This is a genomic window from Acinetobacter sp. A2 (assembly GCF_012371325.1).
Classification (GTDB): Bacteria; Pseudomonadota; Gammaproteobacteria; order Pseudomonadales; family Moraxellaceae; genus Acinetobacter.
The window spans coordinates 1-56771 of sequence record NZ_JAAZQX010000011.1; the positions used below are offsets into that span (position 1 = coordinate 1).

Below are 56771 nucleotides of genomic sequence, written 5' to 3' on the forward strand. Positions count from 1 at the left end.
ATCAATTTTCTGACTTAAATTTCGCTCAAATAAACTTCGAGTAATTTAAACCAATCAATCAATGATAATATTTCGATCAATCAATCAGTAAAAATCCACACAAGTTGTTCTTCATAATCTCTTAATGATCTTGCTGTTATTTCGTCAATAACAGCCCAACTCAAACAACGTTGCGTTGGTGTGCTGCGTATTCTATACAGTTTTCAAATAGACGCAATATGTTTTTTAGGTTTTTTTGAAAAAAAGTATCACTCGCCTAAACTTTAGGCGTATTTAATAGTTTTATCATGTATTTCTTCTTTTAGGTTAAATTTTTATGTGATTTGAATTGGTTTTTCAAATAAATTCTTTTTAGCCCATAGTAGAAAACAACCAGTTCTGTTGAACTGGTTGTAAATTTAAATTAGTTTGCCTGTTCTGCAAGCCACGACATAAATTTTTGTCGCTCAGCCTTATTGGCCTGCTGCCAAATTTGTATAAGTTGCTGTTCTTTGCCTTGTGGCTTCTGTGCAGTCTTAACTGAAGGTGTGTTTTCTGTAGCTAAGACAGCGGCAGTTGTATAAACAGCCGCAGGTTGATTGGCCGGTGCTTGCGTATGATCAGTTGCATCTACGGTTTTGCCAAACAAACTACCACTTAACCACGAACCTGTGCTTGCTTTAGCACCCGTTTGTTGAACCAATAATTGATTTTTTTGATTATATAAGCCCACAGTCGGTTGATCTTTAAATTCTTTAGCTGCTTCAAAGTCTTTTGGTGGATTCACTAAAACGAGTCGATAGTTCTCACCATCTTGCAACACTGGTGTTTTAAGCTGAATCACACCCGATTTTAAAATATCGTGTGCGCCATTATGATGTTCAAAATATTGCTGATAACGCAAGTTAATTGTATTTTCGCCTGCATTCACTTTCACTTGCTGCGCAGAACGGAATAAGCCTGCTCGTACTTCCTGATCATTCACAGCCAGCAATTTAATTTCTTCAGGAACAGAAATAGTGACTGCTGAAAATACTGAACTGCAAGCCATTAATGCTAGACCCGCCACACCAAGTTTTAACGTCATTTTTCACTCGATATCATTTATGAAAGTTTGATTGCACTATGCAATGTATAAATGACAGTTTTATGACAGCAAGTAATCCCTGTAATTTTCATGTAAATGTGACTTTTAAATCCCCCCCTTACATTCCATTCATATTTTTGACAATGCTTAAAAATAAAAAAGTAGGATGAATGATCACCCTACTTTTACTTATGGATTGAAAAGGCTTAAAGCTTAGTTAAAAGTTTTAAAACGCTCTGCATCATCCATAAATGTTTTTTCGCCTGCAGGTGCTTCAATTGAACCGAATACCAATTGGCCACGTAGCTTCCAATTCGCAGGAATTTCAAAAGTTTGTGCCACTTCTTCATCTACAATTGGGTTGTAGTGCTGTAATGATGCACCTACATTGATTTCAGCTAATGCAGTCCATACTGCAACTTGAGCAATACCAGTTGAATGTTCTGACCAAACTGGGAAGTTATCTGCATAAAGTGGGAACTGCTCTTGCAAGGCTTTTACAACATTTTGATCTTCGTAGAACAATGCTGTACCAAAACCTGCAGCAAAGCTGTTAATTTTTGCTTCGGTATTTGCAAAAGCTTCTGCAGGAACCATTTTGCGTAAAGTTTCTAAAACAATATTCCAGAACTGAGTATGTGATGCACCGTATAAAGTCACTACACGTGAAGACTGTGAGTTAAATGCTGATGGACTCAAACGAACCGCTTGCTTGATTGTGTTTTCAATCGTTGCTTGATCTACAGGAACATTTTTTCCAATAGCGTAGATTGAACGGCGTTTTTCTAATTGATTTAAAAATGACATTTTTTATTCCTCTTAAGAATTTTGGTAGCAACTCACTGATACAGCAATATTAAGCAGTTTATTTAGCATAAACATTACAAAAAATACGACAGTGTGTTTTATGTATAGAACGATTATAGTTTTATAAAGTTACCAAATACCTGCTGATTACCCCAAAATAGTTTGCACTACTTTAGTAAATCAAGCTCCTATAGAACACACTGACCATCACTATAAAAGAAATTTATTTCAATTTAAATCAATATGATAAACAAATGAGTTTAAGCATAAATTTTGAATTGATTTTGATAATGTGCATGACTACGTTCAGGCACTTGTTCTTCAATTGAGCCAAAAACAAGTTGTGAACGCAGCAACCAAGTATCAGGAATATCAAAATGAGCAGCCACAGCAAGATCTATGTTCGGGTTATAGTGTTGTAGTGATGCGCCAATACCTGAGTCAGCTAAAGCCGTCCACACTGCAAACTGCGCCATGCCTGAAGTTTGCTCAGACCAAATTGGAAACTCTGCTGCATTAAAGGGTACTTTCTTTTGTAACTGACGAATCACTTGCTGATCTTCATAAAACAGTACCGTACCAAAAGCAGCAGCACATTGTTCAATTTTCATTTTCGTACCTGCAAAAATCTGTTCGGGTACCAATTGACGCTGTACGTCCTGCACAATGCTCCAAAATTTTTGATGTGATTCAGAAAATAAGATCACCACACGTGTACTTTGTGAATGATGTGCAGATGGACAACTACGCACCGCTTCCTGAATTAACTCAGTCATATAGGTTTGACTATAATGAATACGTTTTCCTAAAGCATAAATACTACGGCGTTTTTTTAATTGATCAATGAAAGTTAGCTCAAGGCCATCCTGAATTAGTTTTTTCTTGAGTTTAAAATCTTTGGTGATATCTGCTGTAAGCACATGACCAATTTTATTTAGCAATGTCATTTTAACTTCCCCAAAAAATCAATTAAAACAAGCGAATATTTTTTCTTATTCTATATAGACTCCTGTGGATTTATTCACATTCGTATTTTTTAGATGTTGCTTTTTACAACACTTAAACCCGCTAAAAACAACAAACTCCGCATTTTGCGGAGTTTATGTGAAACACATAGCATTTTATACTATGTGTTCAAAAATCTTGTTTCTAAGATTCTTATTTCTCGGTTTCAAAAAGTGCTGCTACAAATGATTTTGCTGAGAATGGACGCAAGTCATCAATTTTTTCACCTACACCAATAAAACGAATAGGCACATGCGTACGACTTGCAATGTTAAATAACACACCGCCTTTTGCTGTACCATCTAGCTTAGTAATGGTAATTCCTGTCAAGCCTACTGCTTCATCAAACATTTCAACTTGGTTAATGGCATTTTGACCTGTGCCTGCATCAACCACCAACATCACTTCATGTGGTGCTGTTGCATCAATTTTTTGCATCACACGTTTTACTTTGGTCAATTCTTGCATCAAGTTGCTTTTATTGTGCAAACGACCTGCGGTATCTGCAATCAGTACATCAATACCTTTAGCTCGTGCGCTCTCAAAAGCATCAAAAATAACTGAAGCACTGTCTGCACCGTGACCCTGTGCAACTACAGCAACATCGTTACGTTCGCCCCAAATTTGTAATTGCTCAGTCGCTGCTGCACGGAAAGTATCACCTGCCGCCAGCATAACTTTTTTACCTTCACCTTGTAGGCGTTTTGCCAGTTTACCAATGGTTGTCGTTTTACCTACACCATTTACACCCACGACTAAAATTACATACGGTGTTTTATTCGGGTCAATATGTAATGGTTTTACGCGTGGCGCAAGCAAAGCCACCAATTCTTCTTGTAGTGCTTTATATAAAGAATGTGAATAAATCAGATCGCCACGCGCAGTACGTTCAGTCAAATTGGCAATAATCGTTTTGGTCGCATCTACACCAATATCTGCAACCAGAAGCTGTTCTTCAACTTCTTCCAATAACTCGTCATCAATTTCTTTACCGCCAATCAGAATATTGACCATACCATCGGCAAAGTTTTTACGGGTTTTGGTCAGACCTTCTTTCATACGACTGAAAAAACCACCTTTTGCTGGCGTTTCAGTCATAGCAGAGTCATCTGCAGCGACAGGTTCAGAAACTTCTGCTTGTACAGGTGTTGTTTCAACAATCGGAACATTTACCGCAGGTAAGTTTGGTAACGTGACATCATCATCTCCGATATCAGCATCAATCAAAAATTTATTTTGCCCATTAGATTGCTGTTGCATGCCGAATCCTTGTAAAGCATTGCGTTAAAAAATCGGATTCTATCATAAACCAAACGCTTTTACTTTGCATTGCAATCACATAGCCACATACAAAATTGCAGCAAGCAGGCCTTGCCTTTGCGCTTTAATTTCTGAAAGATAGGGTTACAACTGTTGCTAAACTTGCTGCCATGTTCCGATTGCCTATTAAGTCTGTTTGTCTTTTGCTCTTCAGTGCAGCACTTTCAATGAGTCACGCAGATACGCCTATTCAAACCAGACAGCCAAGCTTTGAAACCACGCTGAGTAATGGCTTAAAAGTGATTATTCGTGAAGATCACCGTGCACCGATGGTAATGACACAAATTTGGTACAAGGTTGGTAGTAGTGATGAGTCTGGCAACCTTTTGGGCATTTCACATGTTTTAGAACACATGATGTTTAAAGGTACAGCCAAAGTCCCGAATGATGAATTCACCCGTTTAAGTCGTATTTATGGTGGTAGTGTCAATGCATCTACTTTCACAAATTACACCCAATATTATCAACTCTATCCCAAAGCCTATTTTCCTTTAGCCCTAGAACTTGAAGCGGATAGAATGAGTAACCTATTACTACGTCAGCAAGATTTTGAACCTGAAATTAGAGTGGTAATGGAAGAACGACGCCAACGTACCGATGATAATCCTCGAGCCATGGCATTTGAACGCTTTAAATGGATTGCTTATCTGACCAGTCATTATCGCCAACCGATTATTGGACACATGAAAAATCTGCAAAATATTCAATTGCAGGATTTAAAGGACTGGTACAAAAAATGGTATCGCCCCAATAATGCAATTTTAGTAATTGTGGGTGATGTGGAAACCCAAGCCGCCTTGTTGCAAGTGCAAAAATACTTTGGCGATATTGATGCCGCTCCTCTTCCACCACGTAATGATGTTTTAGAGTTTGAGCAGTTGGGTTATCGTCACATGGAGCTGAATAGCTCCGTACAAGTACCTAACTTATATATGGCTTGGAATGTCGGCTCTTTAGCTACAGTCAAAAAACCTCAAGATGCCTATGCGCTTAGCATTATTAAACAACTATTGGATGGTGGCATTACTTCACGTTTAGAACAGCGCTTAGTGCGGGAACATAAAGTCTTAACCTCAGTCAGCATCAGTTACGACCCATACCAACGTGGCGATAGTTTATTTAGTATTTCTGCGTTACCCGCAGCAGGCATTGAGTTAAATGAGGCGCAAGCAGCTATTCAGCAAGAAATTGAGTTGCTCAAACAAGAACTTGTACAGCAAAAAGAAATTGAACGAGTGATCACTAAGTTTATTGCCAATTGGGTTTATAGTCAGGATGATCTTGCAGGACAGGCTCGCATGATTGGCAACTTAGAAGTGAATGGTTTAAACCATAAATTAATGGATGCACTACCACAACAATTTCAGGCAATTACCGCAGAAGACCTGCAACGGGTTGCTAGGCATTACTTGATTAAAGACAACCTGAGCACGCTATATTTACTACCTAAAAATAGCACCACAAACGCTAATCCTTAAACGGTCATATTCATGAAAAATCGTGTATTTCATTCTTTTATTTTCACCTTAGGACTTAGCGTGCCATTTGCCACATTCGCGATGGAAATAGATGTTGCCACAACTGCGCCACATGAGTTTTCAGAAACCAGTTTGGTTGCACCTTTACAATCACAAAATCTATTGCACAGCTTAAATGCGGTGAATGAATTACCAAATGCCCACGCACCACAGGTACACGATTTTAGAACTCGAAAACAAGCACGTAGCCTATTTGTAGAAAATACTGCATTACCAATGGTAGATATTCAATTGACCTTTAATGCGGGTTCCGCACGAGATGGCGAAGTTGAATCTGGGCTGTATGGGCTTGCCAATATGGCAGCGCAACTTATAGATGAAGGTACGCCACGATATACTGCACAAGAGGTTGCAAGCACTTTTGAAAACGTTGGTGCTCGGTTTAGTGCAACAGCATATCGGGATATGCTTGTGGTGCGTCTAAGAACGCTGTCTGACCCAGATAAAATGCACCTTGCCGTTGAAATGATGCTCGCGCTGTTAAAACACGCAACCTTTGAACCCTCAAATATTCAGCGTGTTGTATCCAATACTCAAATTGGTCAAAAACAACTTCGAGAAAACCCAAGCCGTTTAATGAATATTCGTCTGTATCGTGCAATTTATGCTAAACATCCCTACGCTGAACCGATTACAGGAACCAATGGCAGCATTAAACGGATTCAACCCCAACATTTACAGAAATTTAGAGATCAGTTTTTAGTTGCGCAGAATATGAATATTGCCATTACAGGCAAATTAAATTTAAAAGAAGCAGAAAAATTGGCGAATCGTATCAGCTTACATATAGCACAAGGTGAAGCCGCCGCCGCACTGCCCCTACCCGTAGCTGCAAGCACATTTAACATTCAGCATATTCCATACCGCTCACAACAAGCGCATGTCAGTATCGCACAGCTAGCGACCACTCGTGATGACCCTGATTATTTAGCTTTGGAAATTGCCAATCGAATGTTAGGCAGTGGCGGTTTCAACTCAATTTTAATGAAAGAATTACGGGTAAAACGTGGTCTAACGTATGCTGTCAGTAGTTCGTTTCGTTTTACTCAAGCGACTGGATTATTTAGCATAGGCTATGCTACGCGTCAAGATCAGTTGCTTGAAAGCATTCAAGTAGCGCATCAAGCACTGATTAATTTTGTACAACAACCGATAGATGCTAAACAACTGCAAGAAACCAAGGCGGGTTTAATCCGCGCTTTTCCGAATCAATACAGCAGCAATGCCAATATTAATGCGCAACTTGGGCATATTGGTTTTTATCAGTTACCTGCTAATTACTTAGGTGATTATGCGCAGCAAGTGGCAAATATTAGTGCTGAAGATGTGCACCGTGCGCTGCAAAAGCATATACACCCAGACCGTTTAACCTTGATCATTGTCAGTGAGCACTTAGACAAAACAACATTGGAAAAAATGCTACAACAAAACCTTTTGCCCAAAACAGTTCAAGCTAAAAATACAAGTACGCAACCCATGATGAACTAAGCTTTTCAGAATATTAGCTGCAAAACTTTGAATACGAACACATAAGAGTGGACTTGCTGAGTTTACTCTTGTGCCAAAGCAGGCAGTTGTTGAGCACGGTCTTTTTCAACTTGGTGTGCCTGCATCAACTTTAAATAATGCACATAACGAATTTGTGGTTGCTGCAATAAAAGCATCGCCATGTCTTGAGTGTTGGCATATATAGATTGCTGTGCAAGACGCTGCACATTATGAAACTGTTGTACACCAACTGGGCGATAAAGTGCAAAACTCGCCAAAACAAAGATGATGCAGATAATCACTACAATCAGAATGTTATAAATTTGCTCGAGTTTAAGTTGAGAAATAAATTGAATAGTTTTTTGAATTGCGTTGTGCATGACCTACCTCTAATAGCGCTAGTGTAGGCTGCGCTTGTTCGATGCACAAGTTAAACAGCTCAATTTTTACTGTACCATCACGGTAAAAATTGAGCCTGATTTATAATAACGTCACTCTTTACTAACCGATTGTTCCGCGAATCACAGCAAAGTATAAAACCAAAGCAATGATGGCCAGTACAAGGAAAATAGCAAAAATGCTTAGTCCTGCTTCTGCCTCTGCAGGATGTAACTCATCTTCATCTGCTATGCGCAGCAGCTCACCATCATAAGCACGATAAAATGCGATACGGTCTTCCCGATCTAATGTCTTGGCAAAATCTGCGACACGTTTGCGTTGTGCCAAGCAATATTCACCCAAATGCACATCACGCCGAAAAATCGCTTCATCTAATTTTTTACGGTGATGGTGCGCCAAATCCACAATTTGTGTTGCCAGTGGAGGTACATCAAAAGCAAACCCGTCTATCGTATTTGTCATGTTATTCTCCTTTTTTCTGTGCTTACAGCTTTATAGTAATCAAAAAGAAACCTGATCAATGTTTAATCATGTAAACTTGAAATAAGAAAAATAGACCCGATAATTATTTGACAATTCAAACGAATTGTAATATTAGTTTAACATTAAAGCGTTAAATTGATATGAAGCCTAAAAGGTAGGCTTATATAAGTAATCATAATTAGAATAAGGAGTTTAATATGATTCAAGCAATCTCTCATCATGACTTAGAGCATGTTTATGCAAATGCGGTAAACACCATTCATTCACAAATGAACTTCCAAGACGCTGTTAAACAACTGGAAGAGGCTGCACGCGCAGGACATGGTAAAGCAGCAATGTTCTTGGCAGAACTGTATTATCAAGGCTTCCGTGTAGAACGTGATTCACTTAAAGCACAGTATTGGCAAAACATGGCCACCATGCAAGCATAATAAAACGTCACTTAGGTGGCGTTTTTTTTGACCCTATTTTTTTCAATTTATATTTCATACATATTTGTTTACGATTTTACGCAAAGCTTAAACGGTATATTCATCAATTCTTTTTACAATATAGCCAAATTTTACAACACTACTTGATTATGAATCAGATTAGCCAACTTCAGCCCTTACCCAAGGACTTTTTTCTTAAAATTACACTATTAAAATCAATGATGTATTGTGGTGTACTTTGGGGGCTGTATCATCAAGGCTGGGCAATGAGTTCAGATCACGATGATTATATTTTCCCTTTTTGGTTAAATGCGGTTCAAGCCAATAAATATGCAGCAAAACACTGGCCACAATACAGCCCACGCAAAATTTCTGCACAGGATTTTGAAACCTTTTTATTGCCTACGCTCACCCGTTTAAATGTTACCCCTACGCTGTATGGTTCATCGAGTCAAAAGATAAAATTGACCACATCGCAAATGAAACATTTCTTTTTTAATCAGCCCATTTTAAATATTGCTTAAATCTAAACAGGATAGAATTGACGTAAAAATCAACGATTGTGACTCTAAAGTATTTGCAATTTTTACAATTCACGTTACTTTAAAAGTCAAACAATAAACAAAAAACAGGACACATAATATGACCAAGGTAACTCACGTTTTACAAGATAAAGCACATCACGAAATTTACACAATCCACCCAGAAGCAACCGTTTTAGAAGCAATTAGCCTCATGGCAGATAAAGGTATTGGTGCTTTGGTAGTGACCGATCAAAACCAGCATGTGGTTGGCATATTGTCTGAACGTGATTACACCCGTAAAGTCATTTTGATGGAGCGAACCTCTAAAGGCACGACGGTGAGCGAAATTATGACGGCAAAAGTTTTGACTGTAACCAAAAACACCAGTGTTGAAGAATGTCTAAGCCTGATTACTGATCACCACTTACGTCACTTACCTGTTTTGGAAAATGAACAATTAGTGGGGCTAGTTTCAATTGGTGACTTGGTAAAAGCCACTATGGATGATCAACGTAAACTGATTGACCAACTACAACAATATATTGCGAGCTAAGCTTTAGCCTTCTAAAAAATTACCCAAACAAAAACGCCTAAACTTTAAAAGTTTAGGCGTTTTTAATAGGCCAAGTAATTAGTTTAGACCAAGTTTCTCTGCCACATAGTCAGAGTCTTTGTCGCCACGACCTGAAAGATTCACTACAATTTTCACATCTTTCGCCATTTTAGGTGCTTCACGTAATGCCCATGCCACCGCATGTGAACTTTCTAATGCAGGTACAATACCTTCTACTCGTGACAAGGTCATAAAGGCATCAAGACATTCTTGGTCTGTCGCTGTTGAATATTCCACACGGCCAATGTCTTTTAAGAAGCTATGTTGTGGCCCTACACCCGGATAGTCCAAACCAGAGGCAATAGAGTGCACTGGCAATGGCTCACCATGTTCATCTTCAAGTACATAACACGCCATACCGTGAAGCTGGCCTGGTTTACCCAAAGTTAGAGTTGCAGAGTGTTGATCTGTATCTAAACCATGCCCTGCAGGTTCAACACCCACAAGTTTCACTTCTGCATCATTTAAGAAAGCAGTAAATGCACCCACTGCGTTTGAACCACCACCCACACACGCGACGATATAATCTGGGTTTACACCAAAACGCTCTTGGCTTTGTAGTTTAATTTCATCACCAATAATAGATTGGAAATCACGCACCATTTTTGGAAATGGGTGTGGCCCAACCACAGAACCAATCGCATAAATAAAGTTTTTTGGGTCTTTTAAATATTCTTCAAAAGCGCTGTCCACTGCATCTTTTAAAGTGGCTGTGCCGCGGGTTACTGAAATCAGGTTGGCACCTAGAATTTTCATTTTCACCACATTCGGGTGTTCTTTTTCAATATCGACCTGTCCCATGTGAATTTCACACGGAATACCCACCAACGCACATGCCGTCGCCAAGGCTACTCCGTGCTGCCCTGCACCTGTTTCGGCAATGACTTTGGTTTTACCCATATATTTGGCCAGTAATGCCTCGCCCAAACAATGGTTAATTTTATGTGCGCCAGTATGGTTTAAATCTTCACGCTTTAAATAAATTTGCGCACCACCTAACTGTTCAGATAAACGCTTGGCATAGAATAAAGGACTTGGACGACCAACATAGTGAGTAAACAAATCTTTTAATTCATTCTGAAATTCTACCGTTTTACGAATTTCCTCATAAGCAACGTTAATTTCATCCATGGCTTCTTTTAAATGCGGTGGAATAAACTGCCCGCCATATTGCCCGAAAAAACCTTCTTCATTCGGTAATGCGATGCCATTGATTTGATGATCCATATCGATCCCCTCAGATTGAAATTCACGTTGCCTATCGTGTCTGTACTTACTTAGTCTTCGCCTAACAATCACTCAATAGTTGAGTGATATTGACGAAAATGACGCTTAACGCGCCAAATATTTAGTCATATCTTCAATGCCTTTTAAAGTCATTGGATACATATGATGTTCAAAAATTTGTTTAATTAAACCAATAGTATGGGTGTATTGCCAATAACCTTCCTGCTCTGGGTTGAGCCATGCGGTTTTTTCAAAATGCTGACGCAGACGCTGTAACCAAACTTGCCCTGCTTCATCATTCATATACTCCACCGAACCACCAATCGAATTTAACTCGTAAGGTGCCATACTGGCATCACCCACCACAATTACCCGATAGTCGCGTCCATAGGTATTCAATAAATCCCACGTGTTCATACGGGTACTGCTACGACGCAAATTGTCTTTCCAAACATAGTCATATAAGCAGTTATGGAAATAAAAATATTCGAGGGTTTTAAATTCAGTTTTAGCTGCGCTAAACAGTTTTTCACATTGGGCAATGTGAGCATCCATAGAGCCGCCTACATCAAACAGCATCAATACTTTGACACGATTGCGGCGTTCGGGTACCAATTGCACATCTAAAATGCCCTGCTTTGCAGTTTCACGGATGGTGCCATCTATATCTAGCTCTTCCGCTGCACCTTGACGGGCAAACTTGCGTAAACGGCGCAAAGCCAGTTGCATTTGCCGTGTACCTAAAATCTGTTCATCATCCAAATTACGGTATTGACGCTGTTCCCAAACTTTAACTGCAGAGCGCTTACGTCCTGGCCCACCAATACGTACACCTTCAGGATGGTCACCATAAGCCCCAAAAGGTGATGTGCCGCCCGTACCAATCATACGGTTGCCACCCTGATGCTTTTTATGCTGTTCACGCAAGCGCTCTTCTAGCATTTTCATCAGTTCTTCTAATGATCCTGCTTTTTTCAGTTCTTCACGCTGCTCTGGCGTAAGATGCTTTTCAAGCAACTCTAAATCAAACCAGTCTTTGGGTAATTGATGAACTTGGTTCAGCAAATCATCTAGATCAAATGTTGAAATACCATCAAAATAATCTTTCATGGCACGGTCAAATTTGTCAAAGAATCGCTCATCTTTGACCATGACCGTTTTGACTAATTGATAGAACTCGTCCTGATCTGCAAACACCAAACCTGAAGCCACTGCTTGATTTAAGTCAATCAATTCACGTGTGCTCACAGGCACACCGTAACGACGCAAGGTGTAAAACAAGCGCACGAACATGGCGATGTACTCCTTAACGGCGTGACATAAAGGCTAAACGCTCAAGCAATTGCACATCTTGTTCGTTTTTAATGAGCGCACCATATAAAGGAGGAATGGCCTTGCTTTTATCGCTATTACGCAAAATGTCTTCTGGCATATCATCTGCCATAAGCAAGCTGAGCCAGTCAATCAATTCAGAGGTCGATGGTGGCTTCTTAAGACCCGGAACTTGGCGTAGTTTAAAGAATACTTGCAAAGCTTCGGATACCAAAGTGCCTGAAATATTTGGAAAATGCACATCGATAATATCGCGCATCGTAGCTTCATCTGGGAAATCAATATAATGGAAGAAACAACGACGTAAAAAAGCGTCTGGGAGTTCTTTTTCATTATTTGAGGTGATGATTACAATCGGACGTTGTGTTGCAGTAATGGTTTCGCCCGTTTCATAAACGTAAAATGACATTTTATCAAGTTCATGCAACAAGTCGTTTGGAAACTCAATATCTGCCTTGTCAATTTCATCAATCAACAACACACAGCGTTCTTCGCTGGTAAATGCTTCCCACAACTTTCCAGGCTTAATGTAGTTTTTAATATCATAGACGCGGTCATCGCCTAACTGGCTATCACGTAAACGTGACACCGCATCATATTCATATAAACCTTGTTGCGCTTTGGTGGTCGATTTAATGTGCCACGTAATCAGTTTCAAACCCAGACTTTGAGCCACCTGCTCAGCCAATAAGGTTTTACCTGTACCCGGCTCTCCTTTAACCAGCAGAGGTTTTTGCAGCGCACGTGCGGCTTTTACCGCAAGTTTTAAGCTATCAGTCGCAATGTACTGATCTGTACCAGAGAATTGTTGTGTATCAACAGACATGATTTTACCTTAATTTTTTTAGTTACAATGGTGAGGTCTTTTTCTTGGCAGTATAGGTGCTTTGTTTTAAACGGTATTTAGACCAAAAATAACCGATCAATAAGCCAAGACCGATCACAAATAAAATGGCAGATAAATTTGCCCAAACCAATGGCATTTCTTTGGTCAATACACCAAAAAGAAGTCCAAAAATGGCAGGAGCAAGAGCCGCGTTACTACCTTCAGATACAGTTGGCGTTAGTAAAATCGCAAACAGCATAATCCAAGTTATGCCACCCAATGGATTTGGCAAACGCTTGGCAATTGCATACCAGCACCACAAAATTATGGCGCTGCCAAGCAAGTAAACAGCAATCGCAATTGCAGTTTCAGGAATTGATGCCAACGCAGTCATAACACTATTCATTTCTCAACTCCTGAACAAAGGTTATGCACCGCGTAAACCTTCTGGTTCTACGGCATTTGGATTAATTAAACCTTCTGGCGGTACTTGAATAAAGAAACCACGAGTTTGAATTGAATCCATAACGTGTAAAACATTCACACGTGCCAATTTACGGCTTTCAGACAATTGTAAATCCATCACAAAAGTCGCACGACCAAATGCGCTGCGCATTGCTTCGGGTAAGGCATCTAGTGGATTAAACTCTTCAGTTTGCTCTGGACGGGCGATGTACAAATACATCTCATCTTTTTTGCTCGATTTATAAATTGAACAGTGCATAAACAACAAAACTCTAAAAACTCAGGCAAAGGATACAACAAAAAAAACCGAGATACATTAACCATTATTAACGCATTGGTCTAAGTTTGTATGGATGGCCATAGTTAATGACAGATTCACCACCATTAACTAGGGTTTAATTCAGAAAGTCTTTATTCAGCCACTTTCATTTGACCAGACAAATAGCGCTCATCGGCATGCAACACGTCAATTAACGGCTTGGTCAGCAATTCATAACGCCAGCCCAACAAGTAATTTGGTAGGTCTTGTTCATCGTTATGAAATACCACATGCTGATACAAAGCATTCAGCCACTTTTTACGCAACAACACTTCTTTCGGAATTTGAGTTTCCTGAACCGCAGCCTGAATCACCCGATCCATATTATCACTGACATCTTTAGAGGAATGGCGGATTGGACGGGCTAAACGCAGTGGCCATTGAGATTGATCAGGCAGGTATTTGATTAAATCCAAAATAGTTTTACCATGCTCACGCACAATATGCGGACGTAAATCTTTAATTCCACTCAGTTGGAATGAATTACGTGGATTTTTTTCAACTAAATCCAACATACTAGAATTACGCAAAATAAAACTACGTGGCTGATTCAGCGCCTTGACCATTTGTTCACGCCAAACAGCCAATTGCTGCAATTGCATAAGCTGACGACGTGAATGACGGTAATTACCAATATCTTGATACAGCAGCTCAATTGGTGTTTCTTCACCAATTTCCTGAGTTAGATGACGGCAATCTTCCTTCACAAAATCGAGTAAATGCTGCTGTTTTAAATCACTTTGTACTTTGTCTGCCAACTGCATTAAATACAGCACATCATTGGCCGCATAATTCAATTGCTCATCGGATAAGGGACGTGCCAGCCAGTCTGAACGAGTCTGCCCTTTATCAATATCAACATTCAGCATAGTTTTTAAAGCGTTTTGATAGCTGACTTGCAAGCCATGTCCTAAAAATGACATGCCGACCTGCGTATCAAAAACATTATCTAAGTTTTTTTGCTGTGCATAATGATAAATTAAATCAATATCTTCACCGCAGGCATGAAAAATATTTTGCTGCGCCTGAAACAGTTTTTCCCAAAAAGCAGTCAAATTGAGCGAAGTGCCATCTAGTAAATAGACCTGATTATTGACATTAATTTGGAATACACCCAATTTAGGCCAAAGCGTATCGACCTTAATAAACTCGGTATCTAAACCATAGATGCTGTTTTGACTCATTAATGCCAAGACATTTTCAAAATCTTTTTGTTGGTGAATAAATTGGAACATAGCGACCAGATAGACTGCACTCTCTAGAGTTTCATTTTAAACATTAAATAGCGTTTAGCTATAAAAATATAATCGGTATTTTACTTTTTTATCTTATTTTTAAGTCAATACAGATATTTTCTAGATTTTTTTATCGTTTTTTTATCTTAATTTGAGTTTTTACTCTATGTGAATTCAAGCAAATACTTTAAATGATCATTCACATGAAATAAGCACCAAGATGCTTATTTCATTCGCATCCGATTATGCACAGCTTGACTTAGAGTATGACTATCGACATATTCAAGCTCGCCACCTTGCGGTACGCCTTGCGCAATCCGCGTCATCTGCACAGGTAAATGCTTTGTGGCTTCGACCAAATAGTGCGCCGTTGCCTGACCTTCCACAGTTGCATTGGTGGCTAAAATCACTTCGGTAATATTGCCATCACTCAAACGCTGTACCAAGTACGGAATGCCAATTTCATCTGGGCCAATACCATCTAAAGGCGATAAATGCCCACCTAAGACATGGTATTTGCCACGAAAACTACCGCTTTGCTCAATGGCCATCACATCGGCCGGAGATTCCACGACACACAGCAAATGTGCATCCCGATCATGTGAGGCACAAATATTGCAAACTTCATCTTCAGTTAATGAATGGCAAATCGAACATTCGTGAATATAGCTGGTGGCTTCATTCAAAGCATGAGCCAAACCGACTGCACCTTCTCTATTTTTCATAATCAGGTGCAATGCCATGCGTTGAGCCGATTTAGGCCCAACACTTGGCAAAATGCGCAGCGCTTGTACCAGTTGATCAAAACGATCACTAAACATACGCCGTTCCTTAGAATAAACCTGCCAAGCCAGGTGGCAAGCCCATACCAGAGTTTGCAGACTTCATTTTCTCTTCAGAAATTGCTTCAGCCTGACGTGCTGCATCATTCATTGCAGCTGCAATCAAATCTTCAATCATGTCTGCATCGTCTTGCAACAATTCAGGATTAATTTCGATACGTTTCACTACATTACGGCAAGTCATAGTCACTTTCACTAAACCACCACCCGCTTCTGCATGCACTTCAGTTTGCGCAAGTTCTTCTTTGGCTTTTTTAATGTTGTTTTCCACTTCTTTTTGCATGCGCTGAGCTTGCTGCATCAACATATTAATGTTCATAAAAATCTCCGAACAAATGATCTATCGTTTTAAATGAGGTCTAAACCGCGCTCGATGTCGCGAATAATATCATCAATATCTTCCAAGCCAACAGAAACACGAATTAAACCTTCGCTGATGCCTGCTGCTTGTTTGGCTTCTGGACTCATTCGGCCATGCGATGTTGTTGCAGGATGGGTAATAGTCGACTTTACATCACCCAAGTTACTAGTAATCGACAAGAAGCGTGTATTATCAATTACGGTCCAAGCGCCTTCACGCTCACCTTTCACTACAAACGATACAACACCACCAAAACCAGACTGTTGTTTTTTCGCGAGTTCATGCCCTACGTGATGTGGCAGTCCCGCATAATACACTTTTTCCACTTTTGGATGTGCATCTAGCCACTCTGCAAGTTTTTGTGCGCTGGCACAATGCGCTTTCATACGCAGGCTTAATGTTTCCAAGCCTTTTAAGAAAATCCATGCATTAAACGGACTTAATGAATTACCCAAGGTACGAATAACACTGTTGATTTCTTCGACCAACTTGTCTTTACCGACAACCGCACCGCCCAAAGCACGCCCCTGACCATCAATATATTTGGTTGATGAATAAATAATGAGGTCTGCACCAAATTTTAGTGGTTGTTGCAAAACGGGCGTACAGAAAGTGTTATCTACCGCAAATAACGCACCATGTGCATGTGCAATATCGGCAATCGCTTGCAAGTCACCCACCTGAGCCAATGGATTTGATGGTGTTTCAATAAATAACAAACGCGTATTTGGACGAATTGCTTGCTTCCAACTGTCTAAATCTTCTAGATCGACAAATGTGACATCTACACCAAACTTCATCACATATTTTTCAAACAGTGAAATGATAGAGCCAAAGACCGCACGTGAACACACCACATGATCGCCTGCTTTAAGATAAGCCAAGGTCACAGCATGCACTGCCGCCATACCTGAGCTTGTTGCCACAGCACGTTCTGCACCATCCAAAACAGCTAAACGCTTTTCAAAGGCTTGTACGGTTGGGTTGGTATAACGTGAATAGGTATTCCCTTCAATTTCGCCTGAAAACTTGGCGGCTGCATCGGCAGCATTTTCACAGACAAAAGATGACGTCAGAAAAATTGGTTCACTGTGTTCACTTTCAAATGTACGGTTATGCCCTGTACGAATCGCTAAAGTATCTAATTGATATGCAAGGTCGTCTGGTTGACTCATCTTTACTGCTCAGCCCTTAATCTAGTCCTAAGACCTGTTTGTTAATAATTGCCAACATTTTGAGCGCCAAGCGTATTTAAGGTCAAGGTAAAATGTATAAATATCGCTTAGACTTCATTCAAATCGGCGCCTTGTGTGATGGAACACCTCATGAATCAGTTACAACGAAAATTTAATCCGCACCGAAAAAAACTGAAAAACCTCAGTACACGTCTGTTTAAGAGTCGGGATTTGATTCTGTCGCAGTCCACAGCCTATGAAATTGTTGCACGTTATAAACATGCACAGATTCGTTATTACGCCTCGCCCAACAAGCAATACAAAGAACCGCTGGTATTTGTGGCACCGCTTGCCATTACCATGTCCATTTACGATTTATATCCGTATCGCTCACTGGTCAAGCATTTTCAGCATAGTGGTTTTGATGTCTATCTGATTGATTGGGGGCAATTAACCTATCAGCATCGTCATCTAAATTTTATGGCTTTTATAGATGATGCTTTGCCACATTGTATTCAGCATATTTTACAGCATGCACAAACTACACAAATCTCTTTGCATGGCTGGAGTATGGCAGGTGTCTTTGCCATGCTTTACACTGCAAAACACCGACCTGAACATGTTAAAAATTTAATGATTTTGGGCAGCCCTGTGGACAGTTATGCGTCGGGCCGTGTGGGTAAGCTATTTCAAATCACCAATCGTTTGATTTCCAAATACCCGAAACTGCAACATGCATTTTATTCGGGCAACATTCCCAAGCATTTTATTCATACGCCAGGTTTAATTAATGCGATAGGTTTTAAAATTTTAGACCCGAAAGCGTGGTTGGAAAGCAATAAACAGATGCTTTCCAATTTACATGACTTACAGACTTTGCATGAAAATGCCACGCTCGCCAATTTTTTAAACAATATGATTGATTATCCTGGCGGCATTAATCAGGACATGGTGTTAAATGTTTGGCTGCAAAACCCACTTAAACAAGGACATATTCAGCTCAAACAGCACAATATTGACCTAAAAGATATCAATTGCCCGCTTCTGGTTGGTGCAGGTGACAGTGATCAGATTGTCACTGCAGAGGCAGCTCAACCTTTGTGTGAATTGACAAGTAGTACCGATGTCACGTTTACTCTTATTCCTGGCGGGCATTTAGGTTTAATGTCCAGTCAAAAAAGTGCCAATGAATTTTGGCCTAAATTGACCACATGGTTAGAACAACGATCCAGCAAAATCGCATAAAGAGAGCACGAATATGATTCAATCTGTTGCATTTATTGGCTTAGGCGCAATGGGCTACCGCATGGCAGCACATTTACCCAAACATTTTGACACGGTCTATGTTTGGAATCGTAACTTTGCCAAAGCCGAGCAACATGCTGCAGAATATGGCACTCAAGCGGTTGAATTGGCTCAAGCGGTACAGGCAGATGTTATTTTTTCTTGCTTGCCTACCAGTACCGAAGTTGAAAACCTGATTGCACAAGTTAAACTTAAAGCAGGTTCAGTTTGGGTCGACTGCACCAGTGGCGTACCTGAAAGCGCAAAAAAACTGGTACAACAACTTAAAGCCCAAAACGTCGATTTCTTAGATGCACCTGTAAGTGGCCAAACCATTGGTGCAGAAAATGCCACCTTAACGGTCATGATTGGTGGTAAAGCAGCAGCCTTTGAAAAAGCGCTCCCTGCAATTCAGGCTTTTGGTAAAGTGATTCAGCACGTGGGTGAACCAGGTGCAGGTTTTGCAGTTAAAGCGGTGAATAATATGCTCATGGCGGTCAGCCTATGTGCTGCTGCTGAAGGTTTTACTACCCTAAAAGCACATGGGGTAAATTTGAATCAGGCTTTGCAATGCATTAATGCCTCAAGTGGCAAAAGTGCCGTAACAGAAATGATTTTACCGCAACGAGTACTGAATCGTGCTTTCCCAAATACCTTTGCCCTGCCTTTACTTGCCAAAGATACAGGCATTGCACTTGATTTAGTCCGTGAGGCGGCCTTGCCTGCACCTGTACTGGCATTAACTCAAAGTCTGATTCAAGCGGCAAATTTAACTGCAGAAAAAGACAGTGATTTTTCCACTGCCGTGAAAATGTATGAATTATGGAGTAATATTACCCTAGAGTAAGAACTCGCCATTGAATACGCAGCCACAAACCCAATAATGTATATAAGTGCTTCGTCACCCTACAAACCACAGAGGAAACTCTTATGAAAAAGTTTAGCATTGCCGTATTTGCAAGCCTTGCAACTTTTATCGGGGCAAATTCAACTGCTTTTGCTTCTGAGCAAGAATGTCAAAAATTAAAAAATGATCACGATGTTATTTATGCATCTAAAGGTTTCTGCTTTAAAGATCCTGAAGCTAAAGCACGTTTTGGTAATGACAATTGCTATACAACTAAGCCGAAGTTCTCTGAAAAAGAACAACAACGCCTTGATGCAATTAAAGCACGTCAAAAAGAATTGAACTGTAAGTAACAGTTTTGAAAATAAGCTGAATTGAAGGAATTATTATGGCTTACGATGATCAAAATATTTTTGCAAGAATTTTACGTGGTGAGCTTCCTGCAATAAAAGTGTATGAAGACGAACACGTGCTTGCGTTTATGGACATCATGCCTCAAGCCGATGGTCACACCTTGGTTATTCCTAAAACACCTGCAGTCACTTTATTGGACCTGCCTGCCGAAGCTGCAGCATATACCATCCAAATTGTGCAAAAAATTGCTAAAGCCATTGAAAAAGGCTTAGGTGTGGATGGTATTGTGCTCATGCAGCTATCTGGTGCAAGTGCAGGACAAACTGTACCGCATGTACATTTCCATTTAATTCCAACTTCAGTTCACGAACTTGGAAAACATGCTGCACAAATGGGCGATCAGGAAAAAATCCTAGCACAGGCCGAAAAAATTAAAGCAGCACTTTAAAATATTTCCAAAACTGTATTAAAAATGAATGGAGCACTCGCTCCATTTTTTTGCTTCATGTTTAATTTCCCGATTAACCACAGCATTGATAACAATAATATGTCACTTCCCTTGCAATTAAGTTATTCATTTCATAAATTTTTTCTAAATTTAAAAACCTGTTCACTTAAAATTTGCGATTAAAGGTAAGTTTTTGGTCTAATTTGTTCTTTTTAATAATTTTGAAATATTTCCTTAATATTACTGTCGCATTTGTAAGGAATACTTAGCACCAATAGAGAGCAGCGGTAGATCAACCCTACTTCTGAACAATGTTTAGGACTAAAAAACAATAGTCTGTATTGGAGCTACACATGAAAAAAACGCTTTGCGCATTAGCAGTTGGGGCAACCTTATTTACACCAGCACTAGCTATGGCTGCTGATGTTAAAGTTTATGGTCGTGCACACGTATCTTTAGACTATCTTGATGATGGTAAAGACTACAACGAAGTTGGTCTTTCTTCTAACTCATCACGTTTAGGCTTCAAAGCTGAACAAAAATTAGAAAATGGCATGACTGTTTTTGGTCAAATTGAACAAGAAATTAACTTCGCTAGTGGCTCTGCAAATGATGACGTTGAGTTTGCTACCCGTGATACATTTGTTGGTTTAAAAGGTGACTTTGGTCAAGCACGTGTAGGTCGTTTTGACAGTCCATTTAAAGCTGCTCGTGGTCCAGTTAACTTCTTTGGTGATATGGTTGGCGACATTCGCAACGTAACTCGCGTTTCTGAACAGCGTTTTGATGAACGTAATGCGAATACAATTGAATATAAAACACCAAAATTTGGTGGTGGCTTTAACGTATTAGGCGCACTTTCTTTACACGAAAAGAATAGCCCTGATGCAACAAAAGACGGTAAAAATGACAAAGATAAAGCTTATGACTTAGCTTTAACTTATAAAGAAGGAAAAGTCGATTTTGCTACTGCTTATGAGCATTACGAAGAAGAAGCTGGTCGTGGTGAACGTGATGGTTTCCGTATTGCAGCAGCATACAAAGTTACACCTGAGCTAAATATTGGTGCTTTATATCAATACACTACTTTTGATAAACAAGGCACAGCAGCAGATATTGCAGCTGCTAAAGGTGGTGATTTAGAGAAACTTCTTTCAAAACAAGATACACACGTATTTGGTGTAGCAGCGGATTATAAAGTTGCACCTAAAACTTATGTACGCGGTCAAGTCTTCCACCGTGATGTTGATGCGACTGACGCAAATGCAACATTATTGGCTGTAGGTGTAGAACACCGTTTAGACAAAGCTGTACGTGTATACGCAAATCTTGCAACAATGTTAAATGATACAAACTCTAGATTAACACCATGGTCACAAGGTCGTTCAAACAACGTTACTGGTGCTTTTGATGAAGATGCTCTAGGTCTTTCTCTAGGTTTCCGTTACGACTTCTAAGTCTTAACCGAACTTAAAACATAAAAAACACGCTTCGGCGTGTTTTTTATTGCAACAACCTATAGGCAAATAAAAGCTAGCAAATTTGCTGGCTTTGTTTATCTAGTTAAGTTTTACAAAGATGATTTTTTTAACATTAACGCTTTAAAAAGCCAGATACTAAATTCATTACCTGTTGAATATCATCATTCGCTTCTTGTTTGCTGGTTTGCTCACCCTGCGGTGTTAATGAGTCAATAATTTGTGGTAAGACTGTAGAAATCGCACTATAAATATCTTGCTTCGGAGCTTGAGTTTGCTGTGCAACCTGTTCTACATCAGCATCATCAAATAAGCTTTGTACTTGATCAGGCTGAACTTGCGCATTTTCACCTGGGCCAGTAGACACCCAATCATCTACCTGACTGGTTAAGCCCTGCCCTTTTAACTTATCCAAAGCGCCTTGTAAACCGCCTTGCTTTTGAATCCATGCCAACACCAAAGGCAGTACTGCGACCAGCAAACTTTGTGTGCCTGAAGCGCCTGCTGTTGAACGCTGTTGCTGCCCGCCTAACTGGCCAAGTACCGAACCAAGAATTCCACCCAAGCCACCTTGAGATGATTGCTGGTTATTTCCACTTAACTGCCCCAATACCGAACCTAAAATACCACCTAAACCACCTTGCGATTGATTAGATTGTTGATTCGCACCTAATGCTTGCTTTGCCAATATTTCAACAATATTGCTTAAATTGGTCATTTTATTTTCCTCATTATGCCCTAATGACAGCATACGAAGTTTTAAGCTAAATGCTTGCTAGAAATTGTTAAATTTTGCAATAAGTTTTCTTTTTATGACTCAAGTATCACTTTAAGGTGAACTACTTAAGTGTTTACCAACGGAATTTATCCCAATTTTCAGGATTTGCCCAAAACTTAGAGTTAAACCAATCAGGCACGTGCTTATAAGTCAAAATATTAAACTGCCATAAGGTCAAATGATGTTCTTCAAATTTATGGTCAATTAATTGGGTAAAACCAAGCGCACGAAGCAATTGCTCATCTTCACGTGAAGCGATAACTATAATGCGTTTAGCCAGTAAATCACGCAATTTCACCAATACTTGAGATTTTTGCTGAATTAATTTTTCCTGCGTACTGTCAGAGAAAAAATCTGTGCAGTCTAAAAAGACAATACCTAAATCAAAACGCTGGGTAAAAGGCAGATTTAAAAAGTCCAATGCGCTAAAATACTGACATGCAATAGTGGGAAAATTATCCACTGTTATATTTTGAGGATTCGGGCTAGTTTCACTATTTTGCCCCACACATAATGCGGTAGAAATTGGCTGTTGTTGAGATAAATCTGCAATCAACGCTTGAATCAAACGCATATCAGCCATCACTGCATTCCTTCATTTTTTGAGAGAGTATTCTTATGGAACTACAAGGCATTTGCCATAAAATGCACGCAGGTCTTAAGGACCATAGTGTAACTGATGAACAGGTACACAAGGCAAATGTTGAATATAAATTTATTCTAGACCGTTCAGAAATTGATCTGCCTTTTCAGCTTGGTCAAGAAATTGAACTGGAATGGACAGGCAATATTTACTGTGTTTCTTGTGGCGTCAAAACCCCAAAATCATATTCTCAGGGTCATTGTTTTAAATGCTTTAAAACCAAGGCTTCTTGCGATATGTGCATTATGAAACCCGAAACCTGCCATTATCATTTAGGGACGTGTCGTGAAGATAGTTTTGCACATGAGGTCTGCTTTCAACCACATATAGTCTATTTAGCCAACTCCAGCGCTTTAAAAGTGGGGATTACCCGTCTAGGACAAATGCCCACACGCTGGTTAGATCAGGGTGCCACCCAAGCATTGCCAATTATGAAAGTTGGCTCACGCCGTTTATCTGGGCAACTCGAAATCATGTTTGGTTCACAAGTGGCAGATAAAACGGACTGGCGTAAATTACTCAAAGGTGAAGCAGCACCTTTAAACTTAATTGAAGTGCGTGAACAGCTTATTGAAGAGTTTGCACCTAAAATTCAAACTATTCGTGATGAATTTAGTCAAAACTTAGAATTCAATGAAACCGTTGAATTGTTAGATCAAGAGCCACCACGTGAGTTTGTATATCCTGTAGAGCAATATCCTGAAAAAATCAAATCGCATAATTTGGATAAAACCCCAATTATTCGCGGTAAGTTACAAGGTATTAAAGGACAATATCTTATATTAGATACTGGCGTGATTAACATTCGCAAATACACAGGTTATGAGTTAAAAATCCGCGCTGAATAAGCCATCAATATCTTAGTCAACGCTTTTTACAAGCACAAAAAAACCAGCAAATTTGCTGGTTTTTTCTTTGATGATAAATGACTATTTGATTTTCGCTTGAGACTTCAAATATTGAGTGTAGTCATCCAACTCTTGCTGAGCACGAAGTTGTTGATATAACTGCGCCAATTCTTTGAGCTGTTCAGGCGTCAAAGCATTCGAAGTGGTGTCATTTACATTCGATACAGCGACTACAACCAATTCATTCGGTAAAGATGCTGTCGTTACTGACCACATGCCTTGTTTAGGTGCAAGCACACTAAATGCAGCACGTTCAATTTCACGCTTTAACAAGCCATCTGCACGAGTAAATGTACCTGCATTTTCAAAACGGATTTGGTTTTTAGCTAAAACCGTTGCAGCTGGCTGAGTTTTAAATGCATCTAAAGCAGCTTGAATATCTTTTTTAGCCGCATCAAATGCTTTTTTCTCAATCAGTTGTGTTTTCACACGCGGGGTTGCCTCCTCTAAAGTTTGCACACCTGCTGCATGGTAATTACGCACTTTCACCCATACCACATCACCATTAGCCAAAGTGATATTGCTTGAGGCATTACGATCACCATTTTTCACATCATCATTAAACAGCTTCACTTTCACACTTGGCTGGCTTAACACAGGATGTTGTGTCGCTAAAGTAACCGCATTAGCAGATTGAACTTTGACTGTTTTAACTTCTTCAGCCACGACATCTAAAGCGTCACTGCTTACCACCAATTCATTTAAGCTGTTGATGGTATCTGTATAAGCATTTTCAGTTTTTGCTTTTTGCAACTCAGCTGTTAAACGTGCTTTTTCAGCTTCAAACGTAGGTACTTGAACTGCAGCACCTTCAGTTTGAATTAAATGATAGCCATATTGCGTTTTAATCGGCTGAGATACTTCACCCGATCTCAGGCTATTTACAGCTTTATCGAAAGCATCACCAAAGACACCAGCTTCATAACCTGCAACCGTACCACCTTTGGCCTTAGACTCAGGGTCATCTGAATACTTTTGTGCAGCAGAGGCAAAACTTGCACCCTGTTGAATTTCAGTAGCTGCTTGTGCTGCCAGTTTTTGAGCTGCGGGATCATCACGTGCATCCGTGGTGATTAAAATATGTTTAACCGTCGGCGTTGCTGCACTTTTTTGCGTGTCTACAAACTTTTGATACGCTTGCTGTAATTCAGCATCCGACACAGTCGTATTTGCAGGGGCAATATTTGCAGGCGTAACGACAACATAATCAACATCTACACTTGCCACTTGCTTAAAGGTGCTTGAATGCTGCTCATAATATGCTGCAATTTCTTGTGTAGTCACGCTGATATTTTTCTTGTAGTCATCCAACTTAATGCTAGACAAATGCAAAGTACGCTGTTGGGTCTGTAGATTTGCAATTTGCTGAATATCAGACGGGCTCACCAAAGCATAATCTGTAAAGCTCGCACTTAGCATTTTTAAAGCGTGATCCTGACGCAAGTTTGCAACCAATGCTTGATTCGTCATACCCACAGATTGCAAATAGTTGGCATACAATGTTTCAGAAAACTTACCGTCTTGTTGGAAGTTTGGCTGTTGCGCAATCATTTGCTCAATTTGAGCATCACTCAAAGAAATGCCCAGTTTTTCAGCCTGTTGCAATAACAAAGTACGTGCAACCAAAGTGTCTTGTGCTTTATTTTGAATGTAATTTTGATTTAACAGCGTTTCATCACCGTTGGTATAAGCCAAGTATTGTTCTTTCAGCGAGTTGGTCAGATTGTCTAATTCTCGTTTTGAAATTTGCTGACCATTCACGGTTTGTGCAGTGTCTTCAGACTGACCACCACTAAAATATCCTTCAATACCTACAAGTGCTAAAGGGGTCAAGAATAAAACGAGCAAAACTTTGCCCAACCAACCCTTAATAACTTTACGAAAAGATTCCATAAGTATTCCAATATTTTATTTGCGGAAGATTTTAACTGAAAACCCTCTGCGAATGAATGCATTGACGCCTTTTATTGACATTATTAATAAAAAACGCGCCAATTGGCGCGCTTTCTTGGCATTTTAAAAGATTATGCTACTGAATCTTTCAAACCTTTACCTGCTTTAAAGCTTGGTACTTTGCTTGCTTTAATTTCTAGGGTTGCACCTGTTTGTGGGTTGCGACCTGTACGTGCAGCACGCTCTTTCACGCTAAATGTACCAAAACCCACTAAAGTTACAGTATCACCAGCTTTAAGCGCTTCAGTAATTGAAGCAATTGTTGCGTCTAAGGCTTTACCTGCATCAGTCTTAGACAATCCCCCTTTCTCTGCAATTGCATCGATTAATTCTGATTTATTCATGAAGATTACGTCCTCTTAATATCGTTTATTTAAGGTCCAGAGATTTAATTTAAATTACCGTAACGCCTTTATAGCAATGCTTTGAGGGTAAAAGCAATACTCCCTGTACGCTTTTATGCAAAATAAATGGTAAAAAACGATGGAGCATAAGATACTATTGACAATTAGTCTAAAACCCGCCTCTCATCCACATCTGCATGTTTCTAAATCTAGGCTAGACACGTTTACTTTTTGCAACATCTTCTTTTAATTGTTTATTTTCTTCAATCAAGGCATCAACTTTGGCATGTAATTGTAATACTAAATGCTCTAAATGTTGAAGATCTTTTGCTGTTACTAAGCCAATTCTATTTAAAGAATGATTTACGCTATGGTCAATCAGACGCTCGACCTTGTCTTTGGTGTCTATCACCGATTCCTTGGCTTTTTCTGAAACCTTTTCAACAGTTTGGTCAGCAATTTCAGTGGTTTTAGATTCCAGCTCTTCCCCCACCTTGACCAGAGAGTCAAACAATTTATTGCCTTCCTCTTCAGCGCGTGAAAAAGCACCTAAACCTGCTAACCAAATTTGCTTGGTATATTTACGAAAATCGAGTGAAGATTTACGACCTGCACGTATTTTATCTTTATTTTTCAATGTATTTTCAGATTCAGAAGTATGTTCTTCTGGCGTTTGTGTTGCATTTTCCATGGACACATCTCCCGCTTATTTTATGCGCAAATGAATATAATAAACCTACAAAATACGCCAATAATAGCAAATTAAATACTTGATCGTTTTGCTAAACTGTTCTACAAAGCAAGATTATTGCATGTGTTTTCCGATATTTCTGATCAAAAAACACAAATTAAGGAATTCAACTTTTAAATTAAGGGACTTGGTTTTATGAGTGACTCGCAACAAAGACAAAGTAATCCGCATTTGTTGCTCACTATGGTTATGATTGTGCTTGAAACCATTTTTAGCTTTATTTTAAAGCACGATCGCGTTGTCGCATTACAAGCTAAAAAATTTGTAGATCAAAAAATCACTATAAAAATTAATAGCTACATTCCTTATTTTGACATTTATGTGCAATTTAGCCCACATGGTATTTTGTTTGACAGCAAAGCGCCTGATCAAGCCATTGATTTAGATGTACGCACCACTTTAATGGATTTATTCAAAATCTTTATTTTAGGCAACCGTCGTAGCATCAAGCACATGCGTATAGATGGCGACATCACCCTAAAAGATGAATTTCGTGATCTGATTTTGCATTTTAGTGCGCCTAAAGTTTTGGCCGACTGGAAACAGTGGTTAAAAGAAGCACCTCAAGGGCAAGAAGTGGTTAGCTCTAAAAAACGTATTGCCCCTCTTTTAGACAAAATTGATGAGCAGCGCTCTAAAATCAACACCCTACAAGTTGAGCTAAAACAACATAAAAACCGTATTCGTCGTATTGAACGACGTCAGAAACGTATCAATATCGCCTTTAGCATAATAACAGTACTATTAATTACGTTATTAGTGTATAATTTATGGCTGAATTAAGAACACTAAAACATCAATAAAAACAGCCCTAAACCTTCGCTACAAGATAACAATAAAATACTTGACTAATTTAGTCGGGATTCATAGAATACACACATCTAGTCTAATCATGTGTATCGAATCATGCGCTTAACAACTCGCGGTCGCTACGCAGTGACTGCTCTACTTGATTTAGCTTTGCAGCCAACTGAACAAACGATCACGCTTGCTGAAATTGCAGCCCGTCAAACTATTTCTGTTGCTTATCTTGAGCAGTTATTCGCAAAACTTAAGCGCCACGGCTTAGTGTCTAGTGTTCGCGGTGCTAACGGTGGTTACCATTTAGCACGTAGTGCAAATGAAATCACTGTGCTAGAAATTATTGAAGCCGTAAATGAAACAGTTGATGCCACACGCTGCGACCATAAGGGGAACTGCCAAAATGGTGCAATGTGCTTAACTCATGACTTATGGCAAGAACTCTCCCATCATATCGCCGACTATCTCGCTAAAATCTCACTTGCTGACTTAGTAGCCCGTGACAACGTACAAACCGTTGCCATCCGCCAAAATACAGCTCCGTTTGATTCAGCCCTTTTATCGGTTACAGGTATTTGACATGAAACGTCCTATTTATCTTGACTACGCAGCAACCACTCCTGTAGATCCGCAAGTTGCAGAACGCATGATGGAGTGCCTGACTTTTGATGGGACTTTCGGTAATGCCGCTTCTCGCTCACACGCTTATGGCTGGCAAGCAGAAGAAAAAGTTGAATATGCACGTGAACAAGTTGCGAACTTGATCAAAGCAGATCCACGTGAAATCGTGTGGACTTCAGGTGCAACCGAATCTGACAACCTTGCGCTTAAAGGTGTAGCACAATTCTACGCTTCTAAAGGCAAACACATCATTACCTCTAAAATTGAACATAAAGCCATTTTAGATACTTGTCGTGAGCTTGAATCTGAAGGTTTTGAAATCACCTACTTAGAGCCGCAACCACAAACAGGTTTAATTACGCCTGAAATGGTTGAAGCGGCAATTCGTCCAGATACGATTTTAGTATCTTTGATGATGGTGAATAACGAAATTGGTACCATTACCGATGTCGCTGCAATTGGCGAAATCACGCGTGCTAAGAAAATTTTCTTCCACGTTGATGCTGCGCAAGCTGCTGGTAAAGTTGAAATTGACTTATCTACTTTAAAAGTGGATTTGATGAGCTTCTCTGCACACAAAATCTATGGTCCTAAAGGTATTGGTGCACTTTTCGTTCGCCGCAGCCCTCGTGTTCGCCTAAAAGCGCAAATGCATGGTGGCGGTCACGAACGTGGTATGCGTTCAGGCACACTTGCAACACACCAAATTGTAGGTATGGGCGAAGCGTTTGAGCTTGCAGGTAAAAACTTAGCTTCTGAACAAGCACGTTTACGTGTATTGCGTGACAAGCTTTGGAATGGCTTAAACTCTATGGAACAAGTGTTCCTGAACGGTCACCCAACTCAGAACGTAGCAAACTACTTAAATATCAGCTTCAACTTTGTTGAAGGTGAATCTTTAATGATGTCACTGAAAGATGCTGCGGTATCTTCTGGTTCTGCATGTACATCTGCAACTTTAGAGCCATCTTATGTATTACGTGCTTTAGGTCTTTCAGACGAACTCGCACATAGCTCAATCCGCTTCAGCTTTGGTAAATACACCACTGAAGAAGATATTGATCATGTACTTGAAGTCACTAAAGCTGCTGTTGAAAAGTTACGTGAACTTTCACCACTTTGGGATATGTACAAAGAAGGCATTGACCTTTCTAAAGTGGAATGGACTGAGCACTAATTCATCCCTGAATCTAATGGCTTTGTTAGGAAGCCATTAGATTGATAAAGGTAATTTTACCCCCCATATTCATATTAAGGCGGACCCCGAGGTTTGGAGAAGCGACATGGCTTATAGCGATAAAGTAATTGATCATTACGAAAACCCTCGTAATGTTGGCGTTTTAGACAAAAATGCTGAAAACGTTGGTACAGGTATGGTGGGCGCACCTGCATGTGGTGATGTAATGCGTCTACAAATTCAAGTTAACGATGAAGGCGTGATTGAAGAAGCACGTTTCAAAACTTATGGTTGCGGTTCTGCAATTGCATCAAGCTCGTTGGTAACTGAGTGGCTTAAAGGTAAAACTTTGGATGAAGCTCAAGCCATCAAAAACATTGATATTGCCAATGAATTAGCCCTTCCACCAGTAAAAGTACACTGCTCTGTGTTGGCGGAAGATGCAATCAAAGCCGCTGTTGAAGACTATCGCAGCAAAAAAACTAAAGCTTAATTTGCTGGGTTTTGTGAAAAGATAAACGGAGTTTTCATGATCAATTTAACTGAAAATGCTGCAACTCATATCAGCAATTATTTAAAAAATCGCGGTAAGGGTGAAGGTATTCGCGTTGGCGTGAAAACTTCAGGCTGTTCTGGTTTGGCTTATGTGCTCGAATTTGTAGATGAAGTAGATGCACATGACCAAATGTTCGAACAGTTTGGCGTTAAAGTTTTCGTAGATCCTAAAAGTCTAGTGTATCTAGATGGTATGGAAATGGACTACGTTAAAAACGGCTTAAACGAAGGTTTTGAGTTCAACAACCCCAATAAAAAAGGCGAATGTGGCTGTGGTGAATCTTTCACTGTATAACCAGCACCTCCCTCTTTTATGACTTAAAACAGTGTACAATGCACTGTTTTAATTGCATTTATGCAGTCATTTTTGCACACTAATTGCGGATTCCATCTCCCATGAATCATTTTGAGTTGTTCAATCTTCCCGTCGCACTCGATATTGATTTCGCTACTTTAAAAGCTGAATTTTTAAAGCTGCAGCAACAATATCACCCAGACAAAGCTGAAGACAAAGATCAAGCCCTGATTAAATCTAGTGAAATTAATCAAGCCTTTAAACAACTCTCTGCAATTGACAGTCGTGCAGCTTATCTGCTGTCACTGAAAAAACAGGATTATCACTTAGATCAATCTATTCATGATTTTGAATTTTTACAGGATGCTCTAGAAATTCGAGAGCAACTGGATGATGCAAGTGCTGCCGAAGACCTGCAGTCCCTCAAAGTTGAAGTTCAGCAATGGATTGATGGTTTGGTACGTGAGTTTAAAATTGACTATGCCGAAGAAGATTGGGCTGAAGCACGAGACACAGTCCGCAAGTTACGTTTTTTCATTAAAGTCATGGCAGATATAGACAAAGCTGAAGATCGTTTCTTAGATGACGATAGCTTTGATTTAGATGATGATTTTTAATTTAGTGTATTTAAATATTTAACGGGCAAAGGATTTTACATAATGGCGCTCTTGCAAATTGCAGAACCAGGTCAATCAAGTGCACCGCATGAACATCGTATCGCGATTGGTATTGACTTAGGCACCACCCACTCATTGGTTGCCACCATGCTTTCTGGTAAAGCCAAAGTGCTACAGGATGAACAAGGTCGTGTACTACTGCCTTCAATTGTCCATTATGCAGAACAAAGCAGCCAATATGGTAACGATGCTGCGCCGTTTATTACTACAGATCCTAAAAATACCATTGTTTCAGTTAAGCGCTTTATGGGGCGCTCTAAAGCAGACATCAAGTTTCAACACCCCTACACTTTGGTGGGTGAAGACACTCAAATGCCTGCTTTTGAAACAGCACAAGGTCGTAAAACGCCTGTTGAAATTTCCGCAGAACTGCTTAAACAGCTCAAAGACCGTGCTGAAGCAAGCTTGCAGAATCCAATCAATGGTGCAGTAATTACTGTTCCTGCTTATTTTGATGAAGCACAACGTCAAGCTACCCGTGATGCGGCAGAACTCGCAGGCTTAAAAGTTTTACGCTTATTAAACGAACCTACTGCTGCTGCAGTTGCATACGGCTTAGATCAGGAAACCAATTTAGAACAAGACCGTAACTATGTTATTTATGACTTAGGTGGTGGTACTTTCGACGTTTCTATTTTGCGTTTTTCACAAGGTGTCTTTGAAGTTTTAGCCACTGGCGGTCATACTGCTTTGGGTGGTGATGACTTAGATCGCTTAATTGTAAAATGGGCAAAAAAACAGCTTCAACTTGAACACTTAAATGATGCAGAGCATGCGCATTTTATTGTGTCTGCCCGCAAAGCCAAAGAAGCGCTTAGCCAAGCAGAAAGTGTTGAATTAAAACTTTTAGAGCATACCCTACACTTAGACCGTGCAACATTTGAAAGCATTATTCAGGTTGCATTGGATAAAACCATTAGTGTATGCAAACGTGTTATGCGTGATGCCAAACTTGACTTAGATGACATTCAAAACGTGGTTTTGGTTGGCGGCTCAACACGCTCTTATGCTGTACAAAAAGCAGTCCAAGAAGTCTTTAATCAAGAACCATTATGCACCATTAACCCAGATGAAGTGGTTGCAATTGGCGCATCTATTACGGCTAATCAGTTAATTGGCAACAGTAAAGATGGTTCTTTATTATTGGATGTTACCCCACTGTCTTTAGGTTTAGAAACCATGGGCGGTTTGGTCGAGCGTCTTATTTCACGTAATACCGCCATTCCAGTAGCACGTCGTCAAGAATTTACGACCTATCAAGATGGTCAAACAGCAATGTTGATTCATGTCGTACAAGGCGAACGTGATTTGGTGGAACATTGCCGCAGCTTAGGCCGTTTTGTCTTACATGGTATTCCACCAATGACCGCAGGTCAGGCACGTATCGAAGTTACTTTCCAAGTCGATGCCGACGGCTTGCTCAGTGTGTCTGCCAAAGAAACGACCTCTGGTGTCAGCGCAAATATTGATATCAAACCTTCTTATGGCTTGTCTGAAGCAGATACCGAGCGTTTGCTACTTGATGGCTTTAAATATGCCGAAGAAGACAAACAATTGCGTCATTTACACGAAACTAAAGTTGAAGCACAACGTGAACTTGAAGCCTTACAACAAGCTTTAAAAGTTGATGCACAATTACTTAGCTCCACACAGCTTGAAACATTAAATGCAGCAAAAGCACAATTGGATGCTGAATTGGCAGGACAAGATATTAAAGCCATTGAACATGCCGTTGAACAGCTTAAAATACACAGTGATGCCTTTGCTGCACTTCGTATGAATCAACATATTGATGCAGCACTCAAAGGTACCAAACTTGACGACTGGTCAAACTCAAACTAATTTAAGGTAAAGATTATGCCACGTATTAAAGTACTTCCACATGCGCAATTCTGCCCAGAAGGTGCTGAGTTTGAAGTCGAACAAAATGCTAATTTATGCGAAAGCCTATTAAAAAATGGCATTAAAATTGAACATGCCTGCGATATGTCTTGTGCATGTACTACCTGCCACGTTGTTGTACGTAAAGGTTTTGACAGCCTTGAAGAAATGGATGATGTAGAAGCTGACTTGCTAGATCGTGCTTGGGGCTTGGAGCCTGACTCTCGTCTGTCTTGCCAAGTTAAAGTTGTGGATGAAGATTTAGAAGTTGAGATTCCAAAATACACGATTAATCATGCTTCTGAAAATCACTAATTCTTTTTGTTATAAAGAACTTAAAAGGCTGCCTCTGCAGTCTTTTTTATTTTGCGAATAACAAAATGATAACTTGAGTATTCTGCCAATATGCTATTCTCCGAACAAATTTTATACCCAAAACTTAAAGGCAGTTGCCCAATTAGATTTAAACAAAATTTTGGAGAGAATAATGAAAAAAGCGCATTTAGCTATAAGCACGGTGTTAAGTTTATGCTTATGTACAGCCTGTAGTAAAAGTGAAAAACCAGACAAGATTGAAACCAACACGACACAAACAGAACAAAAAGTTGAAACAGCCCTACAAGCTCAAAATTTTGATATTAATCAATTACCAAATGCCAATATAAGCCTAGACCAGTTTCCTTATATTTCACTTCCTGAAGGGTATGCTGAAAATGGCCCATCCTTACAGGATTACAAACAATTTTATTTTGCAATTCAACAAAACTATCACGCACTTCAAGTTTTACTCTGCCCTCTATAAAGTTCCATTATCTAAAACTTCAAACAATATTTCAGAACTCATTTTAATTAAAAGTTTTGAACAAAATATGCAAACCATAGGTGCGTAAAAATTAAATGATACTGAAATTCCTTTTCAGCTAACAGAAAAAATAGCTTACACCGACTCTAATATAGAGCTGAATATTGGCCAAAAAACATATACATACGGGTTTAAAAACAATGCAGGACAAGCTGTAATTGCCCAGCTTAGCCTAAACTCACCTAAAATTGTGGTTATGGAACTCAAACCATTTGAAGCAAAAATGCAAAAAGTGCAACTGAACATGCAACCACAATCGGATGAATTAGCTCAATCTATTGCTGAAACAGGCAAAGCAATTGTGCATATTAATTTTGCTGTAGATAGCGCCAAAATTGAAGCATCTAGCCAAACAGCTATTCATAAAATAGTGAAACTACTGCAACAGGATCCACAATTAAAATTATCTATTGATGGGCATACAGATAATACAGGTCTAGCGCAGCACAATTTAAAACTTTCTGAATCAAGAGCTGAAGCTGTTAAAAATGCGCTCATACAAGCAGATATTCAGGCAGATCGTTTACAGCCACGAGGTTTCGGTGCGTCACAACCCATTGCTGACAACACAACGGATGAAGGCAAAGCCTTGAATAGACGTGTAGAATTAGTGAAAATTCAATAGCTTTCGGAGTTAGTTACTCACAGGCAATAACAATATTTTAACTAAGTGCTAATTTCATTCAACTCAGACTGGATGGAATTGGCCTATGTTAAACGCTTGTTTTAATAATTTCCTGATGCAGAACTGCTGTTTTATTTTAGTGCTAATGATATTGTTCTGGTTGGCTCGGTTCTGGTGTGGTTTCAATCACTTCATCTTCAAGATTCAGTTTCACGATGCCTTGAGCGTTGGTCAGATGTTGCTGGGTTTGAATACGCTTGATCATTTTTTCCAGTACCGTAATCAGTTCAGGATACTCAAAGTTTTGCACTTCATCTAAGTTCAGCAATAAATGAAAACCTTTGTATTCGTAGTCAAACCAACGCTGATAATCAGACTTACTGGCGGCATATTTTTCCATCACCTGCCATGTTCTGACTGGCCCCTGAATTCCTTTTAAAAAGATCGGCGCTTTAGGCGCACACAAATAATCATCTTTAATTAATTTATAAGTGTCATCTGATAATAAAATTTCATCCACCTCTGCTGCACTTTGCAAACGTGCAGCTAAGTTGGCATCACGCCCTACAATGGTATAGGCCATACGATGTGCTGCGCCATAATTCCCTACGTGGCAATAACCCGTACTAATGCCCATACGAATATGCAACGGTGGATACCCCATTTTAATCCAGCGCTCGCGCAATAATTTCATTTGCTGACGCATGGCAATTGCCATTTCCACACAAGTTTTTGCGTCTTGTTCTACGCCTTGAGTATTCGGGTCTCCAAAGAAAATTAAAATCGCATCACCCATGAACTTATCTACCGTCGCTTCATATTGCTTGGCAATTTCAGTCATGTGACTCAAATAATCATTGAGTAAAAATGCTAAATCGTCTGGAATTAAGGTTTCAGAAAGCTCTGTGAAACCCTGAATATCTGAAAAGAAAATCGTCATTTTCTTACGTTTATATTCAATTTTTGCTTCAGATTCCCCTTTCATAATAGATTGCCAAAGCTGCAATGGTGCATAACGGCTTAACTGATTGGCAAACTCCATATAACGGTTCATTTGGCTATAATAATGGTCTTTTTTTGCCATCGTGAAACGAATTCGCTGCGCTTGATATGCACTGCCCATACCAAAATAAAAAATCATGCACAGAAAAGATAAAATGGTCAGTTCGGTACTACTTTGTTCAAAGTACTCATGAAAACCAAAAATAAAAATATTACAAAGATAAAAAACGCTAACAGCAAGTAAAGACGCTAAGGCCACTAAAAAGAAGGAAACTTTAATATAAATTGCAGTGTATAACAGCGCAAACAACGCCACAAAAGTCAGAACCAAGTTTAAATGTACTGCAGAAAGACAGGTAGCTACGACAACAATATCAATAATAAATAATAAGTTACGCTTAGCTTGATGATTTCGTTTGTATTGAATCCAGCGTGAGAGTTTAGGAATAATTAATAAAAGAAAAATAAGAAAAATAGGAAGATAGATTTGGTAATTGGTATCGGCATAGGTGTAGTGGTATACCACCATAATCAGGGATAAACTCGCATACCCGACTAAACGATGCAGGAATTCGAATTGTTTGGGATCTTTTTCCATCCAATTATACATGAACGCCGCAACCTACTCCGATTTAGGATTAAAATGCCACGCTTCCTGCGTGGCACCCGTGTTTAGAATTAATCCATTCTCCAGTCAAAAGGCATATCCCCTTGACCACGTAGCGCAAGCATTAAAGTTTGACGCATGTGCGCTAACACTTCATTGCTATAAGGAACTGCTGGTGTACCCCAAACAGGTTTAGGCCATGCCACGTCATTTTGATAACGCACAACATGATGAAAATGCAATTGTGGAACCATATTACCCAATGCAGCAACATTCATTTTATCGGCACGGAATACACGTGATAACTGGCTAGATAACCAGCTCGATTCACGTAAAAATTGTTCTTGGTCTGCCTGACTTAATTCATATAGTTCTGTAACCCCTGGCACACGTGGAATTAGAATTAACCAAGGGAATTGCATATCATTCATTAAACGACATGTTGACAGAGGAAAGTCGCCTACAAAAAAAGTATCTTGAGCAAGTTGTGGATGCAAACTAAACATATCTTTATAAATGACGCAAATTGTAATGATGGGTAATACTATCACATCCCTATTGAACTGAGTATGATTCCCATCGTGTTTCAGTACAAATAAAACATAATTTAATCACAATATTATCATGAAAAATTTTCATCATAGAATCATAAGCTTCTGGATAAAGTTTTCATAAACTTGTGTTTAAACTTCGTGTTTCAATTGCAGGTTTTAAACTCAGTTGTGCAAGGTTTTTAACAAGCTGTTCAGCATGTCAGCGATAAACTGAATCCGCTTTTCAGGCTCTTCCAACATCACCATGACTTTTAAACGCTGCCCGCCATCCATACGGAAATAAGTCGGATGTTTTTGCATCATTTGAATGATGCTGATGGCTTGCACTGGCGTGTCTGGTGAAAATTCGATATGACCACCATTACTGCCAATATCTATTTTGGTAATACCCAACTGTTCTGCTTTTAAACGTAGTTGATGCACTGCAAACAATTGCTTCACTGCTTGTGGTGGAATACCAAAACGGTCTATTAACTCCATACGAATATGATCGAGTTTGTCTTGGGTATCGGTATTACTAATACGCTTATAGAACAATAAGCGTTGATGTACGTCACCCAAATAATCATCAGGAATTAACGCAGGCATGTGTAGGTTAATTTCAGCAGTCAATGACAACGGTGCATCAAAGTTCGGAGTCTTACCTTTTTGAATGGCTTTGGTGGCTTTTTCCAACATTTCCATATACAAGCTATAGCCAATGGCTTGCATTGAACCACTTTGTTGCTCACCTAAGAGCTCACCTGCACCACGAATTTCTAAATCTTCTGTCGCAAGCATAAAACCTGCGCCCAAGGTTGATGCACGTTGAATTGCATCTAGGCGTTTTTCAGCATCGCCTTTTAAGCCCTTGATAGACGGCACAAGTAAATAAGCATAGGCTTGGTGATGTGAGCGCCCAACACGTCCACGTAACTGATGCAGCTGTGCCAATCCAAGTTTGTCGGCACGTTCAATTAAAATGGTGTTGGCATTTGGAACATCAATCCCTGTTTCAATAATGGTTGAGCATACCAAAACATTGTATTCTTTATGATAAAACTGCTGCATGACCTGTTCTAGTTCACGCTCTCGCATCTGTCCATGCGCCACAGCCACCCGTGCTTCGGGCACTAACTCACGAATCGTTTGTGCACTACGCTCTATAGTTTCTACTTCATTGTGCAGGAAGTACACCTGACCACCGCGTAATAACTCACGTAAAATAGCTTCTTTTACGGTATCGCCCGTATGTTCCTGCACAAAGGTTTTGACTGCTAAACGGCGAGCTGGTGGCGTTGCAATAATCGACAAATCACGCATACCACTAAATGCCATATTTAAGGTACGCGGAATAGGTGTCGCAGTAAGCGTCAGCATATCTACATCAGCACGCAGCGCTTTAATCCGTTCTTTATCACGCACACCAAAACGGTGTTCTTCATCGACAATCATTAAGCCTAATTGCTTGAACTGAATATTTTCTTGCAGAATTTTATGCGTGCCAATCACAATATCGACTTTGCCTTCGGCTAAATCTTCAATGGTTTTTTGATGTGATTTGCTCGAACCAAACCGTGATAAGACTTCTATACGTACTGGCCAATCGGCAAAACGATCTTTAAATGATTCATAGTGCTGTTGTGCCAACAAAGTCGTTGGAACCAGTACAGCCACTTGTTTATTGTTTTGTACTGCTACAAATGCAGCACGCATCGCCACTTCAGTTTTACCAAAACCGACATCACCACACACCAAACGATCCATAGGTTTCGCCAATTGCATGTCGTGCAAGGTCGCTTCAATGGCATTGGCTTGATCTAGGGTTTCTTCATAGGCAAAGCCGCTAGCAAATTGCATATACAAGCTATGATCTAACTCAAAAGCAAAGCCAGGTTTAGATTGGCGACGTGCCTGAATATGCAGCAATTCAGCCGCCACATCATGAATTTGCTCCAAAGCTTTGCGCTTGGCTTTATTCCACGCATCTGTACCCAACTTATGCAAAGGTGCAAGGTCTGGATCACCACCACTATAGCGGCTAATTAGGTGTAAATTGGTCACAGGCACATACACTTTAGCTGCATCTGCATAATCGAGCTGCAAAAATTCATGCTCTTGTTCATCGATGCTTAAAGTGATTAAACCTGCATAGCGCCCCACACCATAATCAATATGTACCACAGGTGCACCAATGCTTAATTCGGTCAAACTGCGAATTAAAAACTCTTCAGAAACTTCCTGCTGGCGTTTACGACGGCGTTGTACTACCCGATGCTCATAAAGCTGATTTTCTGAAATAACACTGAGTTTATCTTGAATGACTAAACCACGATCTAATGGTGCATTGGTGATTGCAATGGCTTGTAATGACTGCTGAAAGGCCTCAAAACTGTCGACTTGTGGAATTTCACCCAAAGCGGCTCGTAACGCATCTTTTAAAGTTTCTCGACGGCCTGCACTTTCTGCTACCAATAAGACAGGATGATTAGCAGCATCAATATATTGCTTCACTGCATGAAAGGGTTTTTCTTGTTTTGGATCTACTGCTAAACGTGGTGGTGTTAAGGTATTAAGATTCACTACACCTACTTTTTGCTCAAAAGCTTCGGGAGATGCAATCACTCGTCCAAACTGATTCAGCTGTTCTAATAATTGGTTCGGTTGTAGAAATAATTGTTCAGGTGGCAAAATTGGCTGGTCGATGTTATGACGTCGGTCTTCATAACGATACAATACATCTTTCCAAAATTGAGTCAGTCCTTCATCCACAGCCTTATCTGTAATGACAATGCAATGCTTAGGTAAGTACGAAAGCAGTGTATTTTGACCTTCAAGCTGTTCATTAGTGAAAAATAGCGGGAAATAAAACTCTAAACCTGGTGATGCGATACCTTCCAACACATCCTGATACACTGGGTTCTTTTTTGGGTTGGCTGTTGGAAAACTCTCTGCATATCGGTCACGGAAAACTGCACGACCTTCTTTTAACGGAAACTCTTTCGCGGGTAAAACTGTAAAGTTTTTCAGACTTTGCGTGGTACGCTGCGTTTCTGGATCAAAAAACTTTAAGGTTTCAACTTCATCATCAAATAAGTCAATACGAATGGGGGCTTCCTGTCCCGAAGCATAAATATCCATAATACTGCCACGTACGGCAAACTCGCCGTGATCATAGACTGTATCAACCAAATGATAGCCTGCTTGTACCAAACGCTGTTTTTGTTGTTCTAAAGCAAATTTTTGCCCAACACGGATATCAAAATGCTCACCGAGTACCCACGTAGTTGGTGCAACACGCTGCGCCAAAGTCGTTGCAGATACCAGTAACACACCTTGCTGTGGCATATTGGACAAAATTGCCAAACGCTCTGAGACAATGTCTTGATGAGGTGATAGACGGTCATACGGTAAAATTTCCCAATCTGGGAAAATGGTCGGTTTAACCCCATAAAACTCTAATTCACTTTCCAACTGCGCCAAGTGTTGTTGATTCCGCGCCACAATGACAAATAAATGCCGACTCTGCTGACCAATTTCTTTAAACAATAATGCCGCAGCAGAACCTTGTAGATTGCCAATCCAGCGTTTTTCACCCGCTTTAAGTTGCGCTAAGTTGAGTTGAGAAATTTCTTGTTGGAACATGTATATAGCTTTAGGGTCTAAACAACATGGGGCTTATACTAGCACGATGAATTGACGGATTTGCGTAATTTTTATTAATCCTAAAGCTGTATATTTCTCATACTGGCATGCCCTTTTGAGTAAGCTTTTATATCTTTGAGCGACTTTAAAATTGTATTCACTAATTTTGTGCTATGCAGAACTTTACATTTTATCACGTAAGAACTGTCGATAATAATCATTCAATTTTTTAATAATTGCCTTAAATTCAAGCAAATTTTCTTCGGTATTGCCCACCATTTCGTTAAAACGCTGCTGTGCAATTTCAAGGTCAATTTTTTCATTGATAATCATGGCTGTAGAATACAGCTGTGCTAAATCATCAAACTGCTGCATACGGCGGTTTGACAAATAATTTAATCGTTCTGCCAAAGTTTTATTTAAAACAATCCCTTCTACAATATAACCCTGCTCAGCATTCCATTGTATTTGATGTGCTTCAAGATAAGCCTCTTCTTCCGCTTGCGCTTTATTTTTAAATAAACCTGTCAGCTTATTGAGCATATTGAACCTTCGGATGGGATGAATCTATGAAAGTGCTATACAGTTTAAAGGCTACAAGGAACTGGATGCAACTGATCGAGTTTTTATAGGCGTTCACTGTATTTAGCAAAGAATGACTTTGCTTAGGCTATTTATAATAGACTTTTATTTCCCACGATATTATTTCCCACCCTAAAAATGCAAAAAGCATCCTAAAGATGCTTTGCTATCTAACCAATAGAAGCTTTTACAACTTATTCGCCGTAAGTTTGCTGTAAATATTTTACAATTTTTGCAGACTCAAACAAGCGTGTTTGTGTATTTGGATCAATTAAAAATGGGACTTGAATATTATTCCCCATGACCTTTAAAACTTGCTCGCGCTTACCACCCGCCAAAGGTACATATTTACCGGGTTTTAAGCGTAGTTTTGCCAAACCCTGATCTTGCCAACGCTCTTTAGCGACATTATGAAACTTATAAGGTAATTCAAGCTCTGTAAGTACACCTCGTACAATTCGCGTATAAGGACTACTTTCAAAACCCCATAATTCAAGTAATTGCTCAGGTGCAGCACGCTGAGTAATTTTTTGATTCACCCAAACACCACGTGCACCATTCAGCAAAGTACCCGCTAAAGCCAGATAAGGAATTTTTGGGTAATGCGCATATTTTTTCGGTGTTGTGCCTTTGTTACCATAATGTTTGAATAAATGCTGGATGATCTGCTCAGACTCATAAAGTTGATCACCAGTATTTTCATCTATTAAAAATGGAAATTGAGTTTTACCACCCAATTCTTTCACCAAAGGTCGATATTTTGTACCGCCTTTGGGACATGGATAGACCTCATAATCTAAATTTAATAAGGTCATGACTTCTCGCACACGGCGGCAAAATGGTGAACCCTCAAACTCATATAACTTTAAAGCTTTTTCAGGTTGCTTAGGAAAAGCAGTGCCGTTCACACCACGCCCACCTTCAGTCAGCATAGATGCCAAAGCCTGTATCACTTTAATTTGATGATGCACCATTTTGTTTCCTTTTTATATGCAAACTGTCAATCACTTAAGCAAGTGGCTTATAGCTCTACCAGTTTTTCCTTTGCCACAATAATACCGTTGTTATCGGCATAGACGTAATCGCCCGAATTAAAAGTCACTTGTCCAAAATGCAAAGCCACATCGACTTCACCTACACCTTTACGGTTACTTTTTTGTGGAATTGAAGCTAAAGCATGTACGCCTAGATCAAGTGCTGCAATTGCATCGACATCACGTACACAGCCGTAAATGATCACACCATTCCAGTGATTTTTTACTGCAGATTCTGCAATCAAGTCCCCCATTAATGCGCAGCGCATAGATGCACCACCATCTACCACCAACACTTTACCCGTGCCATCTGTAGCAAGTAACTCTTTCACACGTGAGTTATCTTCAAAACATTTTACTGTGACAACTTGTCCACCAAAGGTTTTTCGTGCACCATAACTTTTGAAAAATTTACCATCTAAAGATGGAATCACCACTTGAAGGTTGTGGTCTGGATGGTCATCTAATAAGTCACAGGTCACAAATGGTACTGTAGACACGTCTTTCCCCTTTTACTTGGTTTTTTGTATTTGTAAATTATCATAGATTTGGTATTTATGAATTTGTGATTGTGCTGCCTCGACCATAGTATGAGCCACTTGCTCGGCTGTCACTGGCTTATATTGAAAATGCTGCGGGATAAAATGCGATATTTTATGATATAGCTTTTGACCTAGTCCTTCTAAACGGCGCTGTTCGTGGCGCTCCCCCAACAATAAAGATGGGCGCAAAATAGAAACTTTATCTAAATCCAGCATTTCAATATATTGCTCTAATTCGCCTTTAACACGGTTATAAAACAATTTCGAATTGGCATTGGCACCTAAAGCACTGACCAAGAGATAATGCATACCCTTTGCCTGTAGTAATTCTGCGAAATGTGCATTAATGCTGTAATCCACCGCATAAAATGCTTGCTGAGAACCCGCCTTTTTTAAGGTGGTGCCTAAACAACTAAATGCATGGCTATAGCCACTCACGTCTTCATCATTGAGCAACAAAAAATCTTCTAATATCAGACTTTGGACTTTTTCTAAGCTTTCTAATGCTGCACAAGGCTTACGTAAAACCACGGTAATTTTTTCACATTCAGGCAGCAGACTTAGCTGTTTAACCAAGTGCTGCCCAACCAAACCATTTGCACCAATTACAATTGCATTTTGAATAAAATTTGTCATTTTTTAAACAATCTCTGAGGCTTAGCCTTAATCTACCTGTTTCTTTCTGATTTTTCTGCATCTAAAATGTTGTCAAAGCATGTCAAGACTTGACTTAACTGTCTAGTTTCATCAAAATATGGCACTTGTTTACGGGCTGGTGATAATTCTTCTGATGTTGGTTTTCGGAAGTAATTGCAGCCCGCCCAGACCAATCTATTTCAAGGAGTGCACGAGTGGCAAACTCTGCTCAAGCTAGAAAACGTGCTCGTCAAAACGTTAAAGCACGTAAACACAACGCAAGCTTACGTTCTATGGTTCGTACTTATTTAAAACGCACAATCGCTGCTATTGCTGCTGGTGATTACGCGGTTGCTACTGAAGCTTACAAAAAAGCTGTTCCAGTAATTGACCGTATGGCTGATAAAGGCATCATCCATAAGAACAAAGCAGCTCGTCATAAGAGCCGTTTAAACGCTCAAGTTAAAGCTTTAGCTTCTAACTAAGTGTTATCAGCAAAAAAAGCCCGTTAGGGCTTTTTTTGTGCCTGTTATTTGGCGTATCTAATCTTTAACACCCGCTCGCATACAGTAAAAGCTTGCTGCATACCGCCAAGCAATCATAACCTCAAAATAAAAAACACCTCCTGAACAAGCCAAAAGGTGTTTTTAATGCAGATGATTATTTAAGGTCTAGCAACAATTTACTTCAGCATTAGCCTTAAATTTTGTGGACTTAAATACGCTAATTGCAAGCTGTTGTTGGCTTTTAATTGTGTCCATTGCTGGTTAGCTCCGCCCGTACAACCATAACGAATTAAACGTGCACGATTTTCTTTTAAATAGCCATGTTCTAAGTCAAAACATTGGCTACCCTGACGAATCGTCCCCGAAGCCGTGTGCATTTCCCATACTTGGCTGTCTTTAGAAGTACTACAACTTGCCAATGACACCACATTGCCGTTATTGGTTAAACATTGATCCATCTCAGCTTTGCTATGAATACGCCCTAAACCGTCATATATCCATTGTTCAGTTTCATCACCCGTACAGGCACTTGCACCACTGATATAGGCATTTTTCTGACCACTTGCCAATGTTTCAACTTTCAAACAGTTATTTCGGTTTTTCATGAGTGTGGTTTCAGCCACTACATTCTCATTATCTAAACCAAGTTGCGTGACAAAACTGCTTAAAGCCGTTGTTGCTTCTGGTTTTGCTTTTTCTAAGTGAGCACGATAAACATTCATCCAACGGTTTAATCGGTAGATGGCATTTTGCTGCAGGTTTTAAAGCGACAACGGGTTGATTGGCTTGAGCCTCCAACTGTGCCTGAAACTCAGGTAATTCAATTTTTCTCAGTGCATCATAACCGTTCTCACGCCCAATTTTCACTGCAGGTTTTATGCTGTCGGTATATTGTGGAATATTCAGCGTAGATAATAGTTTTTCAGTTTCATTGGCTTTTTTACAGTACAACTGTACTTGTTGCGGCTGCTCATTCAGGGCTAAATTCACGTGTAACTTGTTGGCATTTCCTCGCATACGATTAGGAGACAAAGCCACGTTTTGGTTCCGATTGGCGTATTTAACATCTAACCAACATGCGGAATTTTCCAAACCACGTTGTGCAGCAGGTAAGTTATAGACATTCCCCCAGTTACTACGCGCAGCAGGATATAACACCCCTTGCTGAGTTTCAGGGTCATAGCCACCAATAATTGTAATGACAGGCACACCAAACAAGCGTGGTTTTAAATAATAACCATCAGCACTGTTATACCAAACCTCACTTGAGTTTGGCACTTTAGGATACACCACTTCCATTTGGCGCGTGTCTTTATTCCACAATTTATAACCACTTGGCGAACTTTGATCCCACACGTGACGTGCGCCAAAATGTGGCTGAATTCGGATATGCGTACTATAACCAGTGTAGTGGGTATAACGGGAAATACTACTATTGGTTGCACCGCCAGACATGGCATCCCAACCATAAGCATATTGTTTTAAGAAGTTTGGAACACCATTTTTTCCATCACCCAAATTTCGAGAATGCCATGCTAAATTTCCGCGCATTTTATTACGATAGCTAATATAGCCCCACCCACTGTCGGCATGGTGCGCAGCCCAAAACATGTTCTCGCCTTGAGAGCCAGGATAATGCCCTAAACCATAATGATGCCCAATTTCATGGCTAAACTCATTCCCCACCGAATCATAGAGTGTGAGCATACCATTACCCCCACTTAAGCCATGACTTTGATCACCATTGCTGTATTTACCACGCGCATGGTGAGTAATGACTGTTTGTGTCAGTTGGGGTTGTTGATGGCTCAACATGGAGGCACTGGTCACCCCCCAATTCGCAAGGTTAATGCCCACACTAAAGGTCGATTTTGCAGTATTTTCCCGCATATCACCCGAGTAGACACCTCCTTCACCCGCACTTTGCGTATCGTAAATGGTACCATTTTCCACCATCACCCGATCTAATTGAATATCATCATATTTCGCTACAGTCATTTGTGCGGCAGGAATGGTCTGAAAATAATCGGTGCCCGCTTTTTCTGGTTCAAGCAACATATAATGCCCACCAGATTTTGGTGGTGCAGTTAATAAACCAATACGAATATTATTCAGCACCAACTCACCCGGTGCGGCAAAATCAATTTTTTCTGCTGGCAAAGTTCCGCTACGCTGCTTAGAATCCACCAAACGTAATTTCAAACCAGGGCGTATTTCATCCCAGTTTAATTTAGCTGACCATGCACGTTTACTGTATAGCACCTCTGCACGACCATCCTGATTGCTCTGATCTGAAGCAGGTAACTGAGCTGGATCAGCCAATGCAATACGACGTAACAAGCGTTCATTTTGATAGACTTCAACTTGTAAGGCGCTGATATTCTCCATACCCTGATTTGGCGTGACCAATAGCAATGCTTCTTTTTCTGAGGTCAAACGCGGCATTTTTTTTGCTTCGTTGCCATTCGGATCGACCACATGCCCTTGCGCGAATTGAATCATCGCCTGTAAATCACCTTCTAAATCATTACGCACTTCACGTGATTCAGAATTAGCGTTGTAATCAAAAAAACCGAGTGCAGACTGATTAATCACATCTTGCTTGGGTTCAGGATATGGATTGGCATGATTTGAATTAGTCGCCTCATCCCCACCGCCACCGCCGCCGCCACATGCTGCAAGCATAGATGATAATACACATACACTTAATAGACTAAGCGAAAACCGAGTCACATTTTTCATTAATTTTTTTACCCCAATGTCAATTATTGACTAAAAACACAACAATAAACACATATTATTCAATGGCTTATAAAATCATATTAATAAGGTTATAAAATTTATGCAATCTACTGAAAAATGCAGCATTTAACTCAAAGCAATAAACTTGTTATTTTTTCTTAAAAATTGGCGTAAATAATTTAACAATAGCGCACGTATTGAACCCTGATTTTTGACCGAGTCAACAATCTAAATAAAAAGTGATAAAAGAAAATAAGAGAAAAAATTTTGAATATTTTTAGGTTTTAGACGAACGGTATGAGGAATGTCTAAGGCAATAAGAATTCGTATCCGCAATAATTCATGATTCGAACTGTAGCTATATTTTAGCCATGTATGCACTTCAGATATAAACAGCGTTTTGTCTAAACTTTTTGCCGAAATTGTGAGATATCTAAAGTATGAATTTGACCACGCCAAATCCATTTTAATTTAGATTCCAAGAACTCATCGCCCTCAAACCAGACAAAAAGCCCTTCCATCATGTCAGGCCAATCGCTTTGGGTAACTTCATTTCGTCCAGAAATAACGGCAATAATTGCAGCTAAAATTGTGTCGTGACTTACGGCCAAACTAAGACCATATTGATTGGTTGGATGCGTGTTATAAATCAGTTCAAGCACATCCACCACGCCATGTATTGGATGCTTCATGCCAGGCAAAGCATTATTCACAAAGCTATTAATAAAACCCAAAGCACCTTGCTTCTGAAAATATGGGCCCGCCTGTTTAATGTCCAAGACAAAACTGCCCGGCTCCACCAATAAGCCCTGCTCTACAATTTCAATATGATGGGTATTCGGCTCAAGGGTAATACCATCTGCGCCTTGAATCATCAAAGCAGCGGTATCGACACAACGTTGAATTGGACTTGAAATACAATGCTGAATCACACGGTCTGTATTTCCAACCAAGTAACCGCCCCAAGCTTCCGCCAGATCACGCCCTTGCTCAGTCAATTGCAAGTTATAGCCTGCCAACCCCTGACCCACCACAATTTCACGTATAGAATGACGGGTAAATAAAGTTACAGGAGTCTGAGCATCAGGCAATAAATCAATTGCTTTAAGCATACTTGCAGGGAGTAATTCTAATGCCATGATCTAGCCAAAATTTTAAATTGGTTAGCTGACACTATACCATGTTCAGCACTTTGCTCAATCTCACTTCGCCATAAGTCCTAGTGCCTGCAAAGCAATCTGCTTCATCTTGGCATTTTTATAGGCAATAAAACCGCCATTAAGCAAGGTATCACGCTGATTATATAAAAATGCACGACCTTGAAAATCGACTAAGCCTCCACCAATTCGCTCCAATAAACATTGTCCTGCACTGGTGTCCCATTCTGAAGTTGGGTGAAAACGCGGATAAATATCGACACGGTCTTCCAAAATCATACAAAATTTGTAGGCACTACCTGCTTTTAACTCTACATACTCGGTCAACTCTGCCAAAGCCTGTAAATATGCGCTGTACTGTGGTTTGCTTTGACTGCTATGACTTAGGCCTATATTCAAAATTGATGTTGTATGATCATTTGCTTGATACACATACCACTGCTGCGTCAAAATATGATATTTCAACGGCATGCCTTGTTCTGGGCAAAAGTAAATATTGTGTTCCCCAGGTACTGCTAACACTGCAAAAGTCGTTACCGCACCACGAATTAGACTCAGGTTAATTGTAAATTCAGGGCGTTGGTGTAAAAACTCTTTGGTTCCATCTAAAGGATCAAGCAACCAAAACTCATGCCATGCTTGCCGTTGGCTTTGCTCACCTTCTTCTGACAGCAACGGCAAAGTAGAAATTTCAGCCAAAGCCTGCGTTAAATAATGATTTACTCGATAATCTGCTTGAGTAACAGGTGAATTGTCGTTTTTTTTCTCTACATCAAATGTCGCACCCGAGCAATATTGCTGAAACTCCTGATTGAGAATGTCACATGCTTGCACCATCACGGGAAGCAACTGCTCAATCAGTGCATGCTGCGGTTGCGTTGTTTTTATAAACATAGATTATCCTTGATCAGTGTCATTTTGACACTTCTTACGCATTACATGGGTTCTATTGTAATAAAATTTATGAGCTATGCGATGTCTAAAACCCTGAATTTATTTAGCGCTTATGACCAATTCATTAATGTTCACACTGACGTATATTTTATGAAAATCATTTATCTAAAATATAATTTCTTGTTTGCAATATCTATAAATAAAAAAATGTAAATATCCGATTAATCTTTAAATGGATTGGATAAACTTTTCTTAAACATTGATAAAGCCAATCCGCCACTTACCACTAATAAAATTCCCACAATCACCAAATAAGTTTCGCCACCAATAAAACCGAGAATAATTGCAGCAATACCTAAAAGTCCTAAAATCGTAGTAATGGCAATTCCTAAAATAGACATCACAGTTCCTTTATTTTATTTAATGACTAAAAATTGTGATTATTATCAGCGATCACTCTGTCACATTCATGCCAATTTTGATAGTTAAAACGTAACATTTGCATGTGATAACTCACATTTATATACAGAACCCATACTAAGAATAATCACTATAAAGCATGATGATTTCACTTTGGTAACTTGAAGCTTAAATAATAATTATGACAGCTTTGTGCATTTTGCTTGATCACAAAGATTAATCAGCAGTGTTAGGTCAAATTTATGTCTTAAATCACAAACCCATCAAATAAAAAGCCTGATATAAAAATATCAGGCTCTTATTTATGTACACAAATTTGTACATATAAAAAATATATGCTTTTAAAAGCGTTTAATCTTTTTCAAGGAAAGTCAATTCACCTTCATCTGACGTGATTTTAATTTTAACTTTACGGTAACTGCGTTTATCAGGGTTTAAAGCAGACTCTGAAACATGATGAGCAAATTTTTCATCTCCCATCAAATGCGTAAATAGTTTATACCCTATACGCATTTTCTTAATTTTTTTCTTCTTTTTCTCAAATTCATCTAACTGCTTATCTAAATACTTCAAATCTAAATACTGTTGTTCAGCCATAGCTGACTCCCTAATTAAGCTAAGTTTTGCATTCTATTGCTACGCTTATACAGTTTAAAAAATACAGCACTATGTCAAAAAAATAGTTTTTGTGAACGCTACAGTAAGATTTTAAAAAATTGACTGAATCTTAGAATTTCAAATTCAAAACTGCATAAATTTCACACATTCAGCCTAACATAAAACCTCAAATAATCGGACAGTATTTTGTGTTATTCGCCAAGCATGCTTAAATGAGCCTGTTTACTTTACCTATTGGCAATATTTCAGGGTAGCTCAATGCAAAAAAATATCATCATGTTCGACATGGATGGCACACTGTTAGACCTCGCTTATGATGATTTTATCTGGAATGAACAACTGCCTATTCGTTATGCAGAAGTTCATGGCTGTTCTTTAGCACGCAGTAAAGAAATTTTATATGATTTTTATCAGGCACATAGTCACACCCTCGAATGGTACTCATCCAGCTTTTGGACTGCAAAGGTTGGAATTGACATGCTTGCCATGCAACTTGAATACAAAAACCAAGTCACCTTGCGTCCACAGGCAATTGAACTATTAGACTACTTAAAAAATAAGGGCTACCGACTTTGGCTCACAACTAATGCCGACTGCGCAGGCTTAGATTTTAAATTAGCGCATACAGGTTTAGCGCATTATTTTGAAGTTATTGTTAGCTCTGAGAGTATTGGTTACGCCAAAGAACGGATTGAATTTTGGCAAAAGTTACAACAGTTGCATCCTTTTCAAGCCGAAGACTGCTATTTTATAGATGACACTGAAAAAGTGTTAAATGGTGCCAAAAGCTTTGGCATTGGTCACTTATTTAGTATTGCTCAGCCTTCTTCGGCAAAGCCTGCCCGCCAGACTTGTAATTACCCAATGCTGCACCAATTAACAGATTTAATTCCTGTCTTAGAACAATTTGAGGACACTCAAAAATATGCCTAAAACTTCGTCACACGAAGCAATCGAAAGCATCCGAATTGATAAATGGCTATGGGCTGCACGTTTTTTTAAAACCCGCTCTATTGCAAAAGCGGCCATTGAAGGCGGTAAAGTTCATCACAATGGTGAACGCGTTAAAGTTTCTAAAGAAATTCGTGTAGGTACTGAACTGACTATTCAACAAGGCTTTGATAAAAAAACGGTATTGGTCAAAGCGCTGTCAGGAGTACGCGGCCCTGCTCCTATCGCACAACAACTTTATGAAGAAACTGAAGTGAGTATTGCGCGTAGGGAATTGATTGCCACCCAAAGAAAGTTGCATAATCTAGCACGACCTGATCATCGACCAAGTAAAAAAGACCGTCGTGATATCAGCAGATTTAAACAAGAGAATGATCAGCAATTTGACCAGTTTTGGTCATATAATGATGATTAAATAGAGCGTCACAGGCTGTCGTACAGCTCGTGATATAAATAGAATTACAGGACAAATTCTGTCACTATATGCACGTGGAAACGATTTAAGTAAATACATCCACTTAAGTATATTATTTAGTGACATCGTATTGAGGTTGTAAGATGGATGAGAATAAAAGCAAGGCGCTGAATGCCGCTTTAAGCCAAATTGAAAAGCAATTTGGCAAGAACACGGTGATGCGCCTAGGCGACAACACTGTGCAAGCGGTAGAAGCAGTTTCTACAGGCTCATTGACCCTAGACATCGCCTTGGGCATTGGCGGTTTACCTAAAGGCCGTATCATTGAAATTTATGGCCCTGAATCATCAGGTAAAACCACAATGACTCTGCAAGCCATTGCAGAGTGTCAAAAAGCAGGTGGAACCTGTGCCTTTATTGATGCCGAACACGCGCTTGATCCTCAATATGCACGTAAACTTGGTGTAGATATCGACAACTTATTGGTATCTCAGCCTGACAATGGTGAACAAGCCCTTGAAATTGCAGATATGCTAGTACGTTCAGGTGCAATTGACCTGATTGTTGTCGACTCCGTTGCAGCCTTAACCCCTCGTGCCGAAATTGAAGGCGAAATGGGTGACTCACACATGGGCTTACAAGCACGTTTAATGAGTCAGGCCTTACGTAAAATCACGGGTAATGCCAAACGCTCAAACTGTATGGTGATTTTCATTAACCAAATTCGTATGAAAATTGGTGTAATGTTTGGTAGCCCTGAAACAACAACAGGCGGTAACGCACTGAAATTCTATGCTTCTGTTCGTTTAGATATTCGTCGTGTAGGTCAGGTTAAAGAAGGTGACGAAATTATTGGTTCAGAAACCAAAGTTAAAGTCGTTAAAAATAAAATGGCACCTCCATTTAAAGAAGCACTATTCCAAATTCTTTATGGTAAAGGCGTTAACCACTTGGGTGAGTTGGTCGATTTAGCTGTTCAACAAAATATCGTACAAAAAGCAGGTGCTTGGTACTCTTATCAAGGCGATAAAATTGGTCAAGGTAAAAACAACACCATTCGCCACCTTGAAGAGCATCCTGAGCTTGCAAGAGGCATTGAAGCGATTATTCGTGAACAACTGTTGACTACAGGTCAAGCTGCCCCAGTAGAAGATAAAGACGAAGAAGAGTTTGACTTACTTGATGTTTAAGCATGCAGTAAGATGAACACAGACCGATTTAAATAAAACGCTCTACGGGGCGTTTTATTGTATATGGATGCCCCTTATTATGTCTGAGCCCAAATTTCCCAAACTGATTGATTACGCAGCCTTAAAACAACAATTTGGCGAGGATGCAGCGACATCGCAAACCGTGCATACGCATCAAGATACAGACGCTGCACTACGTTTTACTTCCACTCATATCCAACCACTGTCTCAAAATAATAGCGATCATAAAGATGCAGTAGCTTATGAAGATGAAGGTGCAAGCAACGATCAAACACAACAAACAAAACGTCCTGGACTCACAGGTTCTCGTTTACGCAGTTATGCCTTTGCCGTGCTCACACGCAAAGAATATTCTAAAAATGACTTAATTGAAAAATTAGCACTCTATGCAGACAACCGCGAGGAAGTGATTGCATTAGTCAATGAATTAGCACAAGAAAATTATCAAAGTGATCAGCGTCTTGCAGAAATGCTCTTGGCCAGTCAGAAACGCAAAGGCAAAGGGCCAAATCGCATAAAAATGGCACTTAAAAATAAAAAAGTAGATACAGCTTTGATCTCAGAAGAACTCAAAGAAACCGATTGGACAGAACAGGCCTATCAACTCAAAGTGAAAAAATTCGGCACAGAGGTTGCCAAAGAACCAAAACTAAAAGCCAAACAAATTCGGTTTTTACAATATCGTGGTTTTGATATGGATGCGATTATGAAAGCAATTCGTAGACAGGAACAAGAATTTTAAATTGAATAAAGAAGATAAATAATTATAATTTTTAAATCTGGTGGCAACCCTACCAGCAAGACTTCGGCACATCATAGTTCTACTACCGCTGCTACCTTCCGGTCCTGACGGGGTTCGTAGAGTACAATTGCGAAGTAACCGGCAGGGCTACCATTGCAAAACAGAGTATAGAGATTTTTAGCAAACTTGCAAGTGTTGAACAAAATTTCCTGCGTTAAAGCTATCCATTTGATTATTTTAAAAACAACTCAATCAATTTGATGTATTTATAGTGACAAAATCAAACCTCTTGCTTTAACAGCATACCATTCAAATTAAATTTACTTGGTTTAGATATATCAAATTCACAATCAGCACAGATTGATAATAAGTTTGTAAAAGCTTATTGCATTTCCCTGCACGGACGTTTTAAATGTCAAAATGACAAGATTAACGGATTGTGCCTTTTCATATAGGGGTGCGCAATTCACACAAGATTTAAATGGATATTCAACTATGCTAAAAAAGCATGCACTCTGTGCCCTTGCCCTACTGTGCTCTACATCTGTATTTGCTAATATTCCAATTGAAAGTCACAACCTTAGCCAAAGCAGTGCCAACTATGCCAACAGCCCCGCAATCGGGACAACAAACATGGGAACAGCCAATGTTCCTACCAATGTAAATTGGCAATTAATGCAAAAAAATCAACAATTAGAAAATGATATCCGTCAATTACGTGGCAAAATGGAAGAGCAGGAAAATGAAATTTCACAGCTCAAGCACGAATTACAAAACCGTTATACAGATTTAGATCAACGCTTAGAATTACTACAGCAAAAAGTCGATCCTGAGTCTGCACCAATGTCTGAGGAGGATAACCAAAAGGATAGCTCTCCCAGCCCCAGTAACAACCAGTTAAACATTCCAGCGCCTCAGTCTGCAAACAATGCGACACCAACGGCACAAGGCTTAAATGCCAATATTGAGCAGGAAAAAGCAGCATATACCATCGCACTAGATGCTTATAAGCAAGGTGGGGCCAAAAAAGCCATTGCTCCCATGCAAAATTTCATTAAAAACCATCCAGACAGCGTGTATATCAGTAATGCTTACTTCTGGTTGGCTGAGTTTAATTTAGCAATTGAACCTACCAATTACACGGAAGCTAAAAAGAATTTTGAAATTGTAGCAACTAAATACCCGCAATCTGCAAAAGCTGCCAGTGCTTTATACCGCTTATATAGTATTGCCAAAGATGTTGACCATAAACCTGCTTTAGCAGGCCAATATAGAAGCAAAATTCTCAGTCAATATCCTCAATCTGAAGAAGCAGGCTTCGTAAAATAAACTTAAGCTATTGCAAATTTAAGCCAATAAAAAAAGACATCCGAGGATGTCTTTTAATTTTTTGATGCAATGAGCATTAAACAAATTTATATCTTAACGTACGATACCACGTTCAGACTGTTCCAGAGAATCAATCAAACGCTGTGCTTCTGCCACATTTGGCAAAATATCATCACGAATTTGTTGAATGGCCTGCTCTGTCGTTAATCCAGATTTATAAATCAGTTTAAAGGCTTCTCGAAGACCTTGAATCACATCCTTCGACCAACCTTTACGACGCATGCCTTCCACATTCATTGCAAACGCATGTGCAGGATTACCAGACACCATTACATATGCAGGTACATCTTTAAGAATAAGTGATGCACCACCAATCATGCTGAAAGAATCAATTTTACAGAACTGATGAATACCCGAGTTTCCACCCACAACTACATAATCACCCACATGCACATGGCCTGCCACGCCAACATTATTGGCAAAAATATTGTGATCACCCACCATACAGTCGTGAGCAATATGCGTATTCACCATGAGTAGATTGTGACTACCAATTTTGGTCAGGCTGTTATCTTGTACCGTACCACGATGCAGACTGCAATGTTCACGAATCTTGTTGTGATCACCAATTTCTAACCAAGTTTCCTCGCCCGCATATTTCAAGTCTTGGCAGACTTCGCCTACGCTTGCGAACTGGAAGATTTCATTGTGCTGACCAATACGGGTATAACCCCCAATCACCACATGTGAATGAAGTTTTGTACCCTCACCAATCGTTACATTTGGGCCAACAATACAATATGGTCCAATTGTCACATCTGAAGCAATTACTGCAGATGAGTCAATTATAGCGGTTGGGTGAATGAGTGGGTTATTGCTCATGCTTGCTCTGTTTTCTGATGCGAAACCATAATTTCCGCGGTTGCTGCGACAACGCCATCAACGGTGGCGATACAATTATATTTGTAAATGCCTCGTTTTTGCATAACTAATTCCGATTTTAATACAAGTTGATCGCCTGCAACGACTTGTTTTTTAAATCGAACTTTTTCTGCGCCTGCAAAAAGAAACAGTGAACCTGCGCTTGGTTTCTCATTATTCATGATAAAACCTAGAATACCCGACACTTGTGCCAATGCTTCAACGATTAAAACGCCAGGCATGATCGGATAATTCGGGAAGTGGCCTTGCAAGAATTCTTCGTTAATAGATACATTTTTATAACCCACGATACCGTTATCAGTCACTTCGACAATGCGATCGACCAATAAAAATGGATAACGATGGGGTAAATATTCACGAATAGTTTGAATGTGCATTGGCAATTCAGGTTTAGTGAAGGTGCTAGAATTCGACTCAGTCATCATAATTATTTACGCAATTTAAAAGTTGATTCAAGGGACTCAATTTGAGATTGCATATCATCAAGTCTTTTCACCAATTGGGTCAATGGCACATCTGCTAATTGTCTGAGACGCACAACGGTACGTTTCCACTTTTGATTTTCAAACAAGCCAATACCTGAAGAATATTTCCCTGCTTCAGAAATATTATTTGTGACCATTGACATTCCCGTCAAAGTCACATTATCGGCAATATTTAAGTGCCCTGAAATTGCACTTCCACCACCAATGATACAGTTTTTGCCAATCGTCACACTTCCTGCAACGGCAGTCTTTGCCGCAATTGCGGTATGTGCACCAAGTTTGACGTTATGTGCGATTTGCACAAGATTATCAACAATGACGCCATCTTCCAAAATTGTATCGTTTAATGCGCCACGGTCGATGCTGCTGTTCGAGCCAATACGGACATCGTTGCCAATAATGACTGAACCGAGTTGTGCGATACGATGCCATTTTCCCTGATAAGGCGCAAAGCCAAAGCCTTCACTACCAATTACCGTGTTGGCATGAATACGTACCCGATCCCCCAGTTTAGCCTCACCTGTTAAGGTCACGTGAGAATCGATAAAACACTGTTGACCAATTTCAACAAAATCATCAATTTTACAATGCGATTGCACAATCGTATTGTCACCCACAACACAGTTTTCACCAATCACCACATAATGACCAATATAGGCACTATCGGCAATCATGGCAGATGGATGAATTTGTGCAGTGCTTTCAATACCACGTTGAGTATGTTTGCGCTCAAACACATGAGTCAGAATTGCAAAAGCCAAATACGGGTTATCCACCACAATAAAGTTATGATGGTTGTCTAACTCAGCTTGCAGTTGAGCAGTCACAATAAAAGCCCCCGCTTGGGAGCTACGTGCTTGTGCTAAATACTTATCGCCATTTACGAATGTAAGTTGATCTGCTTGAGCACACTCAAGGCTTGCCAAACCTCGCAAACGTAAATCGGCCTGTCCAATGTATTGACCTTGAACTAGAGCAGCAATGTCTTCTAAGCGATAATATTGAGAACTCATTGATTATTTAATTGCGTTAACCTTTTG

Annotated in this window: 62 protein-coding genes, 1 other RNA gene and 1 pseudogene (1 of these 64 running past the window's edge); 27 read left to right on the plus strand and 37 right to left on the minus strand. The window is 39.7% G+C overall.

The genetic code is table 11. The features are described 5' to 3' along the window. Positions 1–403: 403 nt before the first annotated feature. The 4 genes from HHA43_RS05740 to ftsY all read right to left on the minus strand — a co-directional run bounded on the left by HHA43_RS05740 (position 404) and on the right by ftsY (position 4138). Positions 404–1066: a DUF2057 domain-containing protein gene (locus HHA43_RS05740; protein ID WP_168460345.1), complete on the minus strand. Its 663-nt coding sequence runs from the start codon at positions 1064–1066 to the stop codon at positions 404–406. A 213-nt stretch (positions 1067–1279) separates the two neighbouring features. Further along, positions 1280–1873: a nitroreductase family protein gene (locus HHA43_RS05745; RefSeq protein ID WP_168542034.1), complete on the minus strand. Its 594-nt coding sequence runs from the start codon at positions 1871–1873 to the stop codon at positions 1280–1282. A 260-nt stretch (positions 1874–2133) separates the two neighbouring features. Further along, positions 2134–2820 (minus strand): nitroreductase family protein, encoded by a 687-nt coding sequence (locus HHA43_RS05750; RefSeq protein WP_168542036.1) that lies wholly within the window; start codon positions 2818–2820, stop codon positions 2134–2136. A gap of 211 nt (positions 2821–3031) precedes the next feature. After that, positions 3032–4138 (minus strand): signal recognition particle-docking protein FtsY, encoded by a 1107-nt coding sequence (gene ftsY / locus HHA43_RS05755; RefSeq protein WP_168542038.1) that lies wholly within the window; start codon positions 4136–4138, stop codon positions 3032–3034. A 227-nt stretch (positions 4139–4365) separates the two neighbouring features. On the opposite strand from ftsY, the gene HHA43_RS05760 reads away from it, so the two are divergent. Further along, the gene (locus HHA43_RS05760) at positions 4366–5676 is read left to right on the plus strand and encodes a M16 family metallopeptidase (protein WP_228284158.1); all 1311 of its coding nucleotides are present in this window, start codon (positions 4366–4368) and stop codon (positions 5674–5676) included. Between the two features lie 12 nt (positions 5677–5688). Further along, complete coding sequence (locus HHA43_RS05765) at positions 5689–7224, plus strand: M16 family metallopeptidase (RefSeq protein WP_228284159.1); 1536 nt, start codon at positions 5689–5691, stop codon at positions 7222–7224. 62 nt (positions 7225–7286) lie between these two features. Here HHA43_RS05765 and HHA43_RS05770 read toward each other — a convergent pair whose 3' ends face one another. Both HHA43_RS05770 and HHA43_RS05775 read right to left on the minus strand, forming a co-directional pair. Further along, positions 7287–7604: a hypothetical protein gene (locus HHA43_RS05770; protein ID WP_168419070.1), complete on the minus strand. Its 318-nt coding sequence runs from the start codon at positions 7602–7604 to the stop codon at positions 7287–7289. Between the two features lie 121 nt (positions 7605–7725). After that, positions 7726–8085, minus strand: coding sequence for a hypothetical protein (locus HHA43_RS05775; protein WP_168419069.1), 360 nt, complete (start codon positions 8083–8085; stop codon positions 7726–7728). A gap of 218 nt (positions 8086–8303) precedes the next feature. On the opposite strand from HHA43_RS05775, the gene HHA43_RS05780 reads away from it, so the two are divergent. The 3 genes from HHA43_RS05780 to HHA43_RS05790 all read left to right on the plus strand — a co-directional run bounded on the left by HHA43_RS05780 (position 8304) and on the right by HHA43_RS05790 (position 9614). Next, complete coding sequence (locus tag HHA43_RS05780) at positions 8304–8537, plus strand: hypothetical protein (protein ID WP_168419068.1); 234 nt, start codon at positions 8304–8306, stop codon at positions 8535–8537. 149 nt (positions 8538–8686) lie between these two features. Continuing rightward, on the plus strand, positions 8687–9061 hold the full coding sequence (locus HHA43_RS05785) for a DUF2750 domain-containing protein (RefSeq protein ID WP_168419067.1): 375 nt from the start codon (positions 8687–8689) through the stop codon (positions 9059–9061). A 118-nt stretch (positions 9062–9179) separates the two neighbouring features. Next, positions 9180–9614: a CBS domain-containing protein gene (locus HHA43_RS05790; RefSeq protein WP_168419066.1), complete on the plus strand. Its 435-nt coding sequence runs from the start codon at positions 9180–9182 to the stop codon at positions 9612–9614. Between the two features lie 78 nt (positions 9615–9692). Here the strand turns inward: HHA43_RS05790 and trpB are convergent, their stop codons facing one another. From trpB to HHA43_RS05835, 9 genes are all read right to left on the minus strand, one after another. Beyond that, positions 9693–10901: a tryptophan synthase subunit beta gene (gene trpB / locus HHA43_RS05795; RefSeq protein WP_168419065.1), complete on the minus strand. Its 1209-nt coding sequence runs from the start codon at positions 10899–10901 to the stop codon at positions 9693–9695. 105 nt (positions 10902–11006) lie between these two features. Beyond that, positions 11007–12194: a vWA domain-containing protein gene (locus tag HHA43_RS05800; RefSeq protein WP_168419064.1), complete on the minus strand. Its 1188-nt coding sequence runs from the start codon at positions 12192–12194 to the stop codon at positions 11007–11009. A 13-nt stretch (positions 12195–12207) separates the two neighbouring features. Continuing rightward, positions 12208–13059 carry an AAA family ATPase gene (locus HHA43_RS05805; protein ID WP_168419063.1) on the minus strand — a complete coding sequence of 284 codons (852 nt, stop codon included), beginning with the start codon at positions 13057–13059 and terminating at the stop codon, positions 12208–12210. Between the two features lie 22 nt (positions 13060–13081). Further along, positions 13082–13465, minus strand: coding sequence for a hypothetical protein (locus HHA43_RS05810; protein WP_168460337.1), 384 nt, complete (start codon positions 13463–13465; stop codon positions 13082–13084). A 21-nt stretch (positions 13466–13486) separates the two neighbouring features. Beyond that, complete coding sequence (locus HHA43_RS05815) at positions 13487–13783, minus strand: YcgL domain-containing protein (RefSeq protein WP_168419061.1); 297 nt, start codon at positions 13781–13783, stop codon at positions 13487–13489. A gap of 152 nt (positions 13784–13935) precedes the next feature. Then, the gene (locus HHA43_RS05820) at positions 13936–15078 is read right to left on the minus strand and encodes a ribonuclease D (protein ID WP_168542042.1); all 1143 of its coding nucleotides are present in this window, start codon (positions 15076–15078) and stop codon (positions 13936–13938) included. 224 nt (positions 15079–15302) lie between these two features. Then, positions 15303–15899, minus strand: a complete 597-nt coding sequence (recR, locus tag HHA43_RS05825) for a recombination mediator RecR (protein ID WP_019837914.1) — start codon at positions 15897–15899, stop codon at positions 15303–15305. A gap of 10 nt (positions 15900–15909) precedes the next feature. Further along, positions 15910–16239: a YbaB/EbfC family nucleoid-associated protein gene (locus HHA43_RS05830; protein WP_004976621.1), complete on the minus strand. Its 330-nt coding sequence runs from the start codon at positions 16237–16239 to the stop codon at positions 15910–15912. A 29-nt stretch (positions 16240–16268) separates the two neighbouring features. Then, positions 16269–17456: an O-succinylhomoserine sulfhydrylase gene (locus HHA43_RS05835; protein ID WP_168525502.1), complete on the minus strand. Its 1188-nt coding sequence runs from the start codon at positions 17454–17456 to the stop codon at positions 16269–16271. A gap of 150 nt (positions 17457–17606) precedes the next feature. Here HHA43_RS05835 and HHA43_RS05840 point away from each other — a divergent pair, with 150 nt between their 5' ends. From HHA43_RS05840 to HHA43_RS05860, 5 genes are all read left to right on the plus strand, one after another. Beyond that, positions 17607–18701, plus strand: coding sequence for an alpha/beta fold hydrolase (locus HHA43_RS05840; RefSeq protein ID WP_168525500.1), 1095 nt, complete (start codon positions 17607–17609; stop codon positions 18699–18701). A gap of 13 nt (positions 18702–18714) precedes the next feature. Then, positions 18715–19587 (plus strand): NAD(P)-dependent oxidoreductase, encoded by an 873-nt coding sequence (locus HHA43_RS05845; protein WP_168542044.1) that lies wholly within the window; start codon positions 18715–18717, stop codon positions 19585–19587. A gap of 83 nt (positions 19588–19670) precedes the next feature. Next, positions 19671–19940 carry a YARHG domain-containing protein gene (locus HHA43_RS05850; protein WP_168419056.1) on the plus strand — a complete coding sequence of 90 codons (270 nt, stop codon included), beginning with the start codon at positions 19671–19673 and terminating at the stop codon, positions 19938–19940. A gap of 35 nt (positions 19941–19975) precedes the next feature. Then, positions 19976–20389, plus strand: coding sequence for an HIT family protein (locus HHA43_RS05855; protein WP_168542046.1), 414 nt, complete (start codon positions 19976–19978; stop codon positions 20387–20389). 353 nt (positions 20390–20742) lie between these two features. Further along, on the plus strand, positions 20743–21846 hold the full coding sequence (locus HHA43_RS05860) for a porin (protein WP_168542048.1): 1104 nt from the start codon (positions 20743–20745) through the stop codon (positions 21844–21846). A gap of 136 nt (positions 21847–21982) precedes the next feature. Here the strand turns inward: HHA43_RS05860 and HHA43_RS05865 are convergent, their stop codons facing one another. Both HHA43_RS05865 and HHA43_RS05870 read right to left on the minus strand, forming a co-directional pair. Continuing rightward, entirely contained in the window at positions 21983–22585 is a 603-nt protein-coding gene (locus tag HHA43_RS05865) for a YidB family protein (RefSeq protein ID WP_168419053.1), read from the minus strand. A 133-nt stretch (positions 22586–22718) separates the two neighbouring features. Then, positions 22719–23228: a DUF6231 family protein gene (locus HHA43_RS05870; RefSeq protein WP_168542050.1), complete on the minus strand. Its 510-nt coding sequence runs from the start codon at positions 23226–23228 to the stop codon at positions 22719–22721. A 35-nt stretch (positions 23229–23263) separates the two neighbouring features. On the opposite strand from HHA43_RS05870, the gene HHA43_RS05875 reads away from it, so the two are divergent. Beyond that, positions 23264–24136: a DUF2797 domain-containing protein gene (locus HHA43_RS05875; RefSeq protein ID WP_168542052.1), complete on the plus strand. Its 873-nt coding sequence runs from the start codon at positions 23264–23266 to the stop codon at positions 24134–24136. An 81-nt stretch (positions 24137–24217) separates the two neighbouring features. Here HHA43_RS05875 and HHA43_RS05880 read toward each other — a convergent pair whose 3' ends face one another. From HHA43_RS05880 to HHA43_RS05890, 3 genes are all read right to left on the minus strand, one after another. Then, entirely contained in the window at positions 24218–26089 is a 1872-nt protein-coding gene (locus HHA43_RS05880; protein ID WP_168460321.1) for a SurA N-terminal domain-containing protein, read from the minus strand. Between the two features lie 131 nt (positions 26090–26220). Beyond that, positions 26221–26493, minus strand: coding sequence for an HU family DNA-binding protein (locus tag HHA43_RS05885; protein ID WP_168419049.1), 273 nt, complete (start codon positions 26491–26493; stop codon positions 26221–26223). 214 nt (positions 26494–26707) lie between these two features. Further along, positions 26708–27184, minus strand: coding sequence for a phasin family protein (locus tag HHA43_RS05890; RefSeq protein ID WP_168419048.1), 477 nt, complete (start codon positions 27182–27184; stop codon positions 26708–26710). Between the two features lie 195 nt (positions 27185–27379). Between HHA43_RS05890 and HHA43_RS05895 the strand changes: the two genes are divergently transcribed. The 10 genes from HHA43_RS05895 to HHA43_RS05940 all read left to right on the plus strand — a co-directional run bounded on the left by HHA43_RS05895 (position 27380) and on the right by HHA43_RS05940 (position 34738). Further along, complete coding sequence (locus HHA43_RS05895) at positions 27380–28027, plus strand: hypothetical protein (protein ID WP_168419047.1); 648 nt, start codon at positions 27380–27382, stop codon at positions 28025–28027. Positions 28028–28150: 123 nt separating this feature from the next. Continuing rightward, on the plus strand, positions 28151–28624 hold the full coding sequence (locus HHA43_RS05900; RefSeq protein WP_004976645.1) for an Rrf2 family transcriptional regulator: 474 nt from the start codon (positions 28151–28153) through the stop codon (positions 28622–28624). 1 nt (position 28625) lies between these two features. Beyond that, positions 28626–29843 carry an IscS subfamily cysteine desulfurase gene (locus tag HHA43_RS05905; protein ID WP_168542054.1) on the plus strand — a complete coding sequence of 406 codons (1218 nt, stop codon included), beginning with the start codon at positions 28626–28628 and terminating at the stop codon, positions 29841–29843. Positions 29844–29949: 106 nt separating this feature from the next. Further along, positions 29950–30336 (plus strand): Fe-S cluster assembly scaffold IscU, encoded by a 387-nt coding sequence (gene iscU / locus HHA43_RS05910; protein WP_168419045.1) that lies wholly within the window; start codon positions 29950–29952, stop codon positions 30334–30336. Positions 30337–30372: 36 nt separating this feature from the next. Continuing rightward, entirely contained in the window at positions 30373–30693 is a 321-nt protein-coding gene (gene iscA / locus HHA43_RS05915) for an iron-sulfur cluster assembly protein IscA (protein WP_168419044.1), read from the plus strand. Positions 30694–30794: 101 nt separating this feature from the next. Beyond that, positions 30795–31310 carry a Fe-S protein assembly co-chaperone HscB gene (gene hscB, locus HHA43_RS05920; protein ID WP_168419043.1) on the plus strand — a complete coding sequence of 172 codons (516 nt, stop codon included), beginning with the start codon at positions 30795–30797 and terminating at the stop codon, positions 31308–31310. Between the two features lie 42 nt (positions 31311–31352). Next, complete coding sequence (gene hscA, locus HHA43_RS05925) at positions 31353–33212, plus strand: Fe-S protein assembly chaperone HscA (protein ID WP_168542057.1); 1860 nt, start codon at positions 31353–31355, stop codon at positions 33210–33212. A gap of 15 nt (positions 33213–33227) precedes the next feature. Then, positions 33228–33566, plus strand: coding sequence for an ISC system 2Fe-2S type ferredoxin (gene fdx, locus HHA43_RS05930; RefSeq protein WP_168419041.1), 339 nt, complete (start codon positions 33228–33230; stop codon positions 33564–33566). 172 nt (positions 33567–33738) lie between these two features. Next, a complete protein-coding gene (locus tag HHA43_RS05935; protein WP_168542059.1) occupies positions 33739–34053 on the plus strand; it encodes a hypothetical protein in 315 nt (104 codons plus the stop codon). A gap of 304 nt (positions 34054–34357) precedes the next feature. Then, entirely contained in the window at positions 34358–34738 is a 381-nt protein-coding gene (locus tag HHA43_RS05940; protein ID WP_168542061.1) for an OmpA family protein, read from the plus strand. Between the two features lie 142 nt (positions 34739–34880). Here HHA43_RS05940 and HHA43_RS05945 read toward each other — a convergent pair whose 3' ends face one another. The 7 genes from HHA43_RS05945 to HHA43_RS05975 all read right to left on the minus strand — a co-directional run bounded on the left by HHA43_RS05945 (position 34881) and on the right by HHA43_RS05975 (position 43319). Continuing rightward, positions 34881–36350 carry an adenylate/guanylate cyclase domain-containing protein gene (locus tag HHA43_RS05945; protein ID WP_168542063.1) on the minus strand — a complete coding sequence of 490 codons (1470 nt, stop codon included), beginning with the start codon at positions 36348–36350 and terminating at the stop codon, positions 34881–34883. Between the two features lie 68 nt (positions 36351–36418). After that, positions 36419–36853, minus strand: a complete 435-nt coding sequence (locus tag HHA43_RS05950; protein ID WP_004976660.1) for an HIT domain-containing protein — start codon at positions 36851–36853, stop codon at positions 36419–36421. Positions 36854–37063: 210 nt separating this feature from the next. Continuing rightward, positions 37064–40525 (minus strand): transcription-repair coupling factor, encoded by a 3462-nt coding sequence (mfd, locus tag HHA43_RS05955; protein WP_168542065.1) that lies wholly within the window; start codon positions 40523–40525, stop codon positions 37064–37066. Between the two features lie 183 nt (positions 40526–40708). Further along, on the minus strand, positions 40709–41068 hold the full coding sequence (locus HHA43_RS05960; RefSeq protein WP_168542067.1) for a hypothetical protein: 360 nt from the start codon (positions 41066–41068) through the stop codon (positions 40709–40711). Between the two features lie 233 nt (positions 41069–41301). Then, a complete protein-coding gene (locus HHA43_RS05965; RefSeq protein ID WP_168542069.1) occupies positions 41302–42081 on the minus strand; it encodes a glutathione S-transferase N-terminal domain-containing protein in 780 nt (259 codons plus the stop codon). A 47-nt stretch (positions 42082–42128) separates the two neighbouring features. Further along, entirely contained in the window at positions 42129–42641 is a 513-nt protein-coding gene (gene rraA, locus HHA43_RS05970) for a ribonuclease E activity regulator RraA (RefSeq protein ID WP_168419375.1), read from the minus strand. 12 nt (positions 42642–42653) lie between these two features. Beyond that, complete coding sequence (locus tag HHA43_RS05975; RefSeq protein WP_168542071.1) at positions 42654–43319, minus strand: NAD(P)H-binding protein; 666 nt, start codon at positions 43317–43319, stop codon at positions 42654–42656. A 215-nt stretch (positions 43320–43534) separates the two neighbouring features. On the opposite strand from HHA43_RS05975, the gene rpsT reads away from it, so the two are divergent. Further along, positions 43535–43804 (plus strand): 30S ribosomal protein S20, encoded by a 270-nt coding sequence (gene rpsT / locus HHA43_RS05980; protein WP_004976669.1) that lies wholly within the window; start codon positions 43535–43537, stop codon positions 43802–43804. Between the two features lie 197 nt (positions 43805–44001). Here rpsT and HHA43_RS05985 read toward each other — a convergent pair. The 5 genes and pseudogenes from HHA43_RS05985 to HHA43_RS06005 form a co-directional block, all read right to left on the minus strand. Continuing rightward, positions 44002–46567, minus strand: a pseudogene (locus HHA43_RS05985) (M66 family metalloprotease). Positions 46568–46971: 404 nt separating this feature from the next. Next, positions 46972–47706 (minus strand): histidine phosphatase family protein, encoded by a 735-nt coding sequence (locus tag HHA43_RS05990; RefSeq protein WP_168419373.1) that lies wholly within the window; start codon positions 47704–47706, stop codon positions 46972–46974. A 63-nt stretch (positions 47707–47769) separates the two neighbouring features. Beyond that, the gene (locus HHA43_RS05995) at positions 47770–48618 is read right to left on the minus strand and encodes a 3'(2'),5'-bisphosphate nucleotidase CysQ family protein (protein ID WP_168525484.1); all 849 of its coding nucleotides are present in this window, start codon (positions 48616–48618) and stop codon (positions 47770–47772) included. A 221-nt stretch (positions 48619–48839) separates the two neighbouring features. Beyond that, positions 48840–49019, minus strand: a complete 180-nt coding sequence (locus HHA43_RS06000) for a hypothetical protein (protein ID WP_168419371.1) — start codon at positions 49017–49019, stop codon at positions 48840–48842. Positions 49020–49389: 370 nt separating this feature from the next. Beyond that, positions 49390–49635, minus strand: coding sequence for a hypothetical protein (locus tag HHA43_RS06005; protein WP_104851912.1), 246 nt, complete (start codon positions 49633–49635; stop codon positions 49390–49392). A gap of 279 nt (positions 49636–49914) precedes the next feature. On the opposite strand from HHA43_RS06005, the gene HHA43_RS06010 reads away from it, so the two are divergent. From HHA43_RS06010 to HHA43_RS06025, 4 genes are all read left to right on the plus strand, one after another. After that, a complete protein-coding gene (locus HHA43_RS06010) occupies positions 49915–50589 on the plus strand; it encodes an HAD-IA family hydrolase (RefSeq protein WP_168418944.1) in 675 nt (224 codons plus the stop codon). After that, complete coding sequence (locus HHA43_RS06015) at positions 50582–51022, plus strand: RNA-binding S4 domain-containing protein (RefSeq protein WP_104851911.1); 441 nt, start codon at positions 50582–50584, stop codon at positions 51020–51022. Before HHA43_RS06010 ends, HHA43_RS06015 begins: the two co-directional genes overlap by 8 nt. A gap of 143 nt (positions 51023–51165) precedes the next feature. Continuing rightward, on the plus strand, positions 51166–52212 hold the full coding sequence (recA, locus tag HHA43_RS06020) for a recombinase RecA (RefSeq protein WP_168542073.1): 1047 nt from the start codon (positions 51166–51168) through the stop codon (positions 52210–52212). Between the two features lie 79 nt (positions 52213–52291). Next, the gene (locus HHA43_RS06025; RefSeq protein WP_168542075.1) at positions 52292–52975 is read left to right on the plus strand and encodes a regulatory protein RecX; all 684 of its coding nucleotides are present in this window, start codon (positions 52292–52294) and stop codon (positions 52973–52975) included. A gap of 47 nt (positions 52976–53022) precedes the next feature. Here the strand turns inward: HHA43_RS06025 and ffs are convergent. Further along, an RNA gene (gene ffs / locus HHA43_RS06030) (signal recognition particle sRNA small type) lies at positions 53023–53119 on the minus strand. Positions 53120–53470: 351 nt separating this feature from the next. Here ffs and HHA43_RS06035 point away from each other — a divergent pair. After that, positions 53471–54304: a YbgF trimerization domain-containing protein gene (locus HHA43_RS06035; protein ID WP_168525478.1), complete on the plus strand. Its 834-nt coding sequence runs from the start codon at positions 53471–53473 to the stop codon at positions 54302–54304. 93 nt (positions 54305–54397) lie between these two features. Here HHA43_RS06035 and lpxA read toward each other — a convergent pair whose 3' ends face one another. The 4 genes in view from lpxA to HHA43_RS06055 are tightly spaced (at most 3 nt apart) and all read right to left on the minus strand, a layout consistent with a single transcriptional unit that may run on beyond the window. After that, entirely contained in the window at positions 54398–55186 is a 789-nt protein-coding gene (lpxA, locus tag HHA43_RS06040) for an acyl-ACP--UDP-N-acetylglucosamine O-acyltransferase (RefSeq protein WP_168460295.1), read from the minus strand. Next, complete coding sequence (fabZ, locus tag HHA43_RS06045) at positions 55183–55671, minus strand: 3-hydroxyacyl-ACP dehydratase FabZ (RefSeq protein ID WP_372595714.1); 489 nt, start codon at positions 55669–55671, stop codon at positions 55183–55185. Before fabZ ends, lpxA begins: the two co-directional genes overlap by 4 nt. A gap of 2 nt (positions 55672–55673) precedes the next feature. Then, the gene (lpxD, locus tag HHA43_RS06050; RefSeq protein ID WP_168418939.1) at positions 55674–56744 is read right to left on the minus strand and encodes a UDP-3-O-(3-hydroxymyristoyl)glucosamine N-acyltransferase; all 1071 of its coding nucleotides are present in this window, start codon (positions 56742–56744) and stop codon (positions 55674–55676) included. Between the two features lie 3 nt (positions 56745–56747). Continuing rightward, positions 56748–56771 carry the 3' end of an OmpH family outer membrane protein gene (locus tag HHA43_RS06055; RefSeq protein WP_168460293.1) on the minus strand. 477 nt of this gene lie beyond the right edge of the window, so 24 of the gene's 501 nt are visible here — the last part of the coding sequence; the start codon falls outside the window, past its right edge — the gene reads right to left on this strand; it ends in the stop codon at positions 56748–56750.

Excerpts from the sequence above, each read along its gene's own strand:
- hscA (WP_168542057.1), top strand. The coding sequence starts at position 31,353 with ATGGCGCTCTTGCAAATTGCAGAACCAGGTCAATCAAGTGCACCGCAT.
- HHA43_RS05745 (WP_168542034.1), bottom strand. The coding sequence starts at position 1,873 with ATGTCATTTTTAAATCAATTAGAAAAACGCCGTTCAATCTACGCTATT.
- HHA43_RS05775 (WP_168419069.1), bottom strand. The coding sequence starts at position 8,085 with ATGACAAATACGATAGACGGGTTTGCTTTTGATGTACCTCCACTGGCA.
- HHA43_RS05905 (WP_168542054.1), top strand. The coding sequence starts at position 28,626 with ATGAAACGTCCTATTTATCTTGACTACGCAGCAACCACTCCTGTAGAT.
- HHA43_RS05960 (WP_168542067.1), bottom strand. The coding sequence starts at position 41,068 with ATGCTCAATAAGCTGACAGGTTTATTTAAAAATAAAGCGCAAGCGGAA.
- HHA43_RS05990 (WP_168419373.1), bottom strand. The coding sequence starts at position 47,706 with ATGGCATTAGAATTACTCCCTGCAAGTATGCTTAAAGCAATTGATTTA.
- HHA43_RS05950 (WP_004976660.1), bottom strand. The coding sequence starts at position 36,853 with ATGTTTAGTTTGCATCCACAACTTGCTCAAGATACTTTTTTTGTAGGC.
- HHA43_RS06015 (WP_104851911.1), top strand. The coding sequence starts at position 50,582 with ATGCCTAAAACTTCGTCACACGAAGCAATCGAAAGCATCCGAATTGAT.
- HHA43_RS05995 (WP_168525484.1), bottom strand. The coding sequence starts at position 48,618 with ATGTTTATAAAAACAACGCAACCGCAGCATGCACTGATTGAGCAGTTG.
- HHA43_RS05945 (WP_168542063.1), bottom strand. The coding sequence starts at position 36,350 with ATGTATAATTGGATGGAAAAAGATCCCAAACAATTCGAATTCCTGCAT.
- HHA43_RS05875 (WP_168542052.1), top strand. The coding sequence starts at position 23,264 with ATGGAACTACAAGGCATTTGCCATAAAATGCACGCAGGTCTTAAGGAC.
- HHA43_RS05855 (WP_168542046.1), top strand. The coding sequence starts at position 19,976 with ATGGCTTACGATGATCAAAATATTTTTGCAAGAATTTTACGTGGTGAG.
- HHA43_RS05820 (WP_168542042.1), bottom strand. The coding sequence starts at position 15,078 with ATGTTCCAATTTATTCACCAACAAAAAGATTTTGAAAATGTCTTGGCA.
- HHA43_RS05800 (WP_168419064.1), bottom strand. The coding sequence starts at position 12,194 with ATGTTCGTGCGCTTGTTTTACACCTTGCGTCGTTACGGTGTGCCTGTG.
- HHA43_RS06000 (WP_168419371.1), bottom strand. The coding sequence starts at position 49,019 with ATGTCTATTTTAGGAATTGCCATTACTACGATTTTAGGACTTTTAGGT.
- HHA43_RS05810 (WP_168460337.1), bottom strand. The coding sequence starts at position 13,465 with ATGAATAGTGTTATGACTGCGTTGGCATCAATTCCTGAAACTGCAATT.
- HHA43_RS05900 (WP_004976645.1), top strand. The coding sequence starts at position 28,151 with ATGCGCTTAACAACTCGCGGTCGCTACGCAGTGACTGCTCTACTTGAT.
- HHA43_RS05890 (WP_168419048.1), bottom strand. The coding sequence starts at position 27,184 with ATGGAAAATGCAACACAAACGCCAGAAGAACATACTTCTGAATCTGAA.
- recA (WP_168542073.1), top strand. The coding sequence starts at position 51,166 with ATGGATGAGAATAAAAGCAAGGCGCTGAATGCCGCTTTAAGCCAAATT.
- HHA43_RS05870 (WP_168542050.1), bottom strand. The coding sequence starts at position 23,228 with ATGGCTGATATGCGTTTGATTCAAGCGTTGATTGCAGATTTATCTCAA.
- HHA43_RS05805 (WP_168419063.1), bottom strand. The coding sequence starts at position 13,059 with ATGTCTGTTGATACACAACAATTCTCTGGTACAGATCAGTACATTGCG.
- HHA43_RS05965 (WP_168542069.1), bottom strand. The coding sequence starts at position 42,081 with ATGGTGCATCATCAAATTAAAGTGATACAGGCTTTGGCATCTATGCTG.
- HHA43_RS05860 (WP_168542048.1), top strand. The coding sequence starts at position 20,743 with ATGAAAAAAACGCTTTGCGCATTAGCAGTTGGGGCAACCTTATTTACA.
- HHA43_RS05765 (WP_228284159.1), top strand. The coding sequence starts at position 5,689 with ATGAAAAATCGTGTATTTCATTCTTTTATTTTCACCTTAGGACTTAGC.
- iscU (WP_168419045.1), top strand. The coding sequence starts at position 29,950 with ATGGCTTATAGCGATAAAGTAATTGATCATTACGAAAACCCTCGTAAT.
- lpxD (WP_168418939.1), bottom strand. The coding sequence starts at position 56,744 with ATGAGTTCTCAATATTATCGCTTAGAAGACATTGCTGCTCTAGTTCAA.
- HHA43_RS05835 (WP_168525502.1), bottom strand. The coding sequence starts at position 17,456 with ATGAGTCAACCAGACGACCTTGCATATCAATTAGATACTTTAGCGATT.
- lpxA (WP_168460295.1), bottom strand. The coding sequence starts at position 55,186 with ATGAGCAATAACCCACTCATTCACCCAACCGCTATAATTGACTCATCT.
- HHA43_RS05940 (WP_168542061.1), top strand. The coding sequence starts at position 34,358 with ATGCAACCACAATCGGATGAATTAGCTCAATCTATTGCTGAAACAGGC.
- mfd (WP_168542065.1), bottom strand. The coding sequence starts at position 40,525 with ATGTTCCAACAAGAAATTTCTCAACTCAACTTAGCGCAACTTAAAGCG.
- fabZ (WP_372595714.1), bottom strand. The coding sequence starts at position 55,671 with ATGATGACTGAGTCGAATTCTAGCACCTTCACTAAACCTGAATTGCCA.
- HHA43_RS05865 (WP_168419053.1), bottom strand. The coding sequence starts at position 22,585 with ATGACCAATTTAAGCAATATTGTTGAAATATTGGCAAAGCAAGCATTA.
- iscA (WP_168419044.1), top strand. The coding sequence starts at position 30,373 with ATGATCAATTTAACTGAAAATGCTGCAACTCATATCAGCAATTATTTA.
- HHA43_RS05785 (WP_168419067.1), top strand. The coding sequence starts at position 8,687 with ATGAATCAGATTAGCCAACTTCAGCCCTTACCCAAGGACTTTTTTCTT.
- HHA43_RS05815 (WP_168419061.1), bottom strand. The coding sequence starts at position 13,783 with ATGCACTGTTCAATTTATAAATCGAGCAAAAAAGATGAGATGTATTTG.
- HHA43_RS05895 (WP_168419047.1), top strand. The coding sequence starts at position 27,380 with ATGAGTGACTCGCAACAAAGACAAAGTAATCCGCATTTGTTGCTCACT.
- HHA43_RS05740 (WP_168460345.1), bottom strand. The coding sequence starts at position 1,066 with ATGACGTTAAAACTTGGTGTGGCGGGTCTAGCATTAATGGCTTGCAGT.
- ftsY (WP_168542038.1), bottom strand. The coding sequence starts at position 4,138 with ATGCAACAGCAATCTAATGGGCAAAATAAATTTTTGATTGATGCTGAT.
- hscB (WP_168419043.1), top strand. The coding sequence starts at position 30,795 with ATGAATCATTTTGAGTTGTTCAATCTTCCCGTCGCACTCGATATTGAT.
- HHA43_RS05935 (WP_168542059.1), top strand. The coding sequence starts at position 33,739 with ATGAAAAAAGCGCATTTAGCTATAAGCACGGTGTTAAGTTTATGCTTA.
- HHA43_RS05770 (WP_168419070.1), bottom strand. The coding sequence starts at position 7,604 with ATGCACAACGCAATTCAAAAAACTATTCAATTTATTTCTCAACTTAAA.
- HHA43_RS05845 (WP_168542044.1), top strand. The coding sequence starts at position 18,715 with ATGATTCAATCTGTTGCATTTATTGGCTTAGGCGCAATGGGCTACCGC.
- HHA43_RS05790 (WP_168419066.1), top strand. The coding sequence starts at position 9,180 with ATGACCAAGGTAACTCACGTTTTACAAGATAAAGCACATCACGAAATT.
- HHA43_RS06025 (WP_168542075.1), top strand. The coding sequence starts at position 52,292 with ATGTCTGAGCCCAAATTTCCCAAACTGATTGATTACGCAGCCTTAAAA.
- trpB (WP_168419065.1), bottom strand. The coding sequence starts at position 10,901 with ATGGATCATCAAATCAATGGCATCGCATTACCGAATGAAGAAGGTTTT.
- HHA43_RS06005 (WP_104851912.1), bottom strand. The coding sequence starts at position 49,635 with ATGGCTGAACAACAGTATTTAGATTTGAAGTATTTAGATAAGCAGTTA.
- HHA43_RS05840 (WP_168525500.1), top strand. The coding sequence starts at position 17,607 with ATGAATCAGTTACAACGAAAATTTAATCCGCACCGAAAAAAACTGAAA.
- HHA43_RS05975 (WP_168542071.1), bottom strand. The coding sequence starts at position 43,319 with ATGACAAATTTTATTCAAAATGCAATTGTAATTGGTGCAAATGGTTTG.
- HHA43_RS05760 (WP_228284158.1), top strand. The coding sequence starts at position 4,366 with ATGAGTCACGCAGATACGCCTATTCAAACCAGACAGCCAAGCTTTGAA.
- recR (WP_019837914.1), bottom strand. The coding sequence starts at position 15,899 with ATGTTTAGTGATCGTTTTGATCAACTGGTACAAGCGCTGCGCATTTTG.
- HHA43_RS05880 (WP_168460321.1), bottom strand. The coding sequence starts at position 26,089 with ATGGAATCTTTTCGTAAAGTTATTAAGGGTTGGTTGGGCAAAGTTTTG.
- HHA43_RS05750 (WP_168542036.1), bottom strand. The coding sequence starts at position 2,820 with ATGACATTGCTAAATAAAATTGGTCATGTGCTTACAGCAGATATCACC.
- HHA43_RS06035 (WP_168525478.1), top strand. The coding sequence starts at position 53,471 with ATGCTAAAAAAGCATGCACTCTGTGCCCTTGCCCTACTGTGCTCTACA.
- fdx (WP_168419041.1), top strand. The coding sequence starts at position 33,228 with ATGCCACGTATTAAAGTACTTCCACATGCGCAATTCTGCCCAGAAGGT.
- HHA43_RS05780 (WP_168419068.1), top strand. The coding sequence starts at position 8,304 with ATGATTCAAGCAATCTCTCATCATGACTTAGAGCATGTTTATGCAAAT.
- HHA43_RS05850 (WP_168419056.1), top strand. The coding sequence starts at position 19,671 with ATGAAAAAGTTTAGCATTGCCGTATTTGCAAGCCTTGCAACTTTTATC.
- HHA43_RS06010 (WP_168418944.1), top strand. The coding sequence starts at position 49,915 with ATGCAAAAAAATATCATCATGTTCGACATGGATGGCACACTGTTAGAC.
- HHA43_RS05830 (WP_004976621.1), bottom strand. The coding sequence starts at position 16,239 with ATGAACATTAATATGTTGATGCAGCAAGCTCAGCGCATGCAAAAAGAA.
- HHA43_RS05885 (WP_168419049.1), bottom strand. The coding sequence starts at position 26,493 with ATGAATAAATCAGAATTAATCGATGCAATTGCAGAGAAAGGGGGATTG.